The 57,082-nt window shown below is 72.2% G+C and carries 48 protein-coding genes and 3 pseudogenes (1 of these 51 cut by a window edge); 29 read left to right on the forward strand and 22 right to left on the reverse strand.

Going from position 1 to position 57,082, the window contains the following annotated elements; genetic code table 11:
- Together ACFWPQ_RS09300 and ACFWPQ_RS09305 are read right to left on the reverse strand one after the other, a co-directional pair.
- A pseudogene (locus tag ACFWPQ_RS09300) lies at positions 1-652 on the reverse strand (hypothetical protein); the annotation flags it as partial.
- A 98-nt stretch (positions 653-750) separates the two neighbouring features.
- On the reverse strand, positions 751-1,248 hold the full coding sequence (locus ACFWPQ_RS09305) for a DUF1877 family protein (RefSeq protein ID WP_384031564.1): 498 nt from the start codon (positions 1,246-1,248) through the stop codon (positions 751-753).
- 234 nt (positions 1,249-1,482) lie between these two features.
- On the opposite strand from ACFWPQ_RS09305, the gene ACFWPQ_RS09310 reads away from it, so the two are divergent.
- From ACFWPQ_RS09310 to ACFWPQ_RS09320, 3 genes are all read left to right on the forward strand, one after another.
- A complete protein-coding gene (locus ACFWPQ_RS09310) occupies positions 1,483-2,115 on the forward strand; it encodes an RNA polymerase sigma factor (RefSeq protein ID WP_384031566.1) in 633 nt (210 codons plus the stop codon).
- Positions 2,116-2,207: 92 nt separating this feature from the next.
- The gene (locus ACFWPQ_RS09315; RefSeq protein WP_384031568.1) at positions 2,208-2,987 is read left to right on the forward strand and encodes a hypothetical protein; all 780 of its coding nucleotides are present in this window, start codon (positions 2,208-2,210) and stop codon (positions 2,985-2,987) included.
- Between the two features lie 138 nt (positions 2,988-3,125).
- Complete coding sequence (locus ACFWPQ_RS09320) at positions 3,126-3,491, forward strand: hypothetical protein (protein WP_384031924.1); 366 nt, start codon at positions 3,126-3,128, stop codon at positions 3,489-3,491.
- A 248-nt stretch (positions 3,492-3,739) separates the two neighbouring features.
- Here the strand turns inward: ACFWPQ_RS09320 and ACFWPQ_RS09325 are convergent, their stop codons facing one another.
- From ACFWPQ_RS09325 to ACFWPQ_RS09340, 4 genes are all read right to left on the reverse strand, one after another.
- On the reverse strand, positions 3,740-4,324 hold the full coding sequence (locus ACFWPQ_RS09325; RefSeq protein WP_384031570.1) for a TerD family protein: 585 nt from the start codon (positions 4,322-4,324) through the stop codon (positions 3,740-3,742).
- 115 nt (positions 4,325-4,439) lie between these two features.
- Entirely contained in the window at positions 4,440-4,868 is a 429-nt protein-coding gene (locus tag ACFWPQ_RS09330) for an arsenate reductase ArsC (protein ID WP_384031572.1), read from the reverse strand.
- 24 nt (positions 4,869-4,892) lie between these two features.
- Entirely contained in the window at positions 4,893-5,636 is a 744-nt protein-coding gene (locus ACFWPQ_RS09335; protein WP_384031574.1) for an MIP/aquaporin family protein, read from the reverse strand.
- Complete coding sequence (locus ACFWPQ_RS09340) at positions 5,633-6,007, reverse strand: ArsR/SmtB family transcription factor (RefSeq protein WP_384031576.1); 375 nt, start codon at positions 6,005-6,007, stop codon at positions 5,633-5,635. Before ACFWPQ_RS09340 ends, ACFWPQ_RS09335 begins: the two co-directional genes overlap by 4 nt.
- Before the next feature lie 83 nt (positions 6,008-6,090).
- On the opposite strand from ACFWPQ_RS09340, the gene arsM reads away from it, so the two are divergent.
- Positions 6,091-6,858, forward strand: a complete 768-nt coding sequence (gene arsM, locus ACFWPQ_RS09345; RefSeq protein WP_384031578.1) for an arsenite methyltransferase — start codon at positions 6,091-6,093, stop codon at positions 6,856-6,858.
- Positions 6,859-7,028: 170 nt separating this feature from the next.
- Here arsM and ACFWPQ_RS09350 read toward each other — a convergent pair whose 3' ends face one another.
- Together ACFWPQ_RS09350 and ACFWPQ_RS09355 are read right to left on the reverse strand one after the other, a co-directional pair.
- Positions 7,029-7,598 carry a TetR/AcrR family transcriptional regulator gene (locus tag ACFWPQ_RS09350; protein WP_384031926.1) on the reverse strand — a complete coding sequence of 190 codons (570 nt, stop codon included), beginning with the start codon at positions 7,596-7,598 and terminating at the stop codon, positions 7,029-7,031.
- Between the two features lie 22 nt (positions 7,599-7,620).
- The gene (locus ACFWPQ_RS09355) at positions 7,621-8,457 is read right to left on the reverse strand and encodes an alpha/beta fold hydrolase (protein ID WP_384031580.1); all 837 of its coding nucleotides are present in this window, start codon (positions 8,455-8,457) and stop codon (positions 7,621-7,623) included.
- Between the two features lie 284 nt (positions 8,458-8,741).
- Here ACFWPQ_RS09355 and ACFWPQ_RS09360 point away from each other — a divergent pair, with 284 nt between their 5' ends.
- Complete coding sequence (locus ACFWPQ_RS09360; RefSeq protein WP_384031581.1) at positions 8,742-9,194, forward strand: hypothetical protein; 453 nt, start codon at positions 8,742-8,744, stop codon at positions 9,192-9,194.
- A gap of 99 nt (positions 9,195-9,293) precedes the next feature.
- Here the strand turns inward: ACFWPQ_RS09360 and ACFWPQ_RS09365 are convergent, their stop codons facing one another.
- A complete protein-coding gene (locus ACFWPQ_RS09365) occupies positions 9,294-9,839 on the reverse strand; it encodes a TetR/AcrR family transcriptional regulator (protein ID WP_384031583.1) in 546 nt (181 codons plus the stop codon).
- A 135-nt stretch (positions 9,840-9,974) separates the two neighbouring features.
- Here ACFWPQ_RS09365 and ACFWPQ_RS09370 point away from each other — a divergent pair, with 135 nt between their 5' ends.
- A complete protein-coding gene (locus ACFWPQ_RS09370; RefSeq protein WP_384031585.1) occupies positions 9,975-10,988 on the forward strand; it encodes an NADP-dependent oxidoreductase in 1,014 nt (337 codons plus the stop codon).
- 71 nt (positions 10,989-11,059) lie between these two features.
- On the opposite strand, the gene ACFWPQ_RS09375 is transcribed toward ACFWPQ_RS09370, so the two are convergent.
- A complete protein-coding gene (locus ACFWPQ_RS09375) occupies positions 11,060-12,406 on the reverse strand; it encodes a mucin-1 (protein ID WP_384031587.1) in 1,347 nt (448 codons plus the stop codon).
- Between the two features lie 180 nt (positions 12,407-12,586).
- On the opposite strand from ACFWPQ_RS09375, the gene ACFWPQ_RS09380 reads away from it, so the two are divergent.
- From ACFWPQ_RS09380 to ACFWPQ_RS09420, 9 genes are all read left to right on the forward strand, one after another.
- Positions 12,587-13,606 carry a LacI family DNA-binding transcriptional regulator gene (locus ACFWPQ_RS09380; protein WP_384031589.1) on the forward strand — a complete coding sequence of 340 codons (1,020 nt, stop codon included), beginning with the start codon at positions 12,587-12,589 and terminating at the stop codon, positions 13,604-13,606.
- Between the two features lie 127 nt (positions 13,607-13,733).
- Entirely contained in the window at positions 13,734-15,095 is a 1,362-nt protein-coding gene (locus ACFWPQ_RS09385; protein WP_384031591.1) for an ABC transporter substrate-binding protein, read from the forward strand.
- An 86-nt stretch (positions 15,096-15,181) separates the two neighbouring features.
- Complete coding sequence (locus ACFWPQ_RS09390; protein WP_384031593.1) at positions 15,182-16,180, forward strand: carbohydrate ABC transporter permease; 999 nt, start codon at positions 15,182-15,184, stop codon at positions 16,178-16,180.
- Between the two features lie 8 nt (positions 16,181-16,188).
- Entirely contained in the window at positions 16,189-17,031 is an 843-nt protein-coding gene (locus ACFWPQ_RS09395) for a carbohydrate ABC transporter permease (protein WP_384031595.1), read from the forward strand.
- Positions 17,032-17,439: 408 nt separating this feature from the next.
- Positions 17,440-18,951: an ABC transporter substrate-binding protein gene (locus tag ACFWPQ_RS09400; RefSeq protein WP_384031597.1), complete on the forward strand. Its 1,512-nt coding sequence runs from the start codon at positions 17,440-17,442 to the stop codon at positions 18,949-18,951.
- 26 nt (positions 18,952-18,977) lie between these two features.
- Positions 18,978-19,919, forward strand: a complete 942-nt coding sequence (locus tag ACFWPQ_RS09405; RefSeq protein WP_384031599.1) for an ABC transporter permease — start codon at positions 18,978-18,980, stop codon at positions 19,917-19,919.
- 17 nt (positions 19,920-19,936) lie between these two features.
- The gene (locus ACFWPQ_RS09410; RefSeq protein ID WP_384031601.1) at positions 19,937-21,862 is read left to right on the forward strand and encodes a dipeptide/oligopeptide/nickel ABC transporter permease/ATP-binding protein; all 1,926 of its coding nucleotides are present in this window, start codon (positions 19,937-19,939) and stop codon (positions 21,860-21,862) included.
- Positions 21,859-22,704, forward strand: a complete 846-nt coding sequence (locus ACFWPQ_RS09415; protein ID WP_384031603.1) for an ATP-binding cassette domain-containing protein — start codon at positions 21,859-21,861, stop codon at positions 22,702-22,704. The genes ACFWPQ_RS09410 and ACFWPQ_RS09415 overlap by 4 nt, the downstream gene beginning before the upstream one ends.
- 39 nt (positions 22,705-22,743) lie before the next feature.
- Positions 22,744-23,997 (forward strand): serine hydrolase domain-containing protein, encoded by a 1,254-nt coding sequence (locus tag ACFWPQ_RS09420; RefSeq protein WP_384031605.1) that lies wholly within the window; start codon positions 22,744-22,746, stop codon positions 23,995-23,997.
- A gap of 16 nt (positions 23,998-24,013) precedes the next feature.
- Here the strand turns inward: ACFWPQ_RS09420 and ACFWPQ_RS09425 are convergent.
- The 5 genes and pseudogenes from ACFWPQ_RS09425 to ACFWPQ_RS09445 form a co-directional block, all read right to left on the reverse strand.
- Positions 24,014-24,405 (reverse strand): annotated as a pseudogene (locus ACFWPQ_RS09425) (alkyl sulfatase dimerization domain-containing protein); the annotation flags it as partial.
- A gap of 54 nt (positions 24,406-24,459) precedes the next feature.
- Positions 24,460-25,170, reverse strand: a complete 711-nt coding sequence (locus ACFWPQ_RS09430; protein ID WP_384031607.1) for a response regulator transcription factor — start codon at positions 25,168-25,170, stop codon at positions 24,460-24,462.
- Between the two features lie 118 nt (positions 25,171-25,288).
- A pseudogene (locus ACFWPQ_RS09435) lies at positions 25,289-25,468 on the reverse strand (hypothetical protein); the annotation flags it as partial.
- Between the two features lie 22 nt (positions 25,469-25,490).
- A complete protein-coding gene (locus ACFWPQ_RS09440) occupies positions 25,491-26,513 on the reverse strand; it encodes an aromatic acid exporter family protein (protein WP_384031609.1) in 1,023 nt (340 codons plus the stop codon).
- Positions 26,514-26,576: 63 nt separating this feature from the next.
- Complete coding sequence (locus tag ACFWPQ_RS09445) at positions 26,577-27,113, reverse strand: winged helix-turn-helix transcriptional regulator (RefSeq protein WP_384031611.1); 537 nt, start codon at positions 27,111-27,113, stop codon at positions 26,577-26,579.
- 118 nt (positions 27,114-27,231) lie between these two features.
- Between ACFWPQ_RS09445 and ACFWPQ_RS09450 the strand changes: the two genes are divergently transcribed.
- The 3 genes from ACFWPQ_RS09450 to ACFWPQ_RS09460 all read left to right on the forward strand — a co-directional run bounded on the left by ACFWPQ_RS09450 (position 27,232) and on the right by ACFWPQ_RS09460 (position 29,236).
- On the forward strand, positions 27,232-27,537 hold the full coding sequence (locus tag ACFWPQ_RS09450; protein ID WP_384031613.1) for a putative quinol monooxygenase: 306 nt from the start codon (positions 27,232-27,234) through the stop codon (positions 27,535-27,537).
- Between the two features lie 33 nt (positions 27,538-27,570).
- Positions 27,571-28,338, forward strand: a complete 768-nt coding sequence (locus ACFWPQ_RS09455; RefSeq protein ID WP_384031615.1) for an SDR family oxidoreductase — start codon at positions 27,571-27,573, stop codon at positions 28,336-28,338.
- Between the two features lie 106 nt (positions 28,339-28,444).
- The gene (locus tag ACFWPQ_RS09460; RefSeq protein ID WP_384031617.1) at positions 28,445-29,236 is read left to right on the forward strand and encodes a DUF4239 domain-containing protein; all 792 of its coding nucleotides are present in this window, start codon (positions 28,445-28,447) and stop codon (positions 29,234-29,236) included.
- A 33-nt stretch (positions 29,237-29,269) separates the two neighbouring features.
- On the opposite strand, the gene ACFWPQ_RS09465 is transcribed toward ACFWPQ_RS09460, so the two are convergent.
- The gene (locus tag ACFWPQ_RS09465) at positions 29,270-30,007 is read right to left on the reverse strand and encodes a DUF4232 domain-containing protein (RefSeq protein ID WP_384031619.1); all 738 of its coding nucleotides are present in this window, start codon (positions 30,005-30,007) and stop codon (positions 29,270-29,272) included.
- A 187-nt stretch (positions 30,008-30,194) separates the two neighbouring features.
- Here ACFWPQ_RS09465 and ACFWPQ_RS09470 point away from each other — a divergent pair, with 187 nt between their 5' ends.
- On the forward strand, positions 30,195-31,559 hold the full coding sequence (locus ACFWPQ_RS09470; protein ID WP_384031621.1) for a helix-turn-helix domain-containing protein: 1,365 nt from the start codon (positions 30,195-30,197) through the stop codon (positions 31,557-31,559).
- Between the two features lie 236 nt (positions 31,560-31,795).
- Complete coding sequence (locus ACFWPQ_RS09475; RefSeq protein WP_384031623.1) at positions 31,796-31,918, forward strand: hypothetical protein; 123 nt, start codon at positions 31,796-31,798, stop codon at positions 31,916-31,918.
- Positions 31,919-31,949: 31 nt separating this feature from the next.
- On the opposite strand, the gene ACFWPQ_RS09480 is transcribed toward ACFWPQ_RS09475, so the two are convergent.
- Positions 31,950-34,952, reverse strand: coding sequence for a hypothetical protein (locus ACFWPQ_RS09480; RefSeq protein ID WP_384031625.1), 3,003 nt, complete (start codon positions 34,950-34,952; stop codon positions 31,950-31,952).
- 216 nt (positions 34,953-35,168) lie between these two features.
- Here ACFWPQ_RS09480 and ACFWPQ_RS09485 point away from each other — a divergent pair, with 216 nt between their 5' ends.
- Positions 35,169-37,835: a SpoIIE family protein phosphatase gene (locus ACFWPQ_RS09485; protein ID WP_384031627.1), complete on the forward strand. Its 2,667-nt coding sequence runs from the start codon at positions 35,169-35,171 to the stop codon at positions 37,833-37,835.
- A gap of 143 nt (positions 37,836-37,978) precedes the next feature.
- Positions 37,979-38,332 (forward strand): cupin domain-containing protein, encoded by a 354-nt coding sequence (locus ACFWPQ_RS09490; protein WP_384031629.1) that lies wholly within the window; start codon positions 37,979-37,981, stop codon positions 38,330-38,332.
- A gap of 37 nt (positions 38,333-38,369) precedes the next feature.
- On the opposite strand, the gene ACFWPQ_RS09495 is transcribed toward ACFWPQ_RS09490, so the two are convergent.
- Positions 38,370-39,692 (reverse strand): phosphatase PAP2 family protein, encoded by a 1,323-nt coding sequence (locus ACFWPQ_RS09495; protein WP_384031631.1) that lies wholly within the window; start codon positions 39,690-39,692, stop codon positions 38,370-38,372.
- 295 nt (positions 39,693-39,987) lie between these two features.
- Between ACFWPQ_RS09495 and ACFWPQ_RS09500 the strand changes: the two genes are divergently transcribed.
- Positions 39,988-41,334, forward strand: a complete 1,347-nt coding sequence (locus tag ACFWPQ_RS09500; protein ID WP_384031633.1) for a S8 family serine peptidase — start codon at positions 39,988-39,990, stop codon at positions 41,332-41,334.
- Between the two features lie 241 nt (positions 41,335-41,575).
- Positions 41,576-44,017 carry a SpoIIE family protein phosphatase gene (locus tag ACFWPQ_RS09505; protein ID WP_384031635.1) on the forward strand — a complete coding sequence of 814 codons (2,442 nt, stop codon included), beginning with the start codon at positions 41,576-41,578 and terminating at the stop codon, positions 44,015-44,017.
- A 158-nt stretch (positions 44,018-44,175) separates the two neighbouring features.
- Here the strand turns inward: ACFWPQ_RS09505 and ACFWPQ_RS09510 are convergent, their stop codons facing one another.
- Together ACFWPQ_RS09510 and ACFWPQ_RS09515 are read right to left on the reverse strand one after the other, a co-directional pair.
- Complete coding sequence (locus ACFWPQ_RS09510) at positions 44,176-45,615, reverse strand: alpha/beta hydrolase (protein ID WP_384031637.1); 1,440 nt, start codon at positions 45,613-45,615, stop codon at positions 44,176-44,178.
- Positions 45,616-45,981: 366 nt separating this feature from the next.
- Complete coding sequence (locus tag ACFWPQ_RS09515; RefSeq protein WP_384031639.1) at positions 45,982-47,022, reverse strand: LacI family DNA-binding transcriptional regulator; 1,041 nt, start codon at positions 47,020-47,022, stop codon at positions 45,982-45,984.
- Positions 47,023-47,482: 460 nt separating this feature from the next.
- Here ACFWPQ_RS09515 and ACFWPQ_RS09520 point away from each other — a divergent pair, with 460 nt between their 5' ends.
- Positions 47,483-48,619, forward strand: a complete 1,137-nt coding sequence (locus ACFWPQ_RS09520; protein WP_384031641.1) for a sugar ABC transporter substrate-binding protein — start codon at positions 47,483-47,485, stop codon at positions 48,617-48,619.
- Positions 48,620-48,966: 347 nt separating this feature from the next.
- Here the strand turns inward: ACFWPQ_RS09520 and ACFWPQ_RS09525 are convergent, their stop codons facing one another.
- On the reverse strand, positions 48,967-50,286 hold the full coding sequence (locus ACFWPQ_RS09525; RefSeq protein WP_384031643.1) for a hypothetical protein: 1,320 nt from the start codon (positions 50,284-50,286) through the stop codon (positions 48,967-48,969).
- A gap of 173 nt (positions 50,287-50,459) precedes the next feature.
- On the reverse strand, positions 50,460-52,790 hold the full coding sequence (locus tag ACFWPQ_RS09530) for a (Fe-S)-binding protein (RefSeq protein ID WP_384031645.1): 2,331 nt from the start codon (positions 52,788-52,790) through the stop codon (positions 50,460-50,462).
- A gap of 252 nt (positions 52,791-53,042) precedes the next feature.
- On the opposite strand from ACFWPQ_RS09530, the gene ACFWPQ_RS09535 reads away from it, so the two are divergent.
- From ACFWPQ_RS09535 to dnaJ, 4 genes are all read left to right on the forward strand, one after another.
- Positions 53,043-54,062 (forward strand): MraY family glycosyltransferase, encoded by a 1,020-nt coding sequence (locus ACFWPQ_RS09535; protein WP_384031647.1) that lies wholly within the window; start codon positions 53,043-53,045, stop codon positions 54,060-54,062.
- 94 nt (positions 54,063-54,156) lie between these two features.
- Positions 54,157-55,998, forward strand: coding sequence for a molecular chaperone DnaK (gene dnaK, locus ACFWPQ_RS09540; protein ID WP_384031649.1), 1,842 nt, complete (start codon positions 54,157-54,159; stop codon positions 55,996-55,998).
- Positions 55,995-56,651, forward strand: a complete 657-nt coding sequence (gene grpE / locus ACFWPQ_RS09545; protein WP_384031651.1) for a nucleotide exchange factor GrpE — start codon at positions 55,995-55,997, stop codon at positions 56,649-56,651. The genes dnaK and grpE overlap by 4 nt, the downstream gene beginning before the upstream one ends.
- 36 nt (positions 56,652-56,687) lie before the next feature.
- Positions 56,688-57,082, forward strand: the 5' portion of a protein-coding gene (gene dnaJ, locus ACFWPQ_RS09550) for a molecular chaperone DnaJ (protein WP_384031653.1). The gene runs 781 nt beyond the window's last position; 395 of the gene's 1,176 nt are visible here — the first part of the coding sequence; the start codon lies at positions 56,688-56,690; the stop codon falls past the right edge of the window.

The raw sequence follows: 57,082 nt of genomic DNA on the forward strand, positions 1-57,082 counted from the left end.
CGGTGGGGGGGGCGGCGTTGGTGGCGGGGGGGTGGCCGGGGGTGGCGGCGGCGTCCGCGGGTTGGCGGCCGGGGCGGGCCGGGGGCCGCGACGCCGCCGGAAGGGAGTTCCCATCCGCCGCGCCGGAGTCCGCGCTCCCCGTCGTACGGCCCGTACCGGCGGGAGAGCCGGGGGCGGTGGCGCGGGGCGTGGCCGGGTGCGTGGCCTCCGGCAGCGGGACGAACGGAGCGCTGAGGGTGGGGCCGCCCAGCAAGGTGCTGACCAGCAGGGCGACATAGACGCCGGCGGGGATCACCAGCAGCCGCGCGGCCCGCCGGACGCGGCGCTGGCGGTGCCCCGAGGCGTCCACGAAGACGGGCCGTACCGGATCTCGCTCCGGCGCGTCCGGTGCCGGTGCGGGAGGCCCGGGAACGTCGTGGTCCGTCGGCAGCACGGTGATCACCGCACCGTGCGGAGAGTCCGGCTCGGCCGTGGAGAACCGGCCGGGCCCGGCGACGAGCAGGGGCGCACCGGCGGCCCGGGGCTCCGGCTCGGCCACGGCCGTGTCGGCGGTGGCACCGGCGGTGCCCTCGTGGCCGTGGGCAGGCCCGTACCCGGCACCGCGGGACGGCTCCCCGCCGTATGCTCCGCCGCTGTCGCCCGTCCACCGCACGAGTCCTGCCCCTCTCCATGCCGACCGACGTGGCCGTCCGCATGGAGAGAGCGCGACGGGCCGAAACTGTTACACCTCCCGCCCCGGGCCGCCGCTCCTCACGCCTTGGAACGCCACTTCACCACCGCGTCCCCGCACTCGGCCGTGTACGCGTAGAACGCCCGCAGCTCCCGGTGCGTCGTGGCGAAGGCACGCCACGTCTCGGGCTCCGCGCCCACGCCGCCGTAGCGGGGCAGCAGCCCGTCCCGCGCGGAGTCCCACAGGGCGTCGAAGTCGGTCCGCTCCAGGAATCCGGCCACCCGCCGGGCCTGGGCCGCCGTGAGCACCAGCAACGGCGGCTTGCGCCGGTCGGTGCGGAGCACGGGGCGGCCACCGAGCACCACCTGGGCCTGGGGCCGGTCCCCGGGGCCGTCCGGCGGTGCGCCGGTGTAGATGCGCTCCTGGTCCAGACAGCACCTGTCCAGCACCTCCTCGCGGCACCGGCCGACCCGGTGCCGGACGGCCTCCGAATCGCTCGCGAAGATCCGTTCCAGCCATGTCGGACTGTTGCGCAGTGCCGGGGCCGGCACCGCTCGCAGATGGAGGTAGGCGCTCATGACAGAGGGAGCGCACGAGGGCGCCGAACCATCACGCGGCCGCGTCGGCGGCGGTGGCCGCCACGGCCTGTGCGGTGCCGGACACGGTCCCTGCCGCGCTGTTGCGGCGGAGGCGTCCTGTGGCGTTGTGACGTTTCTGTGAGCTCGCACGCTGGTCACCATGGGGCCGTCGTTGCGACCGGAGCACGGCGGACGACGTGGACTCGGCTGTGAACGGTGCGAACGAGGGCGATCTTGGGCCAGGTACGGCAACCCCGGCGCGTGCAGGAGTACGACGGGGAACTGGGCGCGGCGGTCGCGCGAGCCCAGGACGGCGACGACGCCGCCTTCGCGGTCGCCTACCGGATCGTGCAGCCCGGCCTGCTGGGCTACCTGCGCGGCATCGTCGGCGACGAGGCGGAGGACGTGGCGTCCGACGCCTGGCTGGAGATAGCCCGCGACCTCGGGCGGTTCAAGGGCGACGGCGCCGGCTTCCGCGGCTGGACCGCGACCATCGCCCGGCACCGGGCGCTGGACCACCTGCGCCGCCGGCGCGTTCGGCCCCAGGCCGGCGGCACCGACCAGGACGTCCTGGAGCTGGCCGGCCCGCACAACACTTATGAGCAGGCCCTGGAGTCCCTCTCCACCGAGCGGGCCCTGGAGCTGATCCGCGGGCTGCCGCGGGACCAGGCCGAGGCCGTGCTCCTGCGGGTCGTGGTCGGTCTGGACGGCCCCGCCGCCGCGCGCGCCCTGGGCAAGCGGCCGGGCGCGGTCCGCACGGCCGCCCACCGCGGCCTGAAACGGCTCGCCCGTCAGCTGGGCATCGGCGACGAAGCGGAGGAAGGTGTGACGGATGTGGCTTCCCGTGCGCTGGGGGAGTCGACATGAACGACAACCGCAACGGGATCGACAGGCAGGCGCCGGACCCGGGACAGCGGACGAATCGAAGCGATCGCGATCGGACAGGAACGGAAGCGGACATGGGCGAACGGCTGGGCGGTGACGGGGTACGAGGCCGTCGACGTGTGCAGCCCGGCGGTGCCCTGTCCGGCCTCCGGGGCACGGGTGACGAGGCCGCGGTGGAGGACGCCGCGGTGGAGGGCGCCGCGCTGGACGACGGCGCGCTGGACGACGGCGCGCTGGAAACGGCATTGGCCGCCGCCGTCCGTGCGGCCGATCTCGGGTCCCGGGGCGAGCAGCAGGCCGTGGCCGCGTTCCTGGCCGCCCGCGCCGAGGGCGCGCACCGTGCACGTACCCGGCGCCGGGACGACTGGCGGCCGGCGGCGGACCGGCGGGCCCGGCGCCCGGCGAAACTGACGTTCGGCGTGGTCTTCGCCAGCCTTGCCCTCGGGGGCGTCGCCGTCGCGGCCATCGGTTCCGCGGGCTCCTCCACGGAGGGTGCCGGCCATGGCCGGGGAACGACGAACCCCGCGGTGGCCGCCCCGAACCGGCCGGGCGACGCGGCCTCGGCACCGTCCTCCGGCAGTCCCCGGCCGACGGACCGGCCTGCCACCGCCCAGGACACCGAAGCTCACTGCCGTGCCTACGCGCAGGTCCAGGGGCGTGGCAAGGCGCTCGGCGCGACGGCCTGGCGGCGGCTGGTCGCGGCAGCAGGCGGTGCGGACAAGGTCGCCGCCTTCTGCTCCGAGCAACTGGCAGCGGAGACGGCCAAGCCGAGCCACTCGACGGGCGCGGGCAAGTCCGGCGAGGGGGCCGCGAACTCCGCCAACGGCGGGCAGGGCAAAGGCAAGAACAAGTAGCCCCGGCCTCCCCGCAAGGGCGGCTCCCGGTGGTCGACAGCGCGGTCGGACTCGGGGGAGAACTGCGTGACAGCCCCGGGGTTTCCCGTGCGGAGCCGCCTATGCTGACATGTGGCAGCACAGGGGGAGGGGCAGCCGATGGACTGGTTCTGGTGGGTTCTCATCGTCTTCTGGACGGGTGGGTTCGCCTGGGTCGCCGACAACGTCCGTACCGCACTGCGCAATCGGCATGAACGGAAAGTGCAGTTGCTGGAGGCGGCGAAGGAGGAACGGCTGGCTGTCGAGGCCGCGAACAAGCCGCCGGAGGCGGTCTGCGGATGCGGTCACCACCTCGCCAAGCATGACAAGCAGGGCCGGTGCCACGAGCGCGTCGAGGTGCCGACGGCCTGGGACGAGAACAAGAAGCCGCTGCGGTACGAGGCCGGGCAGTGCAACTGCCAGCAGTACGTGGGACCGCAGCCCCTGTCACAGGTGTTCGCGGAGGACCTGACGGACCGGATCTGACCGGGACGGGATCCGACCGGGACGGGATCTGACCGGGACGGGATCCGACCGGGACGGGATCTGACCGGGACGGGATCCGACCGGAACGGGATCCGACCGGAACGGCGAGCCGCGAGCCGTATGGCCGGGCACCGCAGGACAGGGGGCTGCCGGGCAGCGGCTCGGCCACGGCCACCGGCCACCGAGCCGCCGACCAGCCGACCGGCCGACCGGATCCGACGTCACCTCCGCCGGGCCTCGGGGACGTGCTACTTGCTGACGGCGAAGCGCATCAGGGCGTGTTCGTCGCCCTGCTTGATCTTTCCCGTCAGGTTGATCACCTCCAGCTTCCAGCTTCCGCCGACCCGCACCGCCTTGGCCACGGCGCAGCCGTTGTCCTGGGAGAGCAGGCTCGGCCATATGTCGGCCACCTGCTGGGAGCTGCCCCCGGTGGCGTCGTAGACCTTGAAGCTGATGTTGCGCGCCTTCTGGAAGGAACTGCCCTTCTTGTAGGCGGCGGCGATGAACACGATCGACGTGACGTTGGGCGGGATCCGGGCGAACTCGACGGTCACCGTCTCGTCGTCGCCGTCCCCGCGCCCGGACTGGTTGTCGCCGCTGTGGACCAGGGAGCCGTTCCCCATCGGGTCGAGGGAGTCCAGGCCCGCGAGGCGTACCGGCTCCCCGCCCTGCATGGCGACGGCGATGAGGTCGAGGTCGGTGCCGGACTTGCGGCGGAGGACGCCCATCACTCCGCCGCTGCTGCCGGCGGTGGGGTCCCAGGACACCCCGATGGACAGGTGGGTCACTCCGTCCAGGTCCGCGGGGCCGTCTTCCTTGGTGAGCGTGATCATGTGTGGCGCATCCTTGTGTCGGAGGGACTACAACACGCAGAGTGTGCACGGCGCCTCCGCGGTTCCAGGTGCCGGGTCCATGAACACGGGTTTCTGTCGTGGGCAGGGGTTCCCGTCAGGCGCCGGCCGCCACGCCCAGGTCGGTGAGCAGGCCGCGGATGCGGGTCTCGATCTCGTCGCGGATGGGACGTACGGCGTCGACGCCCTGCCCGGCCGGGTCGTCCAGCTTCCAGTCCAGGTAGGTCCTGCCCGGAAAGACGGGGCAGGTGTCGCCGCACCCCATCGTGATCACCACGTCCGACGCCCGGACGGCCTCCGTGGTGAGGATCTTCGGGGTCTCGGCGGAGACGTCGATGCCCACCTCGCCCATCGCCTCGACGACGGCCGGGTTGACCGCGTCCGCGGGGGCCGAGCCGGCCGAGCGGACCTCCACCGCGTCTCCGGCGAGATGCGTGAGGAAGGCGGCGGCCATCTGGGAGCGGCCCGCGTTGTGGACGCAGACGAAGAGGACGGAGGGCCGGTCGGCGGCGGGGGTGCGGGACATGGCGGTGGCTTCCTGTGCGGTGGGTCAGGGGAGGGTGGGGGCGGCGAGTCCGGGTTCGCCGTGCACCGACGGCGTGCCGGGCCGGGCGGGGGCCGGGCGGCCGAAGAGCGCTGCCACGAGCGTCAGCCCGAGCGCGGCGCCGACCAGTTGCGCTGCGACGAACGGGGCGACCGAGCCGGGCGCGATGCCGGCGAAGGTGTCCGTGAAGGCACGGCCGATCGTGACCGCCGGGTTCGCGAACGACGTCGAGGACGTGAACCAGTACGCGGCGCCGATGTACGACGCCACTGCCACCGGGGCGAGAGCGGCACGGCCGGCGCGGGACAGCCCGAAGACCAGCAGGACCAGGCCGGCGGTGGCGATGACCTCGCCCAGCAGCAGGTGCCCGGCCGAGCGGTCGTGGGTGGACCACTGGATCGCCGGTTCACCGAACATGGCGTCGGCCAGGACCGCACCCGCAATCGCTCCCGTGATCTGGGCGGGGATGTAGGCCGCCAGGTCGCGTGCGGTCGGTCCGCCGTCGGTACGGCGGCCGTTGATCCAGGCCGCGAGGGTGACGGCGGGATTGAAGTGGGCCCCGGAGACCGGTCCGAGCAGCGCGATGAGTACGCCCAGGCCGAAGACGGTGGCCAGCGAGTTGGCGAGCAGTTGCACGCCGGCGTCCCGGGTGAGCTCGGTGGCCTGGATGCCCGAGCCGACCACCACGGCGACCAGCGCCGCCGAGCCGACGGCCTCGGCCAGGGCGCGGCGCGGCAGGGAGGCGCTCACGCGGGTGCTTCCGCGGTCATCGGCGTCCTCAGGAACACGGCGAGCCGGTCGAGAGCCTTCGGCAGCACCCAGTAGTAGACCCAGGTACCGCGCCGCTCGCAGTCGATGAGCCCGGCCTGCCGCAGCAGCTTGAGATGGTGGGAGATCGTCGGCTGGGACAGGTCGAAGGCCGGGGTCAGCTCGCACACGCACATCTCGCCGCCGTCCCCGCGCGAGGCGATCATCGAGAGCAGACGGAGCCGGACCGGATCCCCGAGAGCCTTGAACACCTTCGCCAGCTCGGCCGCCCGTTCCTCGTCCAGCGGCGAGTCGGTCGGCCCCGGGCAGCAGTCCGTGTCCTGGCCCAGCACCTCGAGCTCTTGTTTCGACATACGTCTATGTTGACGTTCTTCGATCCAAGGCGCAAGGTTGAATCGAAGAACGTCAATACAGAACGGTGATGAGGAGTGACGCCATGAGCGAGCAGTCCACCGAGCTGCGCGAAACGGTCCGGCAGCGGTATGCCGCCGCAGCCGTGCAGGTCACCGAGGGCGGCGCCGCCTGTTGCGGGCCCGGGCCGGTCGAGGTCGACGAGCACTTCGGCTCCGGCCTCTACACCGCCGACGACCGCGAGGTCCTGCCCGCCGAGGCGGTCGCCGCGTCCCTCGGCTGCGGCAACCCCACCGCCGTGGCCGAACTCCGCGCGGGCGAACGGGTCCTGGACCTCGGCTCCGGCGGCGGCATCGACGTCCTGCTCTCCGCCCGTCGCGTCGGCCCCACCGGCAAGGCGTACGGGCTGGACATGACCGAGGAGATGCTCGCACTGGCCCTGGCCAACGCGGCGAGGGCGGGCGCGACCAACGTCGAGTTCCTCAAGGGCACCATCGAGGCGATCCCGCTCCCCGCGAACACCGTCGACGTGGTCATCTCCAACTGCGTGATCAACCTGTCCGTCGACAAGCCGGCCGTCTTCGCCGAGACCTTCCGCGTCCTACGGCCCGGCGGCCGGATCGGCGTCTCGGACGTCGTCGCCGACGACGTACTCACCCCCGGGCAGCGCGCGGAACGCGGCGACTACGTCGGGTGCATCGCCGGCGCCCTGTCCTTCACCGAGTACCGCGAGGGCCTGCAGGCGGCCGGCTTCACGGACGTCGAGATCACCCCGACACACCCGGTCGCCGACGGCATGCACTCCGCCGTCGTCCGCGCGGCCAAGCCCACCGGGCTCCCTCCCACGCGGTGACCGAGGCGCGCGCCCGGTTCGCTATTCCGTGCACACGTCCGGCGGTTCGGACGGTGACAGGACCTTCGAGGTCGCGGCGGCGGCAGACGACACGGCGACGGCGGAGCTCACGCTCGACGGTGTCACCGGCGCACATCTCGACGTGACCAGCAGGAGCGCGAACGGCTGGATCAGTGCTGAACCCGCGCCCCGCGACCCGGCAGCTCCGACATGGCGCGCAGGCCCCGGTCGGCGAAGGTGATCAGCCACTCGAAGCTCTCGTCGATGTCGGCGCTCCACCGGAAGCCGTCGTCCGCCTGCAGTGTCGCGAAGCCGTGCCAGAGGCTGCGGAGCATGCGCAGGGCGTGGTCCACGTCGGACTCGGGGAGCGGGTAGCCGCGCAGGACCGCCGTGAACGCGCCGAGCAGCCGCTGCTCCGCGGTGGCCGGCGGATCGTCCGGTCCGAAGGGTTCCAGGCCGATCGTCGCGGCGTACCGGCCGGGGTGTGCGAGGACGAAGGCGCGGAAGGCGCGCGCCGCGGCCGTCAGGGCGTCGCGGCCCGCGTGCCCGTGGACCGCTCCGCCGACGGCGTCCGCGGCCTCGTTCAACGCCAGTGCCGCGATACGCCGGTTGAGGTCCTGCTGGCTGCCCACGTGCTTGTACAGGGACGGGGTCCGCACGCCCACCCGTTCGGCCAGCAGGCCCATCGTCAGGCCGTCGAAGCCCACCTCGTCGGCGAGGGCGGCACCGGCCGCGACCACCGCCGCCGGGTCCAGACCGGCCCTAGGCACGCGCGGGGGCCGGCCGGAGGAAGCCGAGCACGAGCGAGACCACCTGGTCGGGGAACTGGTCGTGCGGGTAGTGCCCGGCCCCCTCGATCATCTCGAGGCGGCCGAGGCCGGACGGCAGGGCCTCGACGACCGCCGACCCCTCGGCATGCGGGTCGGCCCAGTCGGGGTCGAGCGTGCCCATCACGACCAGCACCGGGCAGCGGACGTCGCCGAGCCGCTCGCCGGCGTCGGTCGGGGCGCTGCGCCCCATGCCCTGCAGGGCCTTCATCCGGCCCGGCTCGCGCAGCAGGGCGTCGATGCGGCCGAGCCGCGCGGCCCAGTCGGCGGGCCTCACGCCGGGGTAGGCGACGTCGAGGTACGAACGCCAGAGCCGCACGCTGCCGAACGCGCCCGCGCCGAGCAGGCGCAGCATGCCCCGCCGGTAGCGCCCGACCCGCAGGTCGCCGAGGCGGATCGACTGCTTGCGGGTGAACGGCGCCAGCTCGACGACCGCGGTGATCAGCGAGGGCTCCAGGGCCGCGGCGATGGTGGCGGCGCCGCCGGAGATCGAGTGGCCGACGAGCACGGCCGGGCCGCCCAGGTGGCGGACCACGGCGAGCAGGTCGCCGGCGATGGCGGTGCGGCTCCAGGCCGGCCAGTCGGCACCGGACTCGCCGCAGCCGCGCAGATCGACCGCGGCGACCCGGTAGCCCGCCGCCACCAGCTGCGGGACCACGGCACGGTAGGCGGCGCGGCTGTCGCCCATCCCGTGCGCGAGCACGATCAGCGGGCCGGACCCCGCCACCTCGTAAGCGATCGTGCCGCCGTCGACGGCGAGGAACTCGGTCATGACATCCTCCAGCTGGCTAACGTTGTTAGCTAAAAGCTAACCTTGTTAGCCAACCCTGTCAACGGCCGGGCGTCATCGGGCGGAAACGCGTGCCCGTTCCCTCTGTTCTCTCTGTCCTCACTTCATGGCGATGTCGACGAAGAACGGATCGGCATGACCTTGCAGAGGCGGAAGTCCGTGCGGCGGCTGGTGCCGGCCGTCGCCGGAACCGCCGTGGCGGAGCTGACTCGAACCTCGCCAGGCAGCACTGGGACCCGGGCACGGCCTGGGACTGGAACCGCTTCATGAAGCTGCTCGGGGCGCCCACCGACACGGGCCGGCACGGGGTGGGCCAGGTCGGCTCGGTGGTGACCGTCGCTCCGCACTTCGAGAAGAACATCCAGTCCTGCACGGTCTGCCCGGCCGACGACCCGACCGGCGCGACGACGGCCTGCGGCGAGGTCGCGCAGCCGTCGAACTCGCTGTTCGTGCGCCAGGCCCCCGACGCCGACGCGCCCCTGATCCTCGACCCCGACGTGCACCCCGGCCTGACGGCGGGCACGGACGGGATCGGCGACTGGAGCGACCGGATCCCGGTCGGCCAGGCCTATGTCGTGGACCAGCCGGCCGCGCAGGCCGACGGCTTCTTCACCTCGGGCGCCGTGGTCAAGGGTGCGGTGAAGTGCTACCGGGCCCAGTTCGACAACCGCACCAGCTACGTGAACGCGGCCGGCGTGACGGCCACCGAGGCCCGGTGACCCCGGCCTCCGCCTGCAGAACGACCTGAACCCCGGGACGTGCCCGGAGCCCGACCGCTTCGGGCGCGTCCGCGTCCGGGCCCGGCCGCCGCATGCGCGTCAGCCCGTCAGAACCGCGTTCGCGACGACGCCGAAGAGGTGCTCGGCGCGGGGCGCGAACGCGGACTGGTCGCCGAGCCACGCGAGCGCCGCCACCAGCGCGAACAGGTCGGCGCCGTCGATGTCGGTGCGCGCCGCGCCGGCGGCCTGCGCCCGGGTGAGGAGCCTGGCGCCGGCCGCGCGCATGGCGACGCAGGAGGCGTGGAGCGCGGACTCCGGGTCCTCGATGGCGGCTGCCATCAGCTCTGTGACGCCCCGGTACTCGCGTGCCACCGCCACGCAGTCGCGCAGCCACGACACGAGAGCGTCCTCGGGCGGGCCCGACGCCTCGAGTTCGGCCGCCCTCGCCGTCAGCTCGTCGAAGCTCGTGCGCAGCAGGGCGTCGAGCAGTGCCTCGCGGGTCGGGAAGTGGCGGAGCAGCGTCGCGAGTCCCACGTCCGCCCTGCGTGCGATGTCGCGCAGCGACGCGTCGACGCCCTGCTCGGTGATGGCGGCGCCCGCGACGGCGAGCAGATGGTCGCGGTTCTTCCTGGCGTCGGCCCGCATCGGTCCCTCTCGGCTATCCGGACCGGTGGTCCATTTGACGATCCGGATCAGTGGTCCATATATTCGGATCAGTGGTTCGTTTATGTGGACCACTGATCCGATCAGCGTATCCCCTGGCAGGGACGGGAGAAAACGATGCCGACACGGACGATGAGGGCCATCCGGCTGCACAAGCACGGCGGACCTGAGGTGCTGCGCTACGACGAGGTGCCGATCCCCGATCTCGGACCGGGCGAGGTGCTCGTCCGCGTCCACGCGGTCGGCGTCAACCCTCCCGACTGGTACCTGCGCGACGGGCTGAGCAACATACCTCCGGAGACCAGGCCCGAGTTCGACCTGCCCGTGATCCCGGGGACGGATGTGTCGGGCGTCGTCGAGGCCGTCGCCGCGGACGTGGCGGGCTTCTCCGCCGGTGACGAGGTCTTCGGTCTTCTCCGCTTCCCGAGCTTCGACGGCCAGGCGTACGCCGAGTACGTGGCCGCGCCCGCGTCCGACCTCGCACCCAAGCCGGCCGGCATTGACCACGTCCACGCGGCCGGGGCGCCCATGGCCCTGCTGACGGCCTGGCAGTTCCTGATCGAGCCGGGACACGATCACCCCTCGCCTTTCCAGGCGGCGCGACACCGCCCGGTGCCGCTCGGCGCCGGTACGACGGTGCTCGTCAACGGCGCCGCGGGCGGTGTGGGCCACTTCGCCCTGCAGCTGGCGAAGTGGAGGGGCGCACGGGTCGTCGCGGTGGCATCGGGCGCGCACGAACGGTTCCTGCGTGAGCTGGGCGCCGACGAGTTCATCGACTACACCAGGAGCCGCCCCGAGGAGCTCGTGCACGACGTCGACCTCGTCCTCGACGCCGTCGGCGGCCGTGAGAGCCGCCGTCTGCTGCGCACCCTCAGGCGCGGCGGCGCCCTGTTCCCCGTGTTCTTCGGCGAGTACGACGACGCGGAGACCGCGAGGCTGGGCGTCACCGTCTCGGGCGCCCAGGTCCGCTCGAACGGCGCCCAACTCGCCGAAGTGGGACGCCTGCTGGACGCCGGCACGGTGCGTGTCGCGATCGACGGCACGTTCCCGCTGGCGGACGCGCGAGCGGCTCACGAACGCGCGGCCCGAGGGCACATCCAGGGCAAGATCGTGCTCACGGCCGCCCGGTGACGGACGAGCCGTCTCACCCCTGAACGAACCGTCTCACCCCTGTGGGAGACCGCCGGCTGCGGCCCCGTCCCTCAGCGCGGCGAGTCCGGGCCCGGCCAGATCGCGGAGGCGTCGTCGCGGACCGGGTCGGGCAGCCGGACCGGGCGGACGGGGACGGCGCGGGTGCGTCCTTCCGTCACCGCGGTCCAGGGGGCGGGGCGGCCCGAGTAGCTCAGGGTCGTGAGGACGAAGACGCCGTCGGCGTAGACCTCGACGTACTCGCCGACGGTGAGCACGCGCAGGGTGGCCGCGGGCTCGGTCAGGACGGTCTCGCCCAGGGGTGCGCCGGCGGGGCCGGTGACCCAGAGGTTCTTGCCGTCGCAGCCGACGACGAGGGCGGGGCCGCCGTCGTCGCCGGTGCGGAGGGTGATCTCGACCCGCCCGGAGACCTCGATGTCGCCGACCGCGTGCAGCGTCGGGTCCGCCGTCTCCGGCAGGAGCCAGGCGTCCAGGCCCGGCCACCACTCCAGGCGGGGCGCCGAACCCTCGGGCACGACAAGGGACTTGGGCTGGGCCAGCATGCCGCGGCACCGGTCGCCCGAGTCGGTCAGGTCCACCCGGCGCGGGGTGGTGTGCAGGACGACGCGGGAACCGTCGGGGGCGGCGATGACGCGCGGGGCGTACGAGCCGGTCGGGCCCAGCGGGCCGCGGCGGGTCCAGGGGCCGCGCAGCCGCGGTGCCGTCCACGACTCGAAGCCGCGCGTCGAGCCGATCGAGCCGATCAGCAGCCAGCTGCCGTCGTCGAGGCGTTCGAGGACCGGGCACTCCAACTCGTCGACGTCACCGGGGGAGACGAGCGGCGGCTGGACCGTCCAGTGCTCCAGGTCGTCCGAGGTGGCCCAGGCGACGCAGCCGCTGACCTCGACGGGGAGCGAGGCGTCGGCGGCGCAGACGACCATCACCCAGCCGTCCGACTCGTCGTCGCGCACCACGAACGGGTCGCGCCAGCCCATGCGTTCGCCGGTGCGGTACCAGCGGGCGTCCGCCTCGACGACGGGACCGGTGCCGTGGCGGCGCCACCCGGTGCCGTCGGTGCGGTCGGAGTGGGCCAGGCCGACGGACTGGAGCGGCCAGCCGCCGTCCGTGAGGCCGCTCACACCCGTGTAGAACATCGCCATCCCGGAGCCGTGGGCGATGGGGTGCATGGTCCACACCGCCTGCTGGTCGAAGCGGCCGGGCAGGCCGTTGCCGAAGGCGGTGCCCGCGGGCTGCCAGCCGACCAGGTCGGTGGAGGTGGCCCTGCCGTACGAGGTCTCCATCCTCAGGTGGTCGAACTCGCTCGTCCACGGGCCCTGCAAGTGCAGCACCGCGTAGGTGCCGTCGTCGTCGCGGAGCAGGGCGAAGTCGTTCACGCAGAGGCCGGGCGGGGCGTATCGCATGCGCATTTCCTGTCGGCTCGCAGTGCTCAAACGCATGCGCTGAGCAGTGGCACAAATGATCTCGCTGAAGAATTGGCCCAAGTAAAACTGAACGCAAACGCTTGCGCAACAGCGAGCCCCGGCTTACGGTCACGTCACCCCCAGATCACACCGATGTGAAACAGACGGGAGAAAAGTGCTGTGACCGTCAGCATCACCGATGTCGCCCGCGCCGCCGGAGTCTCGGCGTCCACCGTGTCCCGTGCCCTGCGCGGCCAGCCGGGCGTCTCCGACGAGGTGCGGGCGCAGATCACGGCCGTCGCCACCCAGCTCGGCTACACGGCGTCCCGCTCGGCGTCCAGCCTGGCCAGCGGACGCACCTTCACCATCGGGGTCGTCGTCCCGTACGTCGGCCGCTGGTTCTTCGGCACCGTCCTGGACGCCGCCGAGCACGTGTTCAGCGCCGCCGGGTACGACGTCCTGCTGTACAACCTGGGCTCGCCGGAGACCCGCAAGCGTTTCTTCACCAAGCTGCCGGTCCGCAAGCGGGTCGACGCCGTGCTGTCGCTGCTCATCCCCGACGAGGAGGAGTCGGCCGCGCTGCGCTCCCTCGGCGTCCCGCTGGCCAGCACGGTCGGCGACGCCCGGCCCGGCTTCAGCGTGGTCGGCATCGACGACCGGGCCGGCGCGGAGCACGCCGTACGGCATCTGGTGAACCTCGGCCACCGCCGGATCGGCATGATCAGCGGGTCGAGCGGGGAGCAGCACTGGACCACGCCGGTCGCCCGCCGCCAGGCGTACCTCGACGTCCTGTCCGACGCCGGGATCGCGCACGACCCGGCCCTGGAGGCGGACGGCGACTACACCGTCGACGGCGGCGAGCGGGCCATGACCGAGCTGCTGGCCGCGTCCCGGCCGCCGACGGCCGTGTTCGCGCAGTCCGACGAGATGGCGATGGGCGCGCTGCGCGCGCTCAGACGGCACCGGCTGCGGGTGCCGGACGACGTGTCGGTGGTCGGCTTCGACGACCACGAGCTGTCCGACGTCCTCGGCCTGACCACCGTCGCCCAGCCGGTGGCCGGCCAGGGCGCCGAGGCCGCCCGGCTGCTGCTGCGGCAGCTCGACGAGCCGGACGGCGAGCGGGCCGGGCATGTGCAGATGCCCATCCGGCTCGTCCTGCGCGAGACCACCGCACCGCCGCGCCCGCGCGGCCCCCAGTAGGTCCTGAGCCCCGGAGCCGTCGGGACCCAGTAAGCCCTCGGGGACCGTCAGGCCCCGAGCTCCCCCACGCCGGAAGCACCAGCGCACGCACCCACGCACCCTCGCACCCGCACGGAGGCACCACACCATGAGCTCGACCAGCCCCAACAGCCCGGCCGGCAGAAGGTACCGCCGCACGGCCGCCACCGGCCTGGCCCTCGCCCTGCCCCTCGCCGCCCTGGCCGCCTGCGGCGGCGGCAGTGGCGGGGACTCCGCCGCCTCGGCAGGCAGCGGCAAGGGCACCATCAGCGTCTGGGCCCACCAGGGGCAGAAGAGCGAGGACACCGCCCTGCAGAACGCGGTGAAGTCCTTCAACTCCTCCCAGAGCAAGATCAAGGTCGAGCTGAAGCTCATCCCCGGCGACGACTACACCAAGACCATCACCGCCACCGACGCCTCCCAGCTGCCGGACGTGATGGAGTTCGACGGCCCGACCATGGCGAACTTCGTCTACAACAAGAAGCTCGCGGCCATCGACGACTACGTCTCCGCGAAGACGATGTCGAACGCGACCGACGCCAGCAAGGCGCAGGGCGAGATCGGCGGCAAGCACTACGGGCTCGGCATGTACGACTCCGGGCTCGGCATCTACGCCAACAAGAAGCTGCTGGCCGCGGCCGGGGTGAAGTACCCGAAGACCGCCTCCGAGTCCTGGACCGTCTCGGAGTTCAACAAGGCGCTCAAGGCGCTCAAGGCCAAGGACTCCGACGGCAAGGTCCTCGACATCCAGGAGAACAACGGCCTCTCCAACGAGTGGGGCACCTACGGCTTCTCCCCGATCGTCTGGTCGGCCGGCGGCTCCCTGCTGAAGAACGGCAAGGCCGAGGGCGCCCTGGACAGCGCGTCCGTGGTCTCGGCGCTGAAGACCTTCCAGTCCTGGAAGAGCGACGTCGACCCCAACACCGACGGCAACGCCTTCGCCAAGGGCCGGGTCGCGCTGAGCTGGGTCGGCCACTGGATGTACCCGACGTACAGCAAGGCCCTCGGCAGCGACCTCGTGGTGCTGCCGCTGCCCGACTTCGGCAACGGCACCAAGACCGGCCAGGGCTCCTGGGCCTGGGGCATCGGCGCCGACTCCAAGAACGGCAAGGCCGCCGGCGCCTTCCTCGACTACCTCCTGAACGACACCAACGTCACCGCGATGACGACGGCCAACGGCGCCCCGCCCGCGACCAAGTCCGCGCTCGCCGCGAGCGCGCTGTACAAGAAGGGCGGCCCGCTGGAGCGCTTCGCCGACCAGCTCGACAAGCCGTGCGGCGACAGCGACATCACCACGTCCTGCGTCGCGGTGACCCGCCCGGTCACCGCCGGCTACCCGACCGTCACCGCCAAGTTCAGCGAGGCCCTGAACTCGATCTACGGCGGCGCCGACCCGAAGAGCGCCCTGCAGAAGGCCGCCCGCGCCATCGACCAGGACTTCTCCGACAACGACGGCTACCAGATCCAGTAGGACACTTCGGCCGGGCGGGTGCGCGTACGAGCCCACGGGCGGCGCACCCGCCCCGGCCGGGAACAGGACCGGAACAGGACACCCCCGTGAAGACCGTGGAACCCGCGCACCCAGCGCCCTCGCGCAGGCAGGAAGGCCCGCCCGTGACCTCCGTGAAGACCGCGCGCACCGGGCGGCCCAGGACCAGGAACCGCGACTGGCTGCACGGACTGCTCATGTCCACGCCCGCCGTCGCCGGGCTCGTCGCCTTCGTCGGCATCCCGTTCGGCTACGCCGTCGTCCTCTCCTTCTACAACGTGCGCCTCGGCTCACCGCTCGCGCCCAGGTTCTTCGGCCTGGAGCAGTACCGGCGGCTGTTCACCGACCCGGACCTGTCCGGCCCGTTCCTGCGGGCCCTGCTCAACAACCTGACGTTCGCCGTGGTCGTCGTACCGCTGCAGACCGGCCTGGCGCTGGGGCTCGCGATCCTGCTCAACCGGAAGCTGAAGGCGATCGGCGTGTTCCGGTCCCTCTTCTTCCTGCCGGTCGTCTTCCCGATGACCCTGGTCGCCGTCATCTGGCGGCTGATCCTCGCCCGCAGCGACCAGGGCCTGCTCAACTCCACGCTGCACCTGGTGAGTTTCGGCAACTGGGGCGCCTTCGACTGGCTCGGCGACGCGGCCACCGCGATGGCCTCGGTCATCGTGCTGTCCGTGTGGCAGGGGGTGGGCTTCCAGATGGTCATCCTGCTGGCCGGCCTCCAGCAGATCCCCGGCGAGCTCTACGAGGCCGCCGAACTCGACCGCGCCACCCGCTGGCAGCAGTTCCGGCACGTCACCCTGCCCGGCATCCGCGGCACCCTCGTCTTCGTCGCCATGCTGACCTCGGTGCTGTCCTTCCGGGTCTTCGACCAGGTCTACGTCCTGATCCACGGCGGCGGCCTCAACGAGGACGCCACCCGCACGGTCATGTACGAGGCCGTCACCACCGCCTTCGACCAGAACAACATCGGCCAGGCGTCCGCGATCACCGTCGTCTTCTTCCTGATCGTCGTCGCCCTGACCATCGTCCAGCGCCGCGTCGTCCGGCCCGACAACGAGGACTGACCCCGACCATGGCCACGACCCGCGCCCCCCTGCGCCGCTTCACCGACTACGCCGTCCTCAGCGTCCTGGCGTTCGTCTTCGTCCTCCCCGTCCTCTACCTCCTGCTGGGCAGCCTCAAGCCCTCCGACCAGGTGCTGAACGGCCTGTCCGGCTTCCTCCCCACCCATCTGACCTTCGCCAACTACGCCCATGTCCTCGACGCCCTGAACTCCGACAGCACCGGCTACTTCTGGCGCTTCATGGGCGTCTCGCTGCTCGTCGCGTTCGTCGTCGTGACCGGCGGCCTGTTCGTGAACTCGATGGCCGCGTACGGCATGTCACGGCTGAGGTGGCGCGGCCGGGAAGCCGTCTTCACGCTGGTCCTGCTCCTGATGCTGGTCCCGTTCGAATCGGTCGCGGTCCCGCTCTTCTACATGTTCAACGACCAGCGCAACACGATCTACATCCAGGCGATCCCCTTCATCGCCAACGCCTTCTCGGTCTACCAGTTCCACACCTTCTTCCGCTCGATCCCGCCGAGCATCGAGGAGGCCGCCCGGCTGGACGGCGCGGGCCCCTGGCGCACCTTCTTCGCGATCGTCGTCCCGATGTCGAAGCCGGCGTTCGCCTCGGTCGCGATCCTCACCTTCCTCACCCAGTGGGGCTCCTTCCTCTGGCCGGTGCTGATGGTCTCCGACCCCTCCGTCCGCCCCCTCCCGCTGGAGATGAGCGTCTTCCAGGGGCAGCAGCCCGTGGACTGGGGCGAGATCCTCGCCTTCGGCGTCCTGCTCGTGCTGCCCGTCCTGATCGTCTTCGCCTTCTTCCAGCGCTGGTTCGTCCAGGGCGTGGCCAGCTCGGCCGTGAAGGGCTGAGCCCCGCGCGAACCACCCGGCCCCGGACCCCGCGTACGGGCCGAGACCGACCGTGTCAGCCCCAGGCCGCCGGCCTGGGGCTTTCGCATGCGTCTCTTTCGCCCCGCGGTCCGCTCAGCGGACTCCTGCCGTTCTGGAATCGGAAGACCGGCCGAACAATGAACCAACTCGATTCCAGGGGCGTCCCCGCAGCACCGAGGACGTCGCTCACGCACCGGCCCCACTCCGGCGCCCACCCGAAGCCGGGACATCCCCACGGCTCTCCGAACCCCCACCCACGTGGGGGACCGCCCTGCCGCCCCCCCGACATCGCGCGGACTCACACCGCGATTCGCTCCCTCGACGCCGGAGGTTCAGTTGACACGCTCGCGCCTTACCCTCACAGCCACGGCCGGTACCGCCGGGCTGGTGCTCCTGACCGCCGCGTGCGGCGGCGGAGGCGGCACCACGTCCAGCACCGCGAAGGCCCAGAACCCGGACGTCCTGACGGTCGCCTCGGCCATCGCGCCCAACAGCCTCAACCCTGCCCTGGGCGGATCGGCCGACCCCCAGCAGTACTTTTTCGAACTGGCGTACGACACTTTGCTCCGGAAGAGCGCCGACGGGACGTACGGCCCGGCCCTCGCGACCAAGTGGGGCTACGTCGGATCCGGCAGCAGGACCTTCGACATCACCCTGCGTTCCGGCGTGAAGTTCAACGACGGCTCCGCGCTCACCGCCGAGGGCGTCAAGAAGTCGCTCCAGTACTACGCCAAGGCCGGCGGTCCACTGGCGGCCAACCTGGCCCCCGTGGGAACGATCGACGTCCTCTCCCCGCTCAAGCTCCGCCTCCACCTCACGAAGTCCGATCCGCTGATGCCGTTCTATCTCTCCCAGCCGACCACGGGAGAGGTCATCAGCCCCGTCGGCCTCGCCAGGACGGACGAGCTCGGGACCACCACGCACGGCGCCGGACCGTACGTGATCGACAAGTCGCAGACCGTCTCCGGGCAGACCTACACCTACGTCCCCAACCCCACCTACTACGACAAGTCGCGGGTGCACTGGAAGAAGGTGGTCATCAAGGTCTTCAAGGACGAGAACACCACCCTCAGCGCCTTCCGCTCCGGCGAGGTCGACTACGCGCTCGGCGACTCCACCACCGCGCAGGCCGCCAAGTCCGCCGGACTCCAGGTGCTGACGAACCCCTACTCGGTCATGGAACTGATGATCATGGACCGCAAGGGCGCCATGGCCAAGGCCCTGGGCGACCCGCGCGTACGGCAGGCCATGATGTACGGCATCAACCGCGCCTCGATCGCCAAGGCCCTGTACGGCAAGTACGCCCAGAGCTGGGACTACCCCGTCCTGTCGGGCAAGAGCGGCTACACCGAGGGCAGCGAGGGCACGTACACCTACGACCTCGCCAAGGCCAAGAAGCTGCTGTCGGAGGCGGGTTACCCCGACGGCTTCACCATGACCCTCATCGTGAACCTCACGGGCACGGGAGAGTCCCAGGCGGCCGAGGCCTTCGCCGCGGAGATGGCGAACATCGGGATCAACGTCAAGATCACCGTCCCGGCCAACACCAACGAGCTCTACTCCACGTACACGAAGTACCCGGCGATGATGTTCGACTACGGCGTCGGACTCACCCCGCCGTACGCCCAGGGCAACGACCTCCTCTACAGCTGGGGCAACCCGTTCAAGGTCAGTGACAAGCAGCTCGACACGCTCTACAGCCAGGCGGCCTCCGCCTCGACCGACCAGGCCCAGGAGCAGGGCTGGCAGAAGTTCGAGCAGCGCCTGTCCGACCTGAACTGGGTCATCCCGATGGCCTCCCTGGAGAAGATCACCTACGTGCGGCCCGGTCTGGAGGGCGTCGACCTCTCGTCGACGAACCTCACGCCGGACCTGGCGAACTTCTACGCCGCCAAGTAACCCCCCACCGAGAAAGGCACCACGTCATGTGGCGAACCAGCGGAATGCGGATCGTGCAGGCCGTGCCCTTGTTGCTGTTCGTCTCCGCGCTCACCTTCTTCCTCCAGCTGTTCATTCCGGGCGACGCCGCCCGGTCCATCGGAGGGCTGAACGCCTCGCCCGAGGCGGTCGCCGCGCTGCGGCACCGCCTCCACCTCGACCAGCCGGTCTGGGTGCGCTACTGGGAGTGGCTGAAGGACGCGGTGCACGGCGACCTCGGACAGTCGATCAGCAGCAGCGAATCGGTCTCGGGCTCGCTCAACACCCGGCTGGGGGTGACGCTTTCCCTGGTGATCGCGACCACCCTGCTGGCACTCGTCGTCGGAGTGGTGCTGGGCATGGCCGGCGCTCGCGGTGGGCGCGTCACGCGGGTCACCGCGGACGTCGCGTCCATCGCGGGCATGACCATCCCCGCCTTCTGGGTGGGTCTGCTGGGCATCTGGGTCTTCAACACCCGGTTCGACCTGCTGCCGGCGAACGGATACGTGTTCTTCGGGACGTCCGCCGGCGGCTGGCTGCGCTCGCTGGTGCTGCCGGTGACCGCCCTGGCCTTCGCACTGGTCACCGTGATCGCCAAGCAGACGCGCGAGCAGTTCGCCGACGTCCTGAACCGGGACTTCGTGCGGAACCTGCGGGCCAACGGCGTCAGCGAGCGGTCGATCCTGTTCAAGCACGCGCTGCGGCACGTCTCCGTCACGGTCCTGACCGTGGCGGGCAACAACCTCATCGGACTGCTCGGCGCGGCCGTGGTCGTCGAGGAACTCTTCGGCCTGCCCGGTCTGGGCAGCGCGGCGGTCACCGCCGCGTCGAGCGGTGACATCCCGGTCATCCAGGGAGTGGCGGTGTACTTCACCCTCATCGTGATCGCACTGAACCTCCTGGTCGACCTCGCCGTCGGCTGGCTCAACCCCCAGGCGGTCGCCGCATGAGCGCGCAGGAGACATCCATGACGAAATCCGAGCACGTGCCGCTTCTGCGCCGGGTCCTGCGCCGGCCGCGCATCGCGGTTCCGGCCGTGATCCTGGTGCTGGAGCTGGTCGGGTCGTTCGGCGCCCGGTGGCTCGCGCCGTATCCCGCGCAGCAGGCGGACTTCGCCGCGGCGCTGAGCGGGCCGAGCACGCGGCACCTGCTCGGCACCGACCGGCTCGGCCGCGACGTGCTGTCGCGTCTGATGTACGGCGGCGCGGACACGTTCCGGGAGATCGGGATCGCCGTGGGGATCACTCTGGTGATCGCGGTTCCCCTCGGCCTGGTCGTCGGCCTGCGCCGGGGGCGCCTCGACGCGGTGCTGATGCGGACGGCCGACGTGGTGATGTCGATCCCCGGCATCATCCTGCTGCTGATCGCGCTGGCCCTCTTCTCGCAGAGCATGACCGCGGCCATGGTCGTGGTCGGTCTGCTGTCGGTGCCCGGCATGATGCGGGTCGTCCGGTCGGCGTCGCTGACGGTCGGCCGGGAGACCTATGTCGCCGCGGCGCGGGTGTCCGGGCTCGGCACCTGGCGGGTGGCCCGCCGGCACGTGCTGCCGCGGATCACCGGCCTGATCCTGGTGAACGCCGCGCTGGCGTGCGTGGGCACCCTGCTCATCGCGTCCGGCATCAACGCCATCGGCCTCGGCGTGAAGCCGCCCGCTCCGTCCTGGGGCGGCATGATGGCCGACGCCTCGCAGACCCTGAACGAGAGCGTCTGGCTCGCCATCCCGACCGGCGGTCTGATCGCCGTCACGGCCGCGTCGCTGATCGTCCTCGGCGACGGCCTGCGGGACATGCTCGCCGAGCGCTGGTCCGGCGTCCCGTCCGGGGCGCCGGCCCGGCGCCCCGAGCGGTCCGGCCCGGCGGTCGCCGCCGCGGCGGTACCGCAGTCGGACGACGCCGTGCTGCCGGCGGACCGGGATCCGGTCGTACGGCTCACCAGGGTGACCGTCGCCGCGGACACCGCCGCCGGTGCGGTCGATCTGATCCGCGACGTGAGTCTGACCGTGGGACAGGGCCGCACCGTGGGACTGGTCGGCGAATCCGGCTGCGGCAAGTCCATGACCGGGCTGGCACTGCTCGGCCTGCTGCCGAACGGCGCCCGTGTCTCCTCGGGCACGATCGAGATCGACGGCACCGACGTCGGCTCGTTCGACGCGGCCCGGTGGCGGGCCCTGCGCGGCGGCACCATCGCCTTCGTCTCGCAGGAGCCCATGGTCGGCCTCGACCCCCTGTTCACGATCGGCCACCTGCTGCGCGAGGCGGTGCGCGCCCACGAGAAGCTCTCCCGCAAGGAGGCCACGCTCCGGGCCCGTGAGCTGCTCGTCCAGGTACAGATCCCCGATCCGGACCGGGTCCTGAAGCTGCGCCCCTCGCAGATCTCGGGCGGCATGGCGCAGCGCGTCTGCATCGCCGTCGCACTGGCCGGGCGCCCGCGCATCCTCGTCGCCGACGAACCGACCACCGCGCTCGACGTCACCGTCCAGCGCGAGATCGTCCAGCTGCTGCGCACGATCCAGCGGGACACCGGCATGGCCCTGCTGATGATCAGCCACGACTGGGACGTCATCGCGGAGGCCTGCGACACCGCCCTGGTCATGTACGCGGGCCAGGTGGTGGAGGCCGGTCCGACGGAGCGCGTCATGAGCAGGCCGGTCCACCCGTACACCCGCAGGCTGCTCGCCGCGAACCCGAGGCTGGCGGCGGTGGGCGAGCCCATCCCCACCATCCCCGGCACCGTGCCGCCCCCGGGGCAGTGGCCCGTCGGCTGCCACTTCGCCGACCGCTGTCCCGACCGCGTCGACCGGTGCACGCAGGCGCCGATCGACCTCACACAGCCCGATGACGACGTCGTCGCCCGCTGCGTCCTGGCCGGCGAAGAGCTGGAGGTGTCCTCGTGACGACGACCGACGCGACCGGCGCGACCGGCGCGACCGACACCGTCGGCGCGACCGAACGGCCGCTGCTCGACATCCGCGACCTGTCCGTGTCGTACCACCGCCGCGGCAGGGGCACCGCGGCCATCCGGGACGTGTCCCTGGACATCCGGCCGGGCGAGACAGTCGCCCTGGTCGGGGAGTCCGGCTCCGGCAAGTCCACCCTGGGCCGTGCCGTGCTCGGTCTGACCCCCGCAACCCGGGGCACGATCCTCTTCGACGGCCACGACATCACCCGTGCCGCCGGGGCCCGGCGCAGGGAACTGAGCAAGAGCGTCCAGGCCGTCTTCCAGGACCCCAACGGCTCCCTCAACCCGGCCCTGACCGTGGGCCAGACGCTGGCCGAACCCCTGCTGGTGCACTCGCGCGGCGAACGGTCCGCGGTCCTGGAACGGGTCCGGGAGGCGCTGGCGCTGGTGGGGCTGCCGGGCGAGGCGGCCGACCGGTACCCGCGCCAGTTCTCCGGAGGCCAGCGGCAGCGGATCGCGATCGCCCGCGCCCTGGTGATGAAGCCGCGGCTCATCGTGTGCGACGAACCGGTCAGCGCGCTCGACCTGTCGGTCCAGGCGCAGGTCCTGAACCTCTTCACCACGCTCCAGCGGGAGACGGGCGTCAGCTACCTGTTCATCTCCCACGACCTCGCCGTGGTCCGGCATCTCGCCCGGCGGATCGTCGTCCTGTACCGCGGTGACGTCGTGGAGAAGGGCACGACCGAGGAGGTCTACGCCGACGCACAACATCCCTACACCCGACGGCTGTTGGCGGCGGCCGGGATCGAAGGGGCCCAAGCCCCTTCCGCCCGCTGACCCCTACCGTCCCCCCGACCTCGGCATGCGGAGGCACACATGCAGCAGTTCACCGACCAGCTCGGCGTGACCGGGCCCCCGGAACGGTCCGGTTTCAGCGCGGAACGGCTGGGCCGGATCGGCGAGTTCTTCGACCGGCAGACCGAACTCGGGGTCGTACCGGGCTGGTCGGCGCTCGTGGCCCGGCACGGAGAGCCCGTGTACGCGGCGGGCGGCGGACTCCGGGACCTCGAACTCGGGCTCCCGGTCGAACCCGGAACCCTCTGGCGGCTCTACTCCATGACGAAGCCGGTGACGTCCGTCGCCGTCATGATGCTGGTGGAACGGGGCCTGCTCGGACTCGACGACCCGGTCGGCGCGTACCTTCCCGAGTTCGCGGACATGACGGTGTACGACGGCGGATCCCCAGGGAGCGTGCGGGTCCGCCCGGCCGTCCACCCGGTGACCGTGGGCCACCTGCTCACGCACACCGCGGGGCTGACCCTCGGGCTGTCCCACATGGACCCGGTGGACGCGCTGTACCGGCAGGCGGGCCAGGACGTGCTCCCGCTGCCGGGCTCCACACTCCCGCAGATGTGCGCCGACGTGGGCGGGCTGCCCCTGCTGTTCGAACCCGGCACCGCGTGGAACTACTCCCTCGGCGTCGACATACTGGGCCGGATCATCGAGGTCGTCACCGGCGAGACCCTCGACCGGTTCATCGGGACGAACCTGCTCGCCCCGCTCAAGATGACCGACACGACGTTCTCGCTGGCGCCCGAGCGGGTGCCGGACCTGGCGGAGATCTACAGCCCGGACCCCGCTTCGGGCCGGCTCGTCGTGAACGAGGAACTGCGGCCCACGTTCCGCCGGCCCGCGGAGTTCCCGTCCGGCAGCGGTGTGCCCGGACTGGTGTCGACCCTGGCGGACTACCACCGGTTCGCCGCCATGCTCGTACGCGGCGGCGAACTGGACGGCGAACGGCTGCTCGGCCCCCGCACGCTCGCGTTCATGACGGCCAACCACCTGCCCGGCGGCGCCGATCTGAACGCGTTCGCGAAATACCCCGACGACGAACACCGCGGCTGCGGCTTCGGGCTGGGGTTCTACGTCGTCACGGATCCCGTGGCCGCGGGGTCGTACGGCAACAAGGGGGAGTTCGGCTGGTCCGGTGCGGCGAACTCGCACTTCTTCGTGGACCCGGTCGACGGCGTCACCGCCGTGTTCTGCACCCAGGTCGTCACCTGGGGCAGCCACCGCACGCCGATCCGCCGCCAGTTGCGGAACCTCGTGTACCAGGCCATGACCACCTGAACCGGCTCCGGCCGGCTCACGGGGTGACGATGGCGAAGTCCGGGTCGGGCATGCCGAGACGGCCGACGAGTTCGGTCAGCCGGCCGGGATCGCCGGTGATCCCGACGGTGTCGCGGGCCGCCAGGTCGGCCGGTCCGAGCGTGCCGAGCAGGAGAGCGCGCCGGTCTTCGTCAGATCCAGGGTGAGGGCGGCCAGTACGTCGGGTGAGGCGGTGAGGGTGGGGGTGCCGACGGATCCGTTGCGCAGTTCGTAGGCGCCCATGAGGTAGAAGTTGCGCCAGGTGCCGTTCTCGCTGCCGTAGCCGAGCTGTTCGAGGGCGTCGGCCTGGACCGTGCGGGCCTCCGCGTGGGCCGGGTCGGCGAACAGGACATGCCCGACCACTTGCGCCACCCAGCGGTAGTCGCCCTCGGCGGACGCGGCCAGTGCCACCCTCGCCCGGCACCCCCGCGGGCACGACCGGAATCACACCGTCCGGGTGAACGGACTCCCGCCCCCCTCGGGTCCGGCCGTCGGCCGGGTGTCGATGCGGTACCCGGTGCCGGGCACCGTGGCGATGATCCAGGGTTCGCCGAGCCGCTTGCGCAGGGCCGAGACCGTGATGCGTACGGCGTTGGTGAACGGGTCGGCGTTCGCGTCCCACGCGCGTTCCAGAAGGTCCTCGGCGCTGACGACACCGCCTTCGGCGGCCATGAGGACCTCCAGCACGGCGAACTGCTTCCTGGTCAGCGCGACATGGCGGCCGTCCCGGAAGACCTCCCTGCGGAACGGGTCGAGACGCACACCCGCGATCTCCCGTACCGGGGGTCTGCTGTGGGCGCGTCTGCGGTCGAGCGCCCGGAGCCTGAGCGCCAGCTCCTGGAGCTCGAAGGGTTTCGTGAGGTAGTCGTCGGCGCCGAGTTCGAACCCGGACGCCTTGTCGTCGAGACGGTCCGCCGCGGTGAGCATCAGGATCGGCATACCGCTGCCGGAGGCGACGATCCGTCTGGCGATCTCGTCACCGGAGGGTCCGGGGATGTCGCGGTCGAGGACGGCGATGTCGTAGCCGTTGACGTCCAGCAGCTCCAGAGCGGTGTCGCCGTCGCCCGCGATGTCGGCCGCGATCGCCTCCAGCCGCAGGCCGTCGCGGATGGCTTCGGCCAGGTAGGGCTCGTCCTCGACAATCAGCACACGCATGCCTTCGAGGCTACGAGCCGGTACCTGTCGTCGGCGTATCGAAAACCGCATACGCGCCGGCAACCCTCACCTGGTGAAGGTGAAGTACTCCTTGTCGGTGGTCTGCCAGACGCCGTCGTTTCGCCGTCAGCCTGGTCTTCCGGGCCGGGGTGAGGGTGAGAGTGGCGGAGAGGTTGCCGGCGGAGTTCACCGTGCCCGACTTCACCAGGGTGTTGGGCTTGTCGGAGCCGTACGGGTCGGCCCGGATCTCGACCTTGCGGTTCTCGTACGCCGAGCCCGGGTGTGCCGTGAACGTGACGGACCCGGCACCGGGATCCCCGTCAGTTCCCGGAGCCGTCGCAGAGGTCGAGGATCCTGATGAACGGCCTGCGGAGCACCACGGCCATCGGCTCCGTGTCGCCCTTGGCGTACCGGGCCAGACCGGCGCGCGCGACGCCCGTGTCCTCGCGCGGGTCCCGCCCCGCGAGGATCGCCTCCAGGGCGCGCCCGGTGGCCTCGGCGACCGGGAGGAGGCCGGTCCGGGCCCGGGAGAGGGCCGGGGTGGGCCCGTCGCGCACGCTGAAGAACTCGACCTCGGCGGCCAGGGCCAGGAGATGGGGCACCGCCTGGACGGCGTGGCCGATCCGGTCGCCCAGTTCGGCCACCTCCTCGCGGTGGCGGCGCCGCAGCGGATTGAACCGCATGGCTTCTTCCGCCTCCCGCGCCTCGGCCCCGTAGCGGCGCAGCCGGTCCGCCTCCGCATGCGCCGACGCCCGGTTCGCGGCCGCCGCCTCCGGTGACCCGATCGCTCGTGTGCTGCGTACGAGGCTCTCCGCCAGACCGGCCGCGCACTCCCGCGCCAGCGCCGCCGTCTCCCGGCGGGGGTCCCGCGGCCACAGCACCGGACCGAGGACGGCGGTGACGGCGCCCCCCAGCGCGTTCTCCCACAGCCGCGCGACGCCGTACGCGTCCGGCGAGGGATTGGCGAAGACCAGCAGCGAGGTCACCGCGACCTGCACGTTCAGCGTGGTCCCGGAACTGACGACGGTCCCGCAGAGCAGGGCGAGACCCATCACGACGGCGAGCACGAGCGTGGTCGGCCGGAAGAGGCTGACCACGGTGACGCCCAGGGCCACGCCGGCCATCACGCCGAGGATCCGCAGCAGCAGTGCCGTCAGGGAGGAGGCGGAGTCGCCGCGCAGGCAGAGCAGGGGAACGATGGCGGCGAACACGGGAGGCTGATCGGCGCCGGCCCACAGCGCCGCCTGCCAGCAGAGCACCGCGATCACCAGGATCCGGGCCGCCGTCGGCCCCTGCACCCGGAGCCTGCGGCGCACCTGCGACCACGGGGAGACGCCCGTCACCTGCCCACCATAGGCACACATCACGGTCCGCCGCCCTCCGGTGACGCCCCGTGACGGGTCGTTTCAGGGGGCCGCGGGGGCTGTCGTGATCGGCTCCAGGAGGCGTCGTGGTGTGTTGATCGCGTCGGAGACGGGGTCGCCGTCCGTGGCCCCCGGCCGGAATCCGGGGCCGGGTTCGGCGCGGATCTCCGGGACCGGGACGGCCGCACCGCAGTCCCGGCAGCGTCCCTCGGGGTCGAGGAGTCCGCCGTCCAGGTCGTGCCGGAGGAGGCGCTTCACCCCGTTCGGGGAGTAGAAGGCCTCGCCCCAGTTCATCAGGGCGTGCACGACCGGCCACAGCGCGACGCCCTTGTCCGTGAGCCGGTACTCGACACCGGCGGCCCCGTCGCTCTCGCGGCTGAGCACGCCCTCCTGCACCAGTGACTTCAGCCTGCTGGTCAGGACGGCTCGCGGGATCCCGAGCTGGGTGGCGAAGTCGCCGAACCTGCGGACTCCGTAGAAGGCGTCGCGGATGATCAGCAGCGTCCATCGCTCGCCCACGACCTCCAGCGTGCGCGCGAGGGGGCAGTTCCCGTCCGCATAGGTGTTGGGGAGGGTCATGCCCTCGACCTTACCAGTGGCGGTTCACTCACTGAACTGGCGATGCTACGGTGTTCGCCAGGGGTGGTTCGGTCACTGAACCGACCTCCGGCTTCGCCGATCCTGAGGAGAGTGCCGCATGTACCAGTTCCTCGTTTCCTTCACCGTCCGGCCGGACCGCCGCGACGACTTCGTCCGGGCGGCCCGCAGGACCGCTCGCGACTCGCTCGCCAACGAGCCCGGCTCCCACCGCTTCGAGGTCATCGCGGACGAGGGGAACCCGGACGTCTTCTACCTGAACGAGGTCTACGCGGACCTCGACGCGTTCAACGCGCACGCCACCGGCCCGTACTTCGCCGCGTTCTTCGCCGAGGCCGGCGCCTACGCCGAAGGCCCGACCTGGCTCATGCGGGGCAACCTCGTCGGCGACAGAGCGGCCGCCTGAGCCGGCCGGCACCCACGAAAGCCGAGGTCCAGCATGTCGTCCGTACTCATCACCGGCGCGTCCAGGGGTATCGGCCGCGCCATCGCCGCGGAACTGGCGGACCGGGGCCACCGGGTGATCGCCACCGCGCGCCGGCCCGAGACGCTGGCCGGCCTCCCCGTCGACCAGCGCCTGCGCCTCGACGTCACCGACCAGGAGAGCGTCGACCGGGCCGTCCGGGCCGCCGGCGACATCGACGTCCTGGTCAGCAATGCCGGGGACACCGTCCGAGCGCCCCTGGAGAGCGTCCCCCTCTCGGAGGTCGAGCGGCTCTTCCGGCTCAACACCCTGGGAGCGCTGCGGGTGGCACAGGCCGTGCTGCCCGCCATGCGCGAGCGGGGGGAGGGCCGGCTCCTCTTCGTGTCGAGCATCCAGGGGCGTCTGGTACTGCCCATGATCGGGCCCTACGGCGCCAGCAAATGGGCACTGGAGGCCCTCGCCGAGACGCTCGCCATCGAGACGGGGCACTTCGGTGTCAGGGTGAGCGTCGTCCAGCCCGGCGCGGTCTCCTCCGGCGGCGCCGAACGCGCCAGGGTGTTCGTACCGGACGGCGACCCCTATGCCCCGCTCTACCAGGCGCTGCCCGCGCTCCGCGGTGACGTCGTCACCCCGGAGGAGGTGGCCGCCACGGTGGCCGACACCGTCGAACACCCCGACCCCCCGCTGCGCGTGCCGGCCGGCGCACCCGCGGAGCGGGTCCTGCGGGCCCGCAAGGAGGCACCCGAGGACGAGCCCTTCCTGGCCACCGCCATCGACTGGTAGGCGTCACCCAGGCGTCACCCGGTGGGGTGAACCTCTCCCGATACGGCCGCAGTTGCCTGGGAAGCCGGGGATTTGGGTTGCTCTGTCCGGCCTAGACTCCGCGGACATGTCGCTGTGGCTGCTCAACCATTTCAGCACCTTCACGCTGGCCGTCGTCATCGTCGGCGGGACCGTCCTCCTGGCTGTCGCCGGCAGTGTGCTGCTGCGGCGCAGGTACCCGTCGCTGGCCGGCGGAGAGCACAACGACATGGTCGGTGTGACGCTGGGGATGTTCGGTGCCATCTACGGGATCATCCTCGCGTTCGTGATCGTCACCCTGTGGACGCAGCTGGAGGACACCCAGACCATCGTCGCCTCCGAGGCCACCGACGCGGCCCTCATCACCCGCGACGCCGCCGCGTTCCCGGCGGCGGTGCGGGCCCGCCTCGACTCCGCGATGAGCGGGTACGTGCACGCGGTCGTCGAGGACCAGTGGCCCCGGATGCGCGCCGGGCACCCCAGCTACGGGGCCACGGAGACCCATCTCCGGGCCGCCTTCCAGGCGTTGCAGACGTACGACCCGAAGACCGAGCAGGAGCAGGTCTTCTACGAGCAGAGCGTCAGCCACCTCGACGACGTGGCCTCGCAGCGGCGCGCCCGCATCACCATGGCGCGCCAGGAACTCCCCGTGCTGCTGCAGGTCCTGGCCATCGGCGGCGCCGTCGTCCTGGTCCCGCTCACGTTCCTCTACGGCATGCGCAAACTGCGGGTCCAGATCCTGTTCGTCGCCTCGGTCGCCGGGCTCGTCGGCTTCAGCCTGCTCCTGGTCTTCGTCCTGGACCGCCCCTTCGCCGGCGACCTCAGCGTCAGCCCCGCCCCGTACCGGGAAGGGGCTCTCGCCCAGTACTGGACCCGGTGATCGGGGCGGGTTCGGCGAACGGCGGGCCAGACGTCACCAGTTGAGGGCGTCGTCCATCGACTGCTGCCAGTACGTGACCTTGAGCGAGTCGTCGACGTAGACGCCCTTCGCGGGCAGCGAGGGGTGTGCGCCCGTGCCGACGCTCCCGTTGTCGGAGCGGCCCTCGAAGTAGACGGTCAGGGACTTCACGGTGCGGCCGTTCGTGCCGCTGCCGTCGGTGGCGGACAGGTTCACCGAGGCGTACCCGGACTCGCCCGGCGCGAGCGTGACGACCGCCTGCGGCTGCGAGTCCTCGATGACCGGGGGCACGGCCTGCGCCTCGCCGAAGCGGACGGCCGGGTAGTAGTAGAGGTAGCAGGTCCTGCTGCCGGTGTTGGTCACCGTGAGGAGCATGTGGTTCACGGGGCGGTTCAGCGGGGCCGCGACCGTCCTGGTGTTGGAGCCCTCGCAGGTGACCGGCTTGCCGGCCGGGGCGGGCGCCTTGGACGTGGTGGCGGAGGTGCCCGCGGCGGAGTTCGGCGTGCCGGTGGTGGCCGCGGCCGCCGGGGCGGCGGACTTCGCGGGGGACGTCGCGGGGGACTTCGCCTGGGAAGGGGAGTGCGCGGCCGGGGTGGTGGCCGGGGTGCCGGCCGCCGCGACGTCCTCGGCGTGGACGCCCGTGCCGTCGTTGCACGCGGTCAGGGACAAGGCGGCGAGCACGACGGCCGTGGCGGCACCGACGAGACGGGTGCGGGTGGTGCGGGAGGTGCGGGAGGTGCGGAGGTCGGACATGTGGCCGTGCCCCTTCGGTGTTCGGGTGGCGGTGGTGATTGGATGACCGAAGCCTGCGAGGCGATCTGTCCCAACCGCCAGGCATGGCGGGCAGTTGGGGACGCCGGAACGCGAAAATGCGCTCTGACCAGGGAGAACGTGGTGGCCCTGGAACGCGGGACTGGAATGCGAGGGGATGGGAGAACGGGTGCCAGGGGCGACAGGGGCCGACGCGACGGAGGCGTTCGCGCTGCTGCTGCGGGAGCTCAAGGACCGCTCGGGACTGAGCTACGGGGCGCTGGCCAAGCGGCTGCACATGAGCACGTCGACGCTGCACCGCTACTGCAACGGCACCGCGGTGCCCGTCGAGTACGCCCCGGTGGAGCGCCTCGCACGGGTCTGCCGGGCGACGCCGGAGGAGCTGGTGGCGCTGCACCGGCGCTGGATCCTGGCGGACGCGGCACGAGGGAGCCGGGGGGAGCAGGCCACGGCGCCTGACACCGCCCCCACGGCGGATCCCGGACCGCGGACGTCGCAGACGTCGCAGGCGCCGCACGGGCCTGGCGAGCGCGGGAACGAGAGCAAAAGTGAAGGCGAGCGCGAGGGCGAGGGCGGTGATCCGGTCGTCGTCGACCTGTCGCGCGGGCCGGTGGCGCCGCGTCGGCGCCGTACCGTACTGATCGCCTCCGTCGCGGTGGCCGCCGTGCTGGGGGCCGTCGTGCTCGCCGCGCGTCTGCCGCTCGGCGGCGGGAACGGCGGCGCGGGCGAGGCGCGGGCGGCCGGGGACTCCGCCACGATGACCGGCACGACCACCGGTACGGCAACCGGCACGGCGGACACCGGGAAGCCGTCCGCCGCTCCGTCCCCGACCGGGACGGGACACCGGCCGTCCGCGTCGGCCGCCACCACCCCCGCCGGATCCGGCGGTTCGGACGGCGGCGCCCAGGACGCCGACGGCACCACCTCCGGCGCCGCCGTCCCGCTCACCGTCAACACGCGTCCCTACGTCTACGACGACCCGTGCAGCCAGCACTTCCTCGTCGACAGCGAACCGGCCCAGGTCGGCCCGCCGGCGAACGAGCAGGACGCCCCGCGCTGGGCCGCGGCGTACGGGGCGGTCTCCTCGGGCGAACAGGAGGTCGCCCTCACCGTCCAGGGCACCGGCGCGGAGACCGTCGTCCTGGAGGCGCTGCACGTGCGCGTGCTCAGCAAGGGCGCGCCGCTCGCCTGGAACGACTACTCGATGGGCGTCGGCTGCGGTGGCGGCGTCGGGACCAAGTCGTTCGACATCGACCTCGACAACGGCAGCCCCACGGTCACCGCCAAGAACGGCCAGCGCGACTTCCCGTACAAGGTCAGCGAGTCCGACCCGGAGGTCTTCTACGTCTTCGCCCGCACCAAGGCCCACGACGTCCGCTGGGACCTCACCCTGGACTGGTCCAGCGGGAGCCGCCGGGGCACCGTCCACGTCGACAACGCGGGCACCGCGTTCCGCACCAGCGCCGACGTCGGCCGCCCGGGCTACGACTACCCGCTGGGCGGCAGCGAGTGGATCGAACGGGTGGACGGCTGACGGGAACCGGCGGGCGGCGGCGCACGGGGCGTGCGCAGCGGCGCGCGAGCATGGGTACGCGCCATCTCGGGGCGGAGATATGGGAACTCCGCTTCCGCTTGTGGTCGGTGTGCTGAGATCTTGGACATGCGCGAAAGGGAATCTGATGCCCTCCTCACGCTCCATGCTCGGCGCGCTGGAGACCACCTCGGGGGCGCTGGCGGTCATGGCTCGTCGGCACGCCCGCGGCGGTGTTCATGAACATCGTGCTGCTGTGTCCCACCCGCTACTGGGCCCTGTTCAAGCTCCGCGACAACGCCTGGCAGTCCCGCGGACTGACCGCCAGGACCGCGCTGCCGGACAGTCCGCGGGCGTCGTGAACGTACGCCCGCGGACTGGCCCGAGGCCGGGTCAGCGGGTGACCAGCACCGCGTCCAGGGTCACGGTGGACCTTCCGGACGTGCTGCCGGACAGGACGCGGAGCTGGACCTTGTGGGTGGTGATCGTGGTGCCGAGGGTGCGGGTGAAGACCACCTGGCGGTAGGCGGTCCTGGCGGCGTAGGTGTCGACCGTGCCGACCGTCTTCCCGTCCACCACGACCGCGAAGCGGCCGCCGTTGGACCTGCGGGTCGCGACGACGCGCAACTGGGTGCCGTCGGCGGTGAAGGACACGTAGGCGCCCTTGGTGGCGGAGGCACGTTCGGTGCCCGCCCAGGCGGAGGACGCCGACACCGACTTCCAGGTGCCCGTGTAGTGCAGTGCCGACGCGCGGTCGTCGACCGGGATGCCGGTGGTCGCCGCCTTGCTCCAGGCGCCGGTCTGGCCGGCGTCGTCGTGGGCGCGGACGTAGAAGCGGTAGGTGAGACCGGCACCCGGCTGCACGGGGCTGCCCGCCTTGCCGAAGACCGCGGAGCCGGCCGTGGTGGCCGTGCGCCAGGTGTGCAGGGGGCCGAGCTTCCAGGTGCCCGCGCTGTCCCGGGTGGCGACGCGCCAGCCGACGTCGTACGACGTCACGCCGGCCGTCTTCGCCGACCAGGTGACCGGTACGGCCGCGCTGGTCGCCGCGCTGCTCGCGACGGCCGGTGCGGTGACGGTGGCGGCGGGGGCCGTCCGGCGCAGGGTCACCTTGCCGGTGAGGTCGGCCGCCGACCGTCCGGTGACGGTGTCCTGCACGGTCAGCGTCCAGGTGTAGGCGCCCTCGGCGGCGGTGCCGCCGGTCTCGGTCTTCCCGTTCCACACCGGGGCGACCTTGCCGTCGGCGGCCGTACCGGTCAGCGAACGCACCTGCGTGCTGCCGGACTTGAGGGTGAGCGTCCAGCTCACCGGACGGTCGTACGCCCAGGTGGGGGCCCAGGTGTCGGCCGAGCCGTCGCCGTTGGGGCTGAAGCCGGCCGGGGCGGTGGCCGAGGCCGTGGTGGGAACGCCCGCCCAGGTCACGTGGGTGACGCCGGCGTCGTCCATCCAGGCCGCCCAGGGCGCGTCGCGGTCGACCGTCCAGCGTTCGGCGGCGGCGGTGTTCGCCCGGTCGGGGAGGGTGAAGAGAGCGTGGGCGGTGGTGTCCGTGCCGGTCAGGGACTGGGCGTTCAGGGTGACGTCGGCGCTGCCCGCCGCCTTGGTGAACGTGTAGAGGACGTCCGTGCCGAGGATCGGGGTGCGGACGGAGGCGTCCACGGTGGTGGTCGCCGAGCTGCCCGCGGTGAGGAGCAGGCCGGTGGTGGCGGCGGCTCCGCAGGTGGTCAGGAGGATGCGGGAGCCGCGCACCTGGAGGCCGCCGGGAACGCAGTTCACGGTGGCGGCGGTGGTGACCGTGCCGGTCGTCAGGTCGGTGCGGTGGATCGACCAGGTGGTCGTGGTGCCGTTGCGCTCCGAGGAGTACACGGCGCCGCCGTACAGGGCGGAGCCGGACGGCACCCGCTCGCTGTGCCCGTCCGCGAAGGTGTAGAGGCGCAGGGTGCCGTTGGCCATGGTGGTCCTGTCCGACAGCAGCGCGTGCGTGCCGTCGAAGTCCGCCACGGTCACCGACGAGCCGTCGTGGTCCAGCGGTGTGCCGACCTGAGCGCCGTTCTCGTAGACCTGCAACTGCCCCGCACCGGAGGCGTCCGTCTGGTCGACCAGGACCCGTCCGCCGGCCGCGGCCAGCGTCTGGTGCACCGGGCCGCCGGAGTACGCCAGTACCCGGGACGGTGTGCTCGCCGAGGCCCCGGACGGGCCGGCCGTCAGGTCCGAGCGGAGCAGGACGCCGTCCTCCCGGGACGAGTCGTCGGCCGTGTAGAGCGCGCCGTCGGACAGGGCCAGGGCGTCCAGCCGGGCGAGTCCGGCGGGGATGGCGGTGGCGTCGCCCGCGGCGGTGGAGACCCGGCCGTCGGTGAGGGTCTGGATCGCGGCGTCCACGTCGGGCCGGTACAGCGACGCCCGCATCCTGCCGTCGTCGCCGACATCGACGTATCTGAAGGTGCCGCCGAGGTCCTTGGCCGCCGTCGATCCGTCCCTGGACATCGCGAGCAGTTCGTTCGAGGCGTCCGAGTCGTTGCGCTGGTACCAGGCGAGGGTGTCGTCGCTGATCCAGCGTGCGTCGGCGACCGGCAGGGTGACGGTGGCCGGGCCGTCGCCGGGCGCCGCCCGCCGCCACTCGGTCAGGGTCGCGCCGTCGACGACGCCGACATGGGCGGGGGTGAACTCCAGGGCCTGCGGCAGCTCTTCGGTCGTGGGTTCGGCCACGGTGACCGTCGCGCCGGTGGCGAAGTCGACGTAGACGATCTCGTAGCCCCAGCCGGGCGCGGTCCGCCGCAGCACCAGGGCGCCGTCGGCGTCCGAGTCGAGGACCTCGTACTGCTCGTCGCCGGAGAGGAGGGTGCGGTCCGCGCCGCCGGGGGTGCGCAGCAGCAGACGCACCAGGTAGGCGGAGGTGTCGTCCTGGTAGCTCTGCTGGACGAGGATGCCGTCGCCGGCCTGCCCGCGGTAGCGCTCGCTCCCCGCGGCTCCCGAGCTGTCGTAGGCGACCGGGAGGACGTCCTCGTCGCCGGAGCCCAGGTGGCGCAGGGTGACGTGGTCGGGGAGAGCGTCGTTCGTGGAGGTGGCGACCGCGACCACGCCGTCCTGCACGGACACCGCGTGGACGGTCACCGTGTCGGCGGTGTCCGCGAGCCGGCCGAGGTCCTGGGGGGTGCCGCCGGAGACGGCGAGCCAGCCGTGCGCCGCCGTGTCGGCCGTGGTCGTCTGGCTCCAGACGACCGCCTGGCCGGAACCGGATATGTCGGCGGCGTGGGGCGCGGAGGTCGTCCGCGCGGCCAGCGTCGCCGACACCTCGGTCGTGGGCGCGGCGCCGGCCGGGAGGGAGGTCACGGCCTGGGTCACGGCGAGCGCCGTGAGGGCGGCTGTCGGAACGGTGAGGAACCGGCGTCTGTGCGAAGGCATGGCGGCCCGATCTCTGTTCGAACGTCGAGGCGGGGATTCTCACACGGCGTCCGACACCGCCCGGCGGCGGGACCTTGTTTCGCGGTGCCGCACCGGGACGGGCCGCATCCGCCCGCTCGCGTTTCGCGCACGTGTGGACACGGAGCGCGTCGGTGTCGCGAGCGGATTCGCCGCAGGGGTGATGTGACCTTACCTATTTGGTGTTATATGAGCCGTATGCACCAACTGCTCCGGCGGATGCGGTCCTGGTACGGGATCCGCAGCGTTGCCGGCCAGATGTTTCTTCTGCAGGTCGGAGTCGTCCTGGTTCTGGTGGCGACGGCGGTCGCCGTCCTCCTGCTGCAGTCGCGAGCCGACGCCGACCGGGAGGCCCGCAACCGCACCCTCGCCGTGGCCGCCGCCGTCGCCTCGGATCCCACCGTGCGGCAGGCGCTGACCGGCACGAATCCGACCGCCGTCCTCCAGCAGTTGGCCGAGGAGACCCGCAAACGCTCGCACGTGGACTTCGTCGTCGTGATGAGCCCCACGGGCATCCGCTACACCCATCCGAACCCCGCCCAGATCGGCCGCCGCTACATCGGCAGCATCGCGGCCGCGCAGCAGGGCGGCATCGTCACCGAGACGACGACCGGGACCCTGGGCCCCTCCGTCAGGACCGTCGTTCCCGTGACCACCCCCGAGGGCAAGGTCGTCGGGCTGGTCTCCGCGGGCATCACCGTCAGCCAGGTGAGCGCCGCGGCCGGCCGGCAGGCACCGCTCGTCCTGGCGGGCACCGGGCTCGCGATCGCGGCCGCCACCGGAGGCACGGCCCTCATCGGCAGGCGCCTGCGCCGTCAGACCCACGGCCTGGGGCCGGTGCAGATGACCCGCATGTACGAGCACCACGACGCCGTCCTGCACGCGGTGCGCGAAGGCGTGCTCATCGTCGATCCGCAGGGCTCTCTGCTCCTGGTCAACGACGAGGCGCGGCGCCTGCTGGGACTCGCCGCGGACGTGGACGGCCTGCCCGTCACGGAGCTGGGGATCACCCCCGGGGCCGGACGGCTCCTCGCGTCCGGGAGGGCGACCACGGACGAGGTGGTCGAGGTCGACGGCCGGCTGCTGGCCGTCAGCCAGCGCCCCATGGACCAGCCGCACGGACCCGGCGGCTGGGTCGCCACCCTGCGCGACACGACCGAACTCACCGCGCTGATGGGCCGGATCGAGGTGGTCCAGGAACGGCTCAAGCTGCTGTACGACGCCGGACTGCGCATCGGCACCACTCTCGACGTGCGGCACACCGCGGAGGAGCTGGCGGAGTTCGCCGTCCCCAGGTTCGCCGACTACGTCACCGTCGACCTGACCGACGACGTGCTGCGCGGCGAGGAGCCCGACGAGGTGAGCGCGGCGCCGCTGCGCCGGGTCACCCTGCACGGCATCCGGCCGGACGTGCCGCTCTACCCGCCCGGTGCGCTCATCCACTTCGACCCCACCACCCCGCAGGGCGAGGGCTTCGGTTCCGGGCGGATGGTGCTGGAGGCCGACATGACGGCCTTCTCCGGCTGGCAGGCCCAGGACCCCGAACGGGCACGGCAACTGGTGGCCCACGGCATCCACTCCATGATCGCCGCCCCGCTGCGGGCCCGCGGCGCGATCCTCGGCGTGGCGACCTTCTGGCGTTCCAAGGAGCCGACCTCCTTCACCCGGGAGGACCTGTCGCTCGCCGAGGAGCTGGTCGCCCGCGCGGCGATCAGCATCGACAACGCGCGCCGCTTCACGCGCGAGCGCACCATGGCGGTCACCCTGCAGCGCAGCCTGCTGCCGCACGCCCTGCCGGAGCAGAACGCCGTCGACGTGGCGCACCGCTACCTGCCGGCGGGGGCGGGGCCCGGCGGGGTCGGCGGCGACTGGTTCGACGTCATTCCGCTCCCCGGCGCGCGCGTCGCCATCGTGGTGGGCGACGTCGTGGGACACGGACTGCACGCCGCCGCCACCATGGGGCAGCTGCGCACCGCCGTGCACAACCTCTCGACACTCGACCTGCCCCCCGACGAACTTCTCTGGCACCTGGACGAGCTGGTCACCCGACTCGACCAGGACCGCGACGGCGACGCCGGCAGCCCGACGCTCACCGGCGCCACCTGCCTCTACGCGGTCTACGACCCGGTCTCACGGCTGTGCACCATGGCCCGGGCCGGTCACCTGGAACCCATCGTCGTGCCCCCGGACGGCCGCGCCCACCTGCCCGGGGTACCGGCCGGTCCGCCGCTGGGGCTGGGCGGGATGCCCTACGAGAAGGGCGAGGTGGAGCTGCCCGAGGGCAGCGGCATCGTGCTCTTCACCGACGGCCTGATCGAGGACCGGCGGCAGGACATCGACGAGGGCATCGAGCGCCTGCGCCGGGCCCTCGCGGTGCCGGGGCGCACGCCGGAGCAGATGTGCCGGGCGGCGATCGACGCCATGGTGCCCGGGGCGCCCCGCGACGACGTGGCCCTGATCGTCGCCCGCACCCGGGTGCTGGACGACAAGCACACCGCGTCCTGGACCGTGCCGTCCGACCCCTCGGCCGTCGCCGGGGTCCGGGCGGCGGCCACCGAGCTGCTGCGCGACTGGGGTCTGGAGGAGGAGGCGTTCACCCTGGAGCTCATCCTCAGCGAGCTGGTCACCAACGCCATCCGGCACGCGACGGGCCCCGTCGGGGTGCGCCTGATCCGTGACCGCAGCCTCATCTGCGAGGTCTCCGACGGCAGCAGCGTCTCGCCGCACCTGCGCCGGGCCACCACCATGGACGAGGGCGGCCGCGGGCTCTTCCTGGTGGCCCAGTTCGCCGACCGCTGGGGGACCCGCTACACCGCCGACGGAAAGGTCATCTGGACCGAGCAGCGGCTCTGCACGCAGCTGTAGCGGTTCTGCACACGGCACCCGGATGTTCGCGACCGGTGTTCGCGACCGGTGTTCTCGACCGATGTTCGCGACCGGGCGAGGGCGGGAAGCATGCCTGGCATGTCGAAAGGTGACGCGCGGTACGCAGGCAGGGGAGCGCGGCGATGAGCAAGCCCGAGCTGGAGTTCCAGCTGCCCGCCGGGCCGTGGCGGGCCCCGGCCGGCGCCGGTCCGGGCGTCGAGGAGTGCGTCCTGGCCGAGGACCCCGCACACGGATCCCGTACGGCGCTGGTCCGCTGGGCGCCGGGCACCGACACCTCGGCGGACGGCGTGACCCGCCACGACTTCTGGGAGGAGGTCTACCTGGTCGCGGGCGCCCTGCACGACCTGACGCTCGACCGGACCTTCACCGCCGGCATGTACGCCTGCCGCCCGCCCGGGATGCCGCACGGCCCCTGGACCTCCCCGGACGGCGTCACCATGCTGGTGATCACCTACCCGGGACCCGGCGGACGCTGACGGGCGCCGCCCGGAGCCCCGCCCCGCCCCGGCCGCCTCAGATCAGTTCGGGTTGCGGCGCCGCGCGGGTCGCCGCCGGTTCGGTCCGCGGGGCCCAGCGGGTGACGGTGCGCAGGTAGTGGAGGACCACCGAGGCCGGTGCCAGGACGAGGAGCGGTCCGGATGTCCAGGGATGCGTGGCGATCTCCAGCGGCAGCCAGCGGTAGGCCACCAGGAGCGCGGCGAAGACCGCCGTACCGTGGGCGACCAGCCGGACGCCCGACGGGTCCCAGCCGCGGTCGAGCGAGCGCAGGGCCGCCTCGACCGTGAGCGCGAAGACCACGCCGGCCAGGAGGTCCGCACCATAGTGGTAGCCGAAGCCCAGCGTCGCGGTGACCGTGGCGACCAGCCAGAACGTGCCCGCCCAGCGCAGCGCCCGGGGGCCTTTGCGGGAGTGCAGGAAGATCGCGGTGGCCCACGCCGTGTGCAGGCTGGGCATGCAGTTGCGCGGGGTGAACCCGTCGTACCGCACCGGGTGCGGGGCGGTGACCGGCGGCACCCTGCGCGGCCACAGGTCGGCCACCGGCCAGTGCCCGCCGTGCGGCGGGTGCTCCGGCCAGAGGCTGACCGACGCCCAGTGGTCGGCGCCGGTGCCGTAGGCGAAGACCGGGCCGACCACCGGGAAGATCATGTAGACGGCCGGTCCGAGCAGCCCGATCACCAGGAAGGTGCGCACCAGGTGGTGGCGCGGGAAGCGGCGCTCGGCCGCCACGTCGCGCAGCTGGTACAGCGCGACGGCGACCGCGGCCACGGCGAGCTGGCCGTAGACGACGTCGAGCACGTTGAAGCCGATCGGGCCGCCGGCCGTGACGATCCGGCCCACCAGCCAGGACGGGTTGCCCAGGGCGTGGTCGGCGGTGGCCACGTACGGGTCGAGCACCGCCGGGCGGGTCTTGGAGGTGATGAGCAGCCAGGCGTCGCCGGTCTTGCGGCCGGTCACCAGCAGCAGGCCGAGACCGACGCCCTTCAGCAGCAGGACGCGTTCGCGGCCGGTGCGGCGGGTCAGGGCGAGGACCGCGCAGCCGAGCATCACCCACAACGCGCCGTTGCCGAACGGCTGGCCGCGGGTCACCTCGACGCCGCACGCCCACCGGACCGCCGCGAAGGCGAGGTCGATGCCGAGCGCGGCGCCGAGCGCGGCGCACCGTTGCCGCCAGGTGAGCACCACCATCGTCAACGCCAGCCCGGCGTACAGCAGAAAGCCGGACTTGGGAGGGCAGATCACCTCCCGCGCCTGGTTGGTGATCGGCCCCGGCAGGCCGTAGTGACGTGCGGCGGCCTCCAGGGCGACGAGGAACGCGAAGGCCGTGGCGGCTGCCACGGCCCAGAGTCTCGGTGGTGTGTGTCTCAAGGTCCGGCCGATTTGCTAGAGGTTGCGGGACAGTTGGCGTGCTGTTTCGACGAAGGAAGACGGAAAGGCCGCGGCCCGGGTTCCAGCCTTGTGCCCGACGACGGTGCGGTCAATGGCGAGTTACCACGGGGTAAAGGGTTCGGCATCGTCCGTTCAACGTACTTGATCTGTGCATGACCCGTTCGATGGGATGCGCGAAGACCACGTCGAGATCTCCTCGGAGACCGAGACCCACTTCGTGCGACTCCGAACCACAGGGGGATTCATGCACATAGCCCGTACCGGGCGGGCCGTCGCGGCCGCCACGTCCGTCGCCGCCCTCGCGGCCACCGCGCTGACGGCCGCCGCGCCCACCGCCGTACCGCACACCCTCGCGGTACCGGCCGTCGTCGGGCACACCCTGGTGCACGGTGTGAGCAGCCCGCTCTCCAGCGAGCAGTGCCAGGCCAAGTGGCAGATCAACTGCTACAGCCCGCTCCAGTACCGCACCGCGTACGACCTGAACGCCCTCTACCGCAAGGGCGTCACGGGCAAGGGACGCACCATCGTCATCGTCGACTCGTACGGCTCCCCGACCGTGCAGCACGATCTCGACGTCTACAGCAAGCAGTTCGGGCTGCCCAGCACCAAGGTGAAGGTCGTCAAGTGGGGGCACGTCCCCGCCTTCGACCCGAAGAACTCCGACATGACCGGCTGGGCCGGCGAGACCACCCTCGACGTCGAGATGGCGCACGCGGTGGCGCCCGCCGCGAAGATCGTCGTGGTGGAGACGGCGGTCTCCGAGACCGAGGGCACCACCGGTCTGCCGGAGATGATGGACGCCGAGAAGTACATGATCGACCACGGTGTCGGCGACGTCATCAGCCAGAGCTTCGGCGCCACCGAGAACACCTTCCCGGGCTTCGCCAAGGGCGACTTCTCCAGCATCAAGAAGCTGCGGTACGCCTTCCAGGACGCCAGCAGCAAGCACGTCACCGTCCTCGCCGCCTCCGGTGACGGCGGCGCCACCGACCTCCAGGCGGACGGCAAGACGTACTACAAGAAGCGCGTCAACTCCTGGCCCTCCTCGGACCCGTTGGTCACCTCGATCGGCGGCACCCAGCTCCACCTCGACGACAAGGGCAACCGCGTCAAGCCGGACAGTGTCTACAACGACTACGGCTCCGGCGGCGGCGGCCAGTCCCACGTCTTCACCCGCCCGTCGTACCAGAACGGCGTGAAGAGCAAGGTCGGCACCCGCCGCGGCACCCCGGACATCTCGATGTCCGCCGCGGTCAACGGCGGCGCCTGGATCTACTCCAGCTTCGACCCGACCGCCACCGGCTGGGACGTCAGCGGCGGCACCAGCGAGGCCACCCCGCTCTTCGCGGGCATCGTCGCCCTCGCCGACCAGGCCGCCGGCCACCGCCTCGGCAACATCCAGAAGCGGCTGTACGACCTCTCCTCCTACCGCTCCAAGGGCACCGGCATCGTCGACGTCAACGACGGCACGAACAACAGCTACGAGGGCGTGACCGGCTACAAGGCCGTCAACGGCTACGACCTCGCCACCGGCGTCGGCACCGTGGACGCCCTGCGCTTCGTCCCGGCCCTCGTCAAGCAGAAGCCCTGACCCTCCCCGCACCACACGACAGACGGCCCGGGTCCCGCACCCGGGCCGTTCCCGTCCCGGCCGCGCCCGCTGCCTCCGTCGCCCGTGCGGCCGTGCAGGTGACGTGCCGGGGTGGGCGAAGGACGATGGAGGGAGGTGTGAGGGCGACGCGGTGAGACCGGCCGGCTGCGGTGTCCCGTGGCCTCCTCGGCGTCCGCCCGGGGCCACGGCGGCCGAGCCGGCAGAACGGGCGGTGACCGGCATGCGTGATGCCACCCCGAGCGGCGGGAGCGGCGCCGTACCGCCCGACCCGGCGGACGCGGCCACGGCGGTCGTCGACGACCGGGGAGTGGTGACGGGATGGAGCGCCGGCGCCGAGCGGTTGCTCGGCTACCCCTGCCAGGAGGCCGTCGGCAGCCCCGTCAGCCGTCTGATCGCCTCGGAACCCGGGAGCGGGGACGGCCGCACGGACCTGACCGCGGCCACCACGACGGCCCTGCTCCGGCACCGGGACGGCCGGCCCGTGGCGGTGCGGGTGCGGGCGTATCCCTCGGTCGACCGCGAGGGCCGTGCCCAGCGGCTCCTCGTGGTGACGCCGCCGGAACCGGCACCGCCGGCACCGCCTGCACAGCCGGACGCGGTGACGGGCGACGAGGCGTTCGCCCAGTGCCGGCTGCCCGTGATGGTGTGCGACTCCGCGCTGCGGGTCGTCCGCGCGAGCGCCGGTGCCGTACGCGAACTCGGCCTGTCCGAGGAGCGGATGCGCGGTCGGTCCGTCACCGGCATCGTGCCGTCGCACCTCTGCCACCGGATCGAGAACGGCATGGGCCGGGTGTTCGCGTCGGGCGAGCCCGAGGAGTTCCACCTCCGGGGCCGCGCCCGGCCGGACGCCCCCGAGAGGGTGTGGTCCGTCAGCGTCTCCCCGCTCGTCACGACGGCGGGGCAGGTGCGGCACGTGGAGGTCTCCGCGATCGACGTCAGCGAGCAGTACCTTGCCAGGGAGCGGCTCGCGCTGCTGAACGACGTCAGCGACCGGGTGGGCAGCACCCTGGACGTGATGCGCACGGCGCAGGAGATGGCCGACGTGACGGTGGACCGGCTCGCCGACTTCATCACCATCGACCTGCTCGACTCCCTGTACCGCGGCGTCGAGCCGAAACCGTCCGGTACGGGCCGGGTCCCGCTGCGGCGCGCGGCCCAGCAGTCCGTGCTGCACGGGGCGCCCGAGGCGGTGATCGAGCCGGGAGAGGTGGACGAGTACCCCGCGTCCGCACCCCCCGTCCGCTGCCTGGCCACCGGCAGGGCCTCGCTGCACACCACCGGGGACGAGGCGATCCGGGCCTGGGAGCTGGCCGATCCCGAGCGGGCGTGGGTGGTCCGCAGGTTCGGGATCCACTCGATCATGGTCATCCCGCTGCGCGCCCGCGGCATCACCATCGGGGTGGCGGTCCTGGTCCGGCACCGGCGCGAGGAGCCGTTCACCCGTGACGACCTGCTGCTGGCCGAGGAGATCGCCGCGCGCGCCGCCGTGGCCGTGGACAACGCCCGCCGGTACACCCTCGAACGCGGCACCGCGCTGGCCCTGCAGCGCAGCCTGCTGCCCCACCGGTTCTCGGCCCAGGACGCGGTCGAGGCGGCCCATCGCTACCTCCCGGCCCGCACCCGGGCGGGGCCCGGCGGCGACTGGTTCGACGTGATCCCGCTCTCCGGCGCCAGGGTCGCGCTGGTGGCGGGCGACGTGGTGGGCCACGGACTGCGGGCGTCGGCCACCATGGGCCGGCTGCGGACCGCGGTGCGCACCCTGGCCGACGTCGACCTGCCCGCCGACGAACTGCTCACCCACCTCGACGACCTGGTCACCCTCCTGGCGGCCGAGGAGGAGAGCACCGCGGAGTACGAGCCCGACCTCGAACCCTGCGGCGATCTCATCGCCACCTGCCTGTACGTGGTCTACGACCCGGTCTCCCGCCGGTGCACGGCCGCCAGCGCGGGCCATCCGCCGCCCGCGGTCGTCGGGCCGGACGGCCCGGCGTCCTTCCTCGACGTGCCGCCCGGCCCGCCGCTGGGCGCGGGCGGGCTGCCCTTCGAGACCGCCGAGCGGGAACTGTCCCCGGGCAGCCTCCTCGCGCTCTGCACCGACGGCCTGCTCCAGGGGCCCGGGCACGACCTGGGCGACGGTCTGGCACGGCTGCGCCGCTCCCTCGACCGAGCCGCCTCCCGGCCGCTGGAGGAGCTGTGCGACGAGCTGCTCCGGACGCTGCTGCCCGCGCAGCCGCAGGACGACGTCGCCCTGCTCCTCGCGCGTACCCGGGCGCTCGACGCCGACCGGGTCGCCACCTGGGACCTGCCCTCCGACCCGGCCGTGGTCGCCGACGCCCGTGCCCAGGTGCTGGCCCGGCTGGAGGCCTGGCACCTGCCGGACCTGGCGTTCACGGCCGAGCTGGTGGTCAGCGAACTCGTCACGAACGCGATCCGCTACGGGCAACCGCCGGTCCAGCTGCGGCTGATCCGGGGCGCCGCGCTGATCTGCGAGGTCTCCGACGGCAGCGGCACCGCCCCGCACCTGCGCCGGGCCCGCACCTACGACGAGGGCGGCCGCGGCCTGCTGCTCGTCGCCCAGCTCGCCGGCCGCTGGGGCACCCGCCAGCAGCCCGGCGGCAAGACCATCTGGGCCGAGATCGGACTCACCGGACCGGACGCGTGACGGCGGCGGTCGCGGGGGAGGAGGGGGCGACGCGTCCGCCGCCCCCGTGAACTCCTCGCCGCCCGGCCTCAGCGGCCCCGGCCTCAGCGGCCCCGGCCTCAGCGGCCCCGGCCTCAGCGGCCCCGGCCTCAGCGGCCCCGGCCTCAGCGGCCCCGGCCTCAGCGGCCCGGGCCTCGGCCGTGCCGGGTGTCGACGGCCGTCGACCGCGTACCGTCGCGGCCGACCGTCAACCGCGCCGGCTCGTACGGCACATAGGCCGCCCCGTCCAGGCCGAGCGCGGTGGCGGACCGCTGGAGCGCGTCCGGTGTCGCGGCGTCGTCCCAGCGGCCGGTGTCCACCCGGTGTTCGAGGGCGTGCAGCGCGGCCACGGTCTCGGCGGTGGTGAACGCGCAGTGACCCTGCCGTTCGACGTACGCCTGCCGCAGCAGCGCGCCGTCGCCCGCGGCGCGCACCCGCTCGGCGAAGCGGTTCTCCTGCTCCACCGGGACCAGGTTGTCGGCGGTGGTGTGGACGTCGAGCAGCGGCACCTCCAGTCCCTGGCCCGCGGAGGACGTCCGCCGCGCGGTAAGGACCGCCGCGGGATCGGCGGTGATCGCGGCGCCCGAGGTCAGCGTCCGCAGGTCGGCGTCCAGGTCGAGACCGGCCGCCGTGTACAGGGCGCGGACCTGGGGCGCGTGTGCGGAACCGGCGAGCAGACCTGCGTAGTCGACGCCCCGGTTCCAGGAGTTGCTGCCGCCGACCGACTGCTCGACGGCGTACCGGCCGCCCTCGACGAACGCCAGGATGCCCTGCGCGAACCAGTCGTACTGCTGGGCCTCCTGGCCCGCCCAGTCCGTCGCGCCGGGCTTCGTCCTCCCGGGCGACCAGGCGGGCAGGTTGAGGAAGGCGGCGGCGAGCGCGATCCGGGCCCGGCCCTGCGGGGTGGCCTGCGCGGCGGTGACCGCGTCGGTGAGCTGTTTCGCGACGGCGGCCGCCGCGTCGGCGGAGCCGAAGCGCACCAGCTGCACGTCCTGGGCCGGCAGCAGCAGGCGGGCGATGGCGTACTCGGCGTCCAGCTGGTAGTTGTCCAGGTCCGTGGCGCCCGCGACCAGGCCGCACTGGCCGAGCGCGCCGTCGATGCGGCCGCCGCCGTCCCGGGCCAGCTGCGCGTTCACGAGCCCGCCCATGGACTGCCCCATGGCGAGCGTGCGCCGCGGCGTGCCGATCTTCGCGGTGACCGCGTCGAGGGTGGCGAACTGGTCGCGCTCGGCGCTCTCCAGGGCCCACATCGAGCCATGCGGGTCGTACGACGACCCCGCCAGCGCGTAGCCCTCGGCGAGCAGTTCGGTGCGGACGGCGTCGGTGGGGGCGTCCCGGGCGACGGTGGGGCCGAAGCCGTGGCTGAACAGCAGCAGGGTGCCGTTCCACTGCTCGGGCACGTCCGCGATCCAGGTGGCGCCGTCGGCGAGGGTGCCGGTCAGGCTGCCGGCGGCCGGCGAGTCCGCCCGGGCGGCGGGTGCGGGCAGGGCGGTGAGGGCCGTGGCGGTGAGGGTGGCCAGGGCGGCCAGGGCGATGCGCAGTCGGGTGCGGGAGGCGCGGGTGCGGGTGCTGACGGACATGGAGCGGCTCCTTGTGCGTGGGGGTGACGGACGGGGGAGCAGTGCTCGGTGCGCTGAGCGAGGGCACCGAGGAATGTAGGGCTAATTTGTTGCGGCAGTCAACGTGCTGCACAACATGAGGCTGGTCGTGCCTGCCGTGACGGGTTTTCGGGTGCGGCGGGGTGAGGGCGGGGGTGTGCGCCGCCGAGTGCCGCGGGGAGTGCGGGATGTGCAGGGCGCGTAGGACGCGTAGGACGCGCAGGGCGTGTAGGGCGTCGTACGAGCCGGTCGGTGTGAGACATCACGGAGGACGTCACGGAGGACGCCGCGGCGCGCACGTCGGACGGGGCCCGGTCGGTCGTCCCTGCCGGCCGGCCCGACCCGGGGTCAGCGCACCCGTGCCGTGGTCCCCCGGACGACCAGGGTGGGCGCGAGGACGATCTCGCGGGGCTCGGTGCGGCCCTCGTCGAGGCGTTCCACGGCGGCCGTCACCGCCTGACGGGCCTGTTCCCGGGCGTTCTGGCTGACGGTGGTGAGGTTGAAGCAGCTCAGCCGGGCCAGGGTGTCGTCGTCGTACCCGGCGACGGAGACGGTGCCGGGCACGTCCACCCCGGCCGACCGGAGCGCGGTCAGCAGGCCGATGGCGCTCTGGTCGTTGTACGCCACGACGGCGGTAGGCAGCGGGCCGTCGTCGAGGAGGCGCCGGCCCGTCTTCTCGCCGGTCTCCTCGGTGCTGCCGCCGGGCAGGACCCGGATGTGCTCGTGGAGGCCGTGCCGGCGCATGGCGTCCCGGTAGCCGCCGCGCCGGTCGGTGGCGATGACGCCCCTGCCGCCGTCGGCGTAGGCGATCGCGCGGTGCCCCAGGCCCGCCAGGTGGTCGACGATCTGGCCCACTCCGTCGTCGTCGGCGGTGCGGACGACGTCGAGGGGGGCGCGGGCGATCCGGCGGCCCACGCTGACGACGGGCGCCCTGCGGTCCAGGTCGGCGAGGTCGGCGGCCGGGGCGACCGGGCCGAGCAGGATCAGCGCCTCGCAGCGGAACGCCAGCAGCGTCTCCACCGCCGTGCTCTCGTCCCGGGTCCGGGTCAGGGCGCTCAGCACGAGGTCGTAGCCGACCTCCTCCGCGGCGACGTGCAGGTGCTCGACCAGCTCCGCGTGGAAGGGGCTGTGCACGTCGACCATGACCCCGAGCAGCCTGCTGCGCCTGCTGGCCAGGGCGCTGGCGGTGCGGTCGGGGCGGTAGCCGAGGTCGGCGGCCGCCTTCAGGACCCGCTGCCGGGTGCGCTCGCTGGGGCCGGGCACGCCCCGCAGCACCAGGGACACCGAGGCCGTCGAGAGACCGACGCGGGCGGCGACGTCCTCCAGTCGGGGACGCGCGGCCGACCCTCCGGTGCCGCCCGCCGGGACGGCGGAGCCGGGCTGGTCCACACGGCCTCCCGTGGTTGCGCGACGCCGGACGACCTCGTCGTCCGCCTGTGGTTGTGGTGGGGCCACCGATGGTAGCAGTTCTTAAAACGCTTTAAGCGAGAGGGTCGCCCGGGGGGGGAAGTGACGGTACCGGGGAGTAGCGACAGTGAAGATGGCGAAGACTGCGAAGGTGCTGCGGAGGTGCTGCGAAGGCGGTCAAGCGCCGGATATGGATGACCTGTTGCCCGGCGCACCCCGCTCCGGACCTTCCGTGACGCACGGTCCGCCACCCTCGCGAACTCCCGTCGTACCGGCCTGACCTGCGAGATCCGCCACCCGGCCGCAGGTCTCCGGACGTCGCGCACGGCAGGCTTCAACTGCCTTGTTGTCCTTACGTCTTGACGTACCCCGTCACTGCGCGTTTGCTTCCTTCACACCATCGGTTGCGCATGACGCTCCCCCCATCCGGAAGGCGCCTGATGTGAGCGTTCCTACCCTCCGCGGGACCCCACTGCCCCGCCTCGCGATCACCCTGGCCGCCTCCGCGTCGGCACTCACGCTCACCGCGTGCGGCGTCGTCGACGGCATCGGCGGCGGCGACAGCTCCGCGTCCCCGACGAAGGGCGACGACATCACGGTGGGGCTGCTCCTGCCCGACCGGGACACGGCCCGGTTCGAGGCCTTCGACCACCCCATCTTCAAGAAGGAGGTCGCCTCCCTCACGCACGGCAAGGGCAAGGTCGACTACGCCAACGCCGAGGCGAGCAAGGAGAAGCAGAGCCGGCAGTTCCAGCAGATGGTGGCCAGGAAGGTCGACATCATCGTGGTGGACGCGGTGGACGCCGCGGCCATCGCACCGGACGTCCGGAAGGCGAAGGACGCCGGCATCCCCGTCATCGCCTACGACCGGCTCGCGCAGGGCCCGATCGACGCGTACGTCTCCCACGACAACGAACTCGTCGGCGAGGTCCAGGGCCGCGCCATCCTCGAGGCGCTCGGCAGCAAGGCGGCGACCAGCAAGGTCGTCATGATGAACGGCGACCCCGCGGACCCGAACACGGGGAAGTTCAAGGAGGGTGCCCTCGCCGAACTCAAGGACAGGGTCCGCATCGCCGAGCAGTACGACACCGACAAGTGGTCGCCCGAGGTCGCCGGGGCGAACATGAAGAAGGCGATCCAGGCCGTCGGCCTGAACAACATCGCCGCCGTCTACTCGGCCAACGACGGCATGGCCGGCGCCGTCATCGACGCGCTGAAGCAGGCGGGCGCCACCACGATCCCCCCGGTGACCGGACAGGACGCGAACCTGGACGCGGTGCAGCGGGTCGTCTCGGGCGAGCAGTACATGACCGTGTACAAGCCGTTCCTGGACGAGGCCACCGACGCCGCGCAGATGGCGGTGTACAAGGTGCAGGGCCGTGACATCCAGTACGACGCGCTGACCCAGGACAAGGTCGACAGCCCGACCGGGAAGGACATCCCCGCGACGCTCGTGCCGGTGGTCGCCCTCACGAAGGACAACATCAAGGACACGGTGATCGACGACGGCGTGTACACCGTCGCCGACATCTGCACCCCGAAGTACCGGTCGGCCTGCGCCGCGATCGGCCTGAAGTAGGGGGGAACGCCGACCACAATGCCGCGCGTACCGTGCTGCACCGATTTCGGACGGGCCACGCGCTTGTCCCGGCTGCCGGGAGGGCAGTCGTCAGGCGCGCTTCGAACGGCGTCAAACCCGCCACCGCAAGGTAGGCAGGATTCTCCCCCCGTTTACGGGGGGAGAGAGCTTCAAGAGGACAGCATCGCGCCGGTCGCCGGTCCATCGGGCCGGTCAGGTCATCCTGTGGAACGGGCGCCTACCGCATCGACGACCACCTCACCCTGGAGTCGGCACTCGGCCACACCCTCGGCTCCTCGGGGCACCGGCTCGCGTCGGGGGACGATCACGTCCTGACGGCCGGAGCGTCAGGCGGGCGACCGGGCCGGGGCCTGTTCACCGGCTGGCGGCGGCGCCGCCAGGAACTCCACCACGGCCAGCACGAACAGCAGGCACAGGGCGATGCCGACCACCACCCACCCGGTGGGGTACGGCCACAGCAGGTAGACCAGCACCGCCACGGCCACCAGGACCCAGGTGATCCAGGTGCGGTACCGGCGCACGAAGGGGCCGACCGGGCCGGTGCGCAGTCCGGCGCGGTCGGCGGTGCCGCGTACCGCTCCGATCCCGGACGTCCACAGACCGCGGACCAGCCCGGCGTACCGGCCGGGGCCGGTGAGCCAGGCGGCCAGGGCGACGACGACGCCGAGGGCCACGACCATGCGCACGCCGGTCCGCAGGAAGTGGGTCAGCGCGTCGTAGACGGCGGCCGCCGCGCCCGGGGAGACGCTCGCGGGCAGCCGGTCGAGGTAGAACACGCGGAACACGCGCAGCCCGATGCCGAGCAGCCCGGTGGTGACGGCGATCCCGACGCAGCCCGCGACCAGGGCCCGGCGCCGCCGGACCGCGAGCAGCACCCCGGCGGCGACCAGCAGCACGGCCAGCACGGGCAGCCAGTTCCCGGCGAGCTGGAGCAGCCGTACGTAGGTCTTGACCTTGCCGACCTGGTCGGACCTGGCGAGCGTGAAGTCGGTGTGCACGGCGGGGATGTGCTCGGCGGGGGTCAGTCCGGCGTCGACGAGCCGCTGCTTGACCTGGTCCACGAGGGGGCCGATGTCGAGGGTGACGCTGTCGTTCGTCAGCTGCACCGCGCCGCCGCCGCTGCCGGTGAGGGCCTTGTCGAGGCTGCTGTGGATCCGGCGGTTGGCGTCGGTCCAGACGGTCCGGAACGCGTCGGACGCGGCGACCTCGCGGGCCTTGTCGTGGACGAAGCTGCGCACGGCCCCTTCGAGCGCGTCGCCGAGTCTGCCGCCCAGCGCCTGCTGCAGCCGGGGCCGGTCCGCGGGGGCCACGTCGGCGAGCAGGGCGGGCAGGTCGAGGTGGCTCATGAGCGCGTCGGTGGCCCGGTTGGCCACGGCGTTCTGCACGTCGGGGTCCGAGGCGAGCGGGGCGACCGTGCTGACGTAGCGGTCGGTGTCGCCCACCTGGTCCGCCGCCCACGAGGCGACCACGGCGAGCGGGGCGAGCAGGCAGCCGAGGACGACCAGGACGACGGCGAGGAGGGACCTGGCGTGGTGCCGGGGCGGCCGGGACCGCTCCTTCTCCAGGGCCGCGACCCGGGCCCGCAGCTCCCGGACGTCGTCGGACCCGCCGGCCTCGCCGTCCGCGTGCGCGCTGTCCTCCGTCACCCGTACCTCCAGGTCGCTCCGGTCCCTCTCCAGCCGAACCGTCGGAGAGCACACACGCGAGCAGGAGGGGGCCGTCCGGGTCACGGCGCGGCCGGCCGTGCCGTCGGTACCCGGGGAAACCGGAACGCCCCCCGACCCACAGAGGGTCGGGGGGCGTTCCGCGTCCGAACGGACTACTTCACCGGCTCCGGCTCCGGAGCGGGCTCCTGCTCCGTCTCGCCCGCCGGGTCCACCGGGGTCCGGACCGAGTCGAGGAGCAGTTGGGCCACGTCCACCACCTGGATGGACTCCTTGGCCTTGCCGCCCGCGGCGGAGCCGCTGTCGGCTGCAGCCTTCTTGCCGTTGACCGAGTCGGTCAGCATCACCAGGCAGAACGGGCAGGCCGTGGAGATGATGTCGGGATTGAGGGACAGCGCCTCGTCGACGCGCTCGTTGTTGATGCGCTTGCCGATCCGCTCCTCCATCCACATCCGCGCGCCACCGGCGCCACAGCAGAAGCCGCGCTCCTTGTGGCGGTGCATCTCCTCGTTGCGCAGGCCCGGGACGCTGGCGATGATCTCGCGCGGCGGCGTGTAGATCTTGTTGTGGCGGCCCAGGTAGCAGGGGTCGTGGTAGGTGATGATGCCCTCGACCGGGGTGACCGGGACCAGCTTGCCCTCGTCCACCAGGTGCTGGAGCAGCTGGGTGTGGTGGATGACCTCGTAGTCGCCGCCGAGCTGCGGGTACTCGTTGCCGATGGTGTTGAGGCAGTGCGGGCAGGTGGCGACGATCTTCTTCGCCGACTTCGGCTTGCGGGACTCCTCGGTCACCTTGCCGTCGTCGTCCAGCTCCTCGCCGAACGCCGTGTTCAGCGCCATGACGTTCTCCATGCCGAGCTCCTGGAACAGGGGCTCGTTGCCGAGGCGGCGGGCGGAGTCGCCGGTGCACTTCTCGTCGCCGCCCATGATCGCGAACTTGACGCCCGCGATGTGGAGGAGCTCGGCGAAGGCCTTCGTCGTCTTCTTGGCGCGGTCCTCGAGGGAGCCGGCGCAGCCGACCCAGTACAGGTACTCGACCTTGGTGAGGTCCTCGATGTCCTTGCCGACGACCGGGATCTCGAAGTCGACCTCCTTGAGCCACTCCAGGCGCTGCTTCTTCGCCAGGCCCCAGGGGTTGCCCTTCTTCTCCAGGTTCTTGAGCATCGTGCCCGCCTCGGACGGGAACGCGGACTCGATCATCACCTGGTAGCGGCGCATGTCGACGATGTGGTCGACGTGCTCGATGTCCACCGGGCACTGCTCGACGCAGGCGCCGCAGGTGGTGCAGGACCACAGGACGTCCGGGTCGATGACGCCGCCCGCGGCGAAGCCGCTGTCGGATACAGCCTCGGCGGTGCCGATGAGGGGGCGCTCGGCCTCCGCGAGGGCGGCGGCGGGGACGGCCTTGAGGGCCTCCTCGCTCGCCTTCTCCTCGCCCTCCGCGTTCTTGCCGCCGCCCGCCAGCAGGTAGGGCGCCTTGGCGTGGGCGTGGTCGCGCAGGGACATGATCAGCAGCTTGGGGGAGAGCGGCTTGCCGGTGTTCCAGGCCGGGCACTGCGACTGGCAGCGGCCGCACTCGGTGCAGGTGGAGAAGTCGAGCAGGCCCTTCCAGGAGAAGTGCTCGATCTGGGAGACGCCGAAGACGTCGTCCTCGCCGGGGTCGGTGAAGTCGATCGGCTTGCCGCCGGAGGTCATCGGCAGCAGCGCGCCCAGGGACGTACCGCCGTCCGCGTTCCGCTTGAACCAGATGTTCGGGAAGGCGAGGAAGCGGTGCCAGGCGACGCCCATGTCGGTCTTGAGGGAGACCGTGATCATCCAGATGAAGGAGGTCGCGATCTTGATCATCGCGGTGAGGTAGACCAGGTTCTGCAGCGTGTCGACGCTCGTGCCCCGGAAGGCGGCGACCAGGGGGTACGAGGCGAAGTACGCGGCCTCGTAGCCGTGCACGCCGGCGAGGGCGCCCTCCAGGCCGCGCAGGGTCATGATGGCGAGGCCGATGATGAGGATCACGGCCTCGACGAAGTAGGCCTGGCCGAAGTTCGAGCCGGCGAACCGGGACTTGCGGCCCGGCCGGCGCGGGTGGCTCAGCTGCCGGATGACGATGAGCGTGAGGATGCCCAGCGAGGTCATCGTGCCGATGAACTCGACGAACATCTCGTACGGCAGCCAGTGGCCGATGACCGGCAGCGTCCAGTCGGCCTGGAACAGCTGGCCGAAGGCGTTGATCAGGGTCAGCACCAGGGAGAAGAAGCCGACGGCGACGAACCAGTGGGCGACGCCCACCACGCCCCACCGGTTCATCCGGGTGTGGCCGAGGAACTCCCTGATCACCGTGGCGGTGCGGGCGGTCCAGTCGTCGGTGCGGGTGCCCGCCGGGACGTCCTGGCCGAGCCGTACGAACCGGTAGATCTGCGCGATGGCGCGGCTGAACAGCGCGACGCCGACCACGGCGAGTACCAGCGACACGATGATCGCGGCGAGTTGCATGGGGGCTCCTCGGGCCTGCGAGGGGTCTCTTCGGGCCTCTTCGCGAGGTTTCTCCCGTCGCGAGGGTGCCCGAAATTACTAAGCGGTAACTTATGCAGTCGGTCTGAGACTACCCGCATCTTTACTCGCACTGTAGTCAGGTGCGGGGTGATCTGGATCGCTGAGGTCTGCCTCAGGGCCGCCCGGGCGTTACGCCCCAACCCGATCGTGTTATTCGTACATAATTGTTACATTCAGGTCTAATTTGGACCCGTGCTCTACGGGATCGCCGCCGCCACCACCGCCTTCCTGCTCGCCGCCGTCCTCGCCGCGCTCATCCAGCCGTGCGCCCTGCGGCTCGGGCTGGTCGACCGCAGGCGGGCCCGGCGGGTGCCCGCGCTCGGCGGTCTCGCCGTGGTCGTCGCCACCTGCCTGGTCGCCTGCGCCGGCGACTGGACCGGGGTCGCCCCGCTGGGTACCGGTGTCGGGGAGCTGGTGGCCGCCGGGGGAGCCGTGGCACTGCTCGGGCTGGTCGCCGACGTGTGCCGGCTCAAGACGCGGTTCCTGCTGTTCGGCACGGCGGTGGCGGCCGCCTGCGTCGTGCCGTACGACGAGTTCGGCGCCGTCGGCGGGCTGCTCGGCGCCGGGTGGATCGCCTTCGTCGCCGTCGCCTTCAAGGGGCTCGACCATGCGGACGGGCTGGCCGGGACCGTCGGGGTGGTGACCGCCTTCGGGGTCGGGGCCTGTGCCGCCGCCGAGGTGATGGACGGGCTCGCCGTGCTGCTCAGCGTGCTCGCGGCCGCGCTCACCGGGTTCCTGATGCACAACTGGCCTCCCGCGCGCATCGCCCTCGGCGCCACCGGCTCGCTGTTCGCCGGGTTCGTGCTGGCCGCGGCCGCGCTGATCACCCGGACCGGGCACGAGCCCGTCGCGAGCGCGGGCGTGCTGTTCGCACTCACCGCCGTCGCGAGCGCCGACGCCCTGCTCGTCCTGCTGTCGCGGCTGCTCGCCGGGCGGCCGGTGCTGCGGCGCGGGCCCGACCATCTCGTGCACCGGCTGCGGCGCCTCGGGCTCACCTCGCAGGGGGCGACCGTCGCCCTCGGCGCCGGATCCTTCGCCGGGGTGTTCGTCGCGGTGCTCGTGCACGGCGGCTGGGTCGGCCGGACCGGTGCCACCTGCGTCGCCTGCGTCACCTTCGGTGTCGTGCTCGTACTCCTTCGGGTCCCCGTCTACGAACCCCGGCGCGGAGAATCTCCGCAGGTCGGCGGGCAGTTGCGTGTAAGGAGCGGATAAGACTTGAGTCTGCTCCACTCAGGTCTGTTGACCCAGGGCGAGGCTTGATGCACACTTGAGTCCGTTCCACTCAAGTCAGCTGGAGGAAATCACCATGGCACGTGCGGTCGGCATCGACCTGGGCACGACTAACTCCGTCGTCAGCGTTCTTGAAGGCGGCGAGCCCACCGTCATCACCAACGCCGAGGGTGCCCGGACCACGCCGTCCGTCGTCGCCTTCGCGAAGAACGGCGAGGTTCTCGTCGGCGAGGTCGCCAAGCGCCAGGCGGTCACCAACGTGGACCGGACGATCCGGTCCGTGAAGCGTCACATGGGCACCGACTGGAAGATCCAGCTGGACGGGAAGGACTTCAACCCCCAGCAGATCTCCGCGTTCATCCTGCAGAAGCTCAAGCGGGATGCCGAGGCCTACCTGGGCGAGAAGGTGACCGACGCGGTCATCACCGTCCCGGCCTACTTCAACGACTCCGAGCGCCAGGCGACGAAGGAGGCCGGCGAGATCGCCGGTCTGAACGTCCTGCGCATCGTCAACGAGCCCACCGCCGCCGCGCTCGCGTACGGCCTCGACAAGGACGACCAGACGATCCTCGTCTTCGACCTCGGTGGCGGCACCTTCGACGTGTCCCTCCTGGAGATCGGCGACGGCGTCGTCGAGGTGAAGGCCACCAACGGCGACAACCACCTCGGTGGTGACGACTGGGACCAGCGCGTCGTCGACTACCTGGTCAAGCAGTTCGCGGCCGGCCACGGCGTGGACCTCGGCAAGGACAAGATGGCCCTCCAGCGCCTCCGCGAGGCCGCCGAGAAGGCCAAGATCGAGCTGTCCAGCTCCACCGAGACCTCGATCAACCTGCCCTACATCACCGCCTCCGCCGAGGGTCCCCTGCACCTCGACGAGAAGCTCACCCGCGCCCAGTTCCAGCAGCTGACCGCGGACCTCCTGGAGCGCTGCAAGACGCCGTTCCACAACGTCATCAAGGACGCCGGCATCCAGCTCGGCGAGATCGACCACGTCGTCCTCGTCGGCGGCTCCACCCGTATGCCCGCAGTCGCCGAGCTCGTCAAGGAGCTGACCGGCGGCAAGGACGCCAACAAGGGCGTCAACCCGGACGAGGTCGTCGCCATCGGCGCCGCCCTGCAGGCCGGTGTGCTCAAGGGTGAGGTCAAGGACGTCCTGCTCCTCGACGTGACCCCGCTGTCCCTCGGCATCGAGACCAAGGGCGGCATCATGACCAAGCTCATCGAGCGGAACACGACGATCCCGACCAAGCGGTCCGAGATCTTCACCACCGCCGAGGACAACCAGCCCTCCGTCCAGATCCAGGTCTACCAGGGCGAGCGCGAGATCGCGGCGTACAACAAGAAGCTCGGCATGTTCGAGCTGACCGGTCTGCCGCCGGCCCCGCGCGGTGTCCCGCAGATCGAGGTCGCCTTCGACATCGACGCCAACGGCATCATGCACGTGACCGCGAAGGACCTGGGCACGGGCAAGGAGCAGAAGATGACCGTCACCGGCGGCTCCTCGCTGCCGAAGGACGAGGTCGACCGGATGCGCCAGGAGGCCGAGCAGTACGCGGAGGAGGACCACCGCCGCCGCGAGGCCGCCGAGACCCGCAACCAGGGCGAGCAGCTCGTCTACCAGACCGAGAAGTTCCTCAAGGACAACGAGGACAAGGTCCCGGGCGAGATCAAGACCGAGGTCGAGGCCGCCGTCGAGGAGCTCAAGGAGCACCTCAAGGGCGAGGACACCGCCGAGATCCGCACCGCCACCGAGAAGGTCGCGGCCGTCTCCCAGAAGCTGGGCCAGGCCATGTACGCCGACGCCCAGGCCTCGCAGGCCGCCGCCGGCGGTGCCGCTCCCGGTGCCGGTGACGCCGCCGACGACGTGGTGGACGCCGAGATCGTCGACGACGAGCGCAAGGACGGTGCCGCGTGACGGAGGAGACCCCGGGCTTCGAGGAGAAGCCCGACGTCCCCTCCGGCGCCACCCCCGACGACGCCGCGCCGAAGGCCGCTCCCGCCCAGGGAGCGGCCCCGGCCGGGGACTCCAGCGCACAGCTCGCCGGTCTGACGGCGCAGCTGGACCAGGTGCGCACCGCGCTCGGCGAGCGCACCGCGGACCTCCAGCGCCTCCAGGCCGAGTACCAGAACTACCGCCGCCGGGTGGAGCGCGACCGGATCACGGTCCGGGAGATCGCCATCGCGAACCTCCTGACCGAACTCCTGCCCGTGCTCGACGACATCGGCCGCGCGCGGGAACACGGCGAACTGGTCGGCGGTTTCAAGTCGGTGGCCGAGTCGCTTGAGACGGTCGCGGCGAAGATGGGCCTGCAGCAGTTCGGCAAGGAGGGCGAGCCCTTCGACCCGACGATCCACGAGGCGCTGATGCACAGCTACGCGCCGGACGTCACCGAGACGACGTGCGTGGCCATCCTGCAGCCCGGGTATCGCATCGGCGAGCGCACCATCCGCCCCGCGCGGGTGGCGGTCGCCGAACCGCAGCCGGGGGCGACCCCGGTGAAGGCCGAGGGGGCCGACGAGGCCCCGGCGGCCGGCGACGAGAAGGACAACGGCCCTGAGGAGGGCTGACGTAATAAGTACCGAGTGGGAGGAGGGGCGTCGGGGATGAGCACCAAGGACTTCATCGAGAAGGACTACTACAAGGTCCTCGGCGTCCCCAAGGACGCCACCGAGGCCGAGATCAAGAAGGCGTACCGGAAACTCGCCCGCGAGTTCCACCCGGACGCCAACAAGGGCAACGCCAAGGCCGAGGAGCGCTTCAAGGAGATCTCCGAGGCGAACGACGTCCTCGGCGACCCCAAGAAGCGCAAGGAGTACGACGAGGCCCGCGCGCTCTTCGGCAACGGCGGCTTCCGCCCGGGGCCGGGCGCGGGCGGCGGCAACTTCAACTTCGACCTGGGCGACCTCTTCGGGGGCAACGCCGGGCAGCAGGGCGGGGGCGGGTTCGGCGGCGGGTTCGGCGACGTCCTGGGGGGCCTGTTCAACCGGGGCGGCGGCAC

It is taken from the genome of Streptomyces sp. NPDC058464 (genome assembly GCF_042721035.1).
Classification (GTDB): domain Bacteria; phylum Actinomycetota; class Actinomycetes; order Streptomycetales; family Streptomycetaceae; genus Streptomyces.

What these genes read in the sequence shown, in the direction of transcription:
- ACFWPQ_RS09305 (WP_384031564.1), bottom strand. Translation starts at nt 1,248, where the DNA reads ATGAGCGCCTACCTCCATCTGCGAGCGGTGCCGGCCCCGGCACTGCGC.
- ACFWPQ_RS09315 (WP_384031568.1), top strand. Translation starts at nt 2,208, where the DNA reads ATGGGCGAACGGCTGGGCGGTGACGGGGTACGAGGCCGTCGACGTGTG.
- ACFWPQ_RS09320 (WP_384031924.1), top strand. Translation starts at nt 3,126, where the DNA reads ATGGACTGGTTCTGGTGGGTTCTCATCGTCTTCTGGACGGGTGGGTTC.
- ACFWPQ_RS09325 (WP_384031570.1), bottom strand. Translation starts at nt 4,324, where the DNA reads ATGATCACGCTCACCAAGGAAGACGGCCCCGCGGACCTGGACGGAGTG.
- ACFWPQ_RS09330 (WP_384031572.1), bottom strand. Translation starts at nt 4,868, where the DNA reads ATGTCCCGCACCCCCGCCGCCGACCGGCCCTCCGTCCTCTTCGTCTGC.
- ACFWPQ_RS09340 (WP_384031576.1), bottom strand. Translation starts at nt 6,007, where the DNA reads ATGTCGAAACAAGAGCTCGAGGTGCTGGGCCAGGACACGGACTGCTGC.
- arsM (WP_384031578.1), top strand. Translation starts at nt 6,091, where the DNA reads ATGAGCGAGCAGTCCACCGAGCTGCGCGAAACGGTCCGGCAGCGGTAT.
- ACFWPQ_RS09355 (WP_384031580.1), bottom strand. Translation starts at nt 8,457, where the DNA reads ATGACCGAGTTCCTCGCCGTCGACGGCGGCACGATCGCTTACGAGGTG.
- ACFWPQ_RS09360 (WP_384031581.1), top strand. Translation starts at nt 8,742, where the DNA reads ATGAAGCTGCTCGGGGCGCCCACCGACACGGGCCGGCACGGGGTGGGC.
- ACFWPQ_RS09365 (WP_384031583.1), bottom strand. Translation starts at nt 9,839, where the DNA reads ATGCGGGCCGACGCCAGGAAGAACCGCGACCATCTGCTCGCCGTCGCG.
- ACFWPQ_RS09370 (WP_384031585.1), top strand. Translation starts at nt 9,975, where the DNA reads ATGCCGACACGGACGATGAGGGCCATCCGGCTGCACAAGCACGGCGGA.
- ACFWPQ_RS09375 (WP_384031587.1), bottom strand. Translation starts at nt 12,406, where the DNA reads ATGCGATACGCCCCGCCCGGCCTCTGCGTGAACGACTTCGCCCTGCTC.
- ACFWPQ_RS09385 (WP_384031591.1), top strand. Translation starts at nt 13,734, where the DNA reads ATGAGCTCGACCAGCCCCAACAGCCCGGCCGGCAGAAGGTACCGCCGC.
- ACFWPQ_RS09395 (WP_384031595.1), top strand. Translation starts at nt 16,189, where the DNA reads ATGGCCACGACCCGCGCCCCCCTGCGCCGCTTCACCGACTACGCCGTC.
- ACFWPQ_RS09405 (WP_384031599.1), top strand. Translation starts at nt 18,978, where the DNA reads ATGTGGCGAACCAGCGGAATGCGGATCGTGCAGGCCGTGCCCTTGTTG.
- ACFWPQ_RS09410 (WP_384031601.1), top strand. Translation starts at nt 19,937, where the DNA reads ATGACGAAATCCGAGCACGTGCCGCTTCTGCGCCGGGTCCTGCGCCGG.
- ACFWPQ_RS09420 (WP_384031605.1), top strand. Translation starts at nt 22,744, where the DNA reads ATGCAGCAGTTCACCGACCAGCTCGGCGTGACCGGGCCCCCGGAACGG.
- ACFWPQ_RS09430 (WP_384031607.1), bottom strand. Translation starts at nt 25,170, where the DNA reads ATGCGTGTGCTGATTGTCGAGGACGAGCCCTACCTGGCCGAAGCCATC.
- ACFWPQ_RS09445 (WP_384031611.1), bottom strand. Translation starts at nt 27,113, where the DNA reads ATGACCCTCCCCAACACCTATGCGGACGGGAACTGCCCCCTCGCGCGC.
- ACFWPQ_RS09450 (WP_384031613.1), top strand. Translation starts at nt 27,232, where the DNA reads ATGTACCAGTTCCTCGTTTCCTTCACCGTCCGGCCGGACCGCCGCGAC.
- ACFWPQ_RS09455 (WP_384031615.1), top strand. Translation starts at nt 27,571, where the DNA reads ATGTCGTCCGTACTCATCACCGGCGCGTCCAGGGGTATCGGCCGCGCC.
- ACFWPQ_RS09460 (WP_384031617.1), top strand. Translation starts at nt 28,445, where the DNA reads ATGTCGCTGTGGCTGCTCAACCATTTCAGCACCTTCACGCTGGCCGTC.
- ACFWPQ_RS09465 (WP_384031619.1), bottom strand. Translation starts at nt 30,007, where the DNA reads ATGTCCGACCTCCGCACCTCCCGCACCTCCCGCACCACCCGCACCCGT.
- ACFWPQ_RS09475 (WP_384031623.1), top strand. Translation starts at nt 31,796, where the DNA reads ATGAACATCGTGCTGCTGTGTCCCACCCGCTACTGGGCCCTGTTCAAG.
- ACFWPQ_RS09480 (WP_384031625.1), bottom strand. Translation starts at nt 34,952, where the DNA reads ATGCCTTCGCACAGACGCCGGTTCCTCACCGTTCCGACAGCCGCCCTC.
- ACFWPQ_RS09485 (WP_384031627.1), top strand. Translation starts at nt 35,169, where the DNA reads ATGCACCAACTGCTCCGGCGGATGCGGTCCTGGTACGGGATCCGCAGC.
- ACFWPQ_RS09490 (WP_384031629.1), top strand. Translation starts at nt 37,979, where the DNA reads ATGAGCAAGCCCGAGCTGGAGTTCCAGCTGCCCGCCGGGCCGTGGCGG.
- ACFWPQ_RS09500 (WP_384031633.1), top strand. Translation starts at nt 39,988, where the DNA reads ATGCACATAGCCCGTACCGGGCGGGCCGTCGCGGCCGCCACGTCCGTC.
- ACFWPQ_RS09505 (WP_384031635.1), top strand. Translation starts at nt 41,576, where the DNA reads ATGCGTGATGCCACCCCGAGCGGCGGGAGCGGCGCCGTACCGCCCGAC.
- ACFWPQ_RS09510 (WP_384031637.1), bottom strand. Translation starts at nt 45,615, where the DNA reads ATGTCCGTCAGCACCCGCACCCGCGCCTCCCGCACCCGACTGCGCATC.
- ACFWPQ_RS09530 (WP_384031645.1), bottom strand. Translation starts at nt 52,790, where the DNA reads ATGCAACTCGCCGCGATCATCGTGTCGCTGGTACTCGCCGTGGTCGGC.
- dnaK (WP_384031649.1), top strand. Translation starts at nt 54,157, where the DNA reads ATGGCACGTGCGGTCGGCATCGACCTGGGCACGACTAACTCCGTCGTC.